The organism is Pseudomonas sp. RGB, from assembly GCF_007713445.1.
Classification (GTDB): Bacteria; Pseudomonadota; Gammaproteobacteria; order Pseudomonadales; family Pseudomonadaceae; genus Aquipseudomonas.
Genome location: NZ_VMSH01000018.1, coordinates 47706 through 100383, shown reverse-complemented (window position 1 = coordinate 100383; position 52678 = coordinate 47706). Strand labels below are relative to the sequence as shown.

Here is a 52678-nt window from a genome sequence, read left to right as displayed (position 1 = left end):
CTGGCTTGCCTGCGATGCAGGCACCTCGGTGTGTCAGGCATAACCAGTTGATGCCTTCGCGGGCAAGCCAGCTCCCACATTGACCGAGTACAGCCCGAGGTTTCAGGGCAATGCAGATCTGTACAGCCTCTACTTGATGTATTGAGACCCACACAAGCACCACACACATTCAGATCGCGGCCAGTGCAACTGAGGTGGCGGCTGTTCGAGTCTCCACGCCGAGCTTCACATACACATGCTCCAGATGCTTGTTCACCGTCCTGGGGCTCAGCCCCAGAATGTCGCCGATGTCCCGGTTGGTTTTCCCACACGCCACCCAACGCAGCACTTCCACCTCACGCTCGGTCAGTTGAAACCGCGCGGATAACAGTCGTTGCGCCGGGGCGTCCTCCAGGGTCAGCACGCTCGGCTGCGTCGCGGCACGCGCCGAGAGCAGGATTCGTGAGGTGCGTAAATGCGCTGCCACCCGCGCCAACACCTCATCCGTCTGGATCGGCTTGGTCACGTAATCACTGCCACCCACCTCAAAGCCTTGCACCACGTGCTTGCTGTCGGTCAGCCCGGTCATGAACACTACCGGGATGTCTGCGCTGGCCGGTTGCGCCTTGAGTCGGCGACAGGTTTCGAAACCGTCCAGGCCCGGCATCATTGCGTCCAGCAGAATCAGGTCCGGGCGCCGGCGTTGCACGCGGTTCAACGCGCTGAGGCCGTCCAGCGCCACCAGCACCATGTAGCCCGCGTCATCAAGGGCGTCGGACAGCATGGCGAGGTTGTCCGGGGTGTCATCGACGATCAGCACCACGCCAGGTTCAGTGCTGCGGGTGAGCGCATTCATCTTCGGCCTCCTTTAAGGTTCGGTTGAGTTCATCCAGGCGGAAACCCTTGAGCAGCCCGCGCACTTTGGTGATAAAAGGCGCGGCGTCCGGGTGGTGTTCCAGGATGGTGTCGAGTTTTTCATGCAAGCCGCGCACGTAGCCGATGGCGCTGAGTTCGGCGAGGGCGGCGAGGTCTTCAGGGCTGGGCAATACGCTGGGCGGTGCAGGCGGTGTGGACGTTCGGGTGCGCCGCAGCCACTGCAGATCCAGGTGCTGTTGCAGGCGGCCGAGCAGTTCCGGGGTGCGCACCGGTTTGGCCAGGTAGTCGTTGCAGGCGGCGGCGATGCTGCGTTCACGGTCGTCGGTAAAGGCGTTGGCCGAGATCACGATGATCGGCGCGCTGGACAGCGCATTGCGGCGGATCAGGCGGCTGGTTTCCCAGCCATCCAGGGTCGGCATCGACAGGTCCATCAGGATCAGGTCCGGCGCCAGCAGCGCCACCTGGCGGATCGCGTCCTGGCCATTGCTGGCCTGGATCACCTCAAACCCCAGCGGTGTGAGCATGCCACTGAGCACCTTGCGATGGTCCACATGGTCGTCCACCACCAGGATGCGTCGGCGCACACCGTGATAACCGATGATGTCGTGCTCCACGTGCACCACCGCCTGCGGCGCGCGCACTTGGGAGAGGAACAGCCGCACCTGGAAACACGTGCCCTTGTCCAGCTCACTGGTGACGCGCAATTCGCCGCCCATCAGCGAGGTGAGCATGCGCGTGATGGTCAGCCCCAGGCCCACGCCCTTGTCCTGGCGCATCAGATCGCCGCGCTCGAACGGCTGGAATATCCGCTCGATTTGCCCAGGGTCAATGCCGATGCCGGTGTCGATGATTTCAAAATTGGCGGTTTCGCGCATGTAGCTGACCCGCAGGCGCACCTCGCCGCTGTCGGTGAAATTCACCGCGTTGCCGAGCAGGTTGATCAGGATTTGGCGCACGCGCTTTTCATCGCCACGCACCACGGCCGGGATCTTGCCCACGCAGTCCAGGCGAAAGCGCAGGCCCTTGTCCTGGGCTTGTGGGGTGAACATCTGTTCCAGGTCGTGGATCAACTCGGGGAAGGGGATTTCCGTGAGTTCCAGGCGCAGTTTGCCGGCCTCGATCTTAGCCACGTCGAGCAGGCCATCGATCAGCGACAGCAGGTGCGAGCCGCTGCGCAGGATAGTCGCCAGCGCGTCCTGATGCTGCTCGGGCATGGCGTTGTCGCGCTGCAGGATCTGGGTAAAACCAAGGATGCTGTTCAGCGGCGTGCGCAGCTCGTGAGAGAGCCCGGTGACGTAACGGCTTTTGGCGGCGTTCGCGGCTTCGGAGGCCTCTTTGGCCTGTTGCAGGGCTTGGTCGGTGAGGCTGTGGGCGTCGATTTCCTGCATTAAAAGCAGGGTCTGGCGGTCGGATTCTTCCTGGGCGACGCGGCGGCTTTCGCGGGTCAGTACCACCCACCACGCGAGCACGGCGGCCAGCACTGACAGGGTCAGGAAAGCCTTGAAGAACGCCTGATACAAGGTCTCGGAATGCGGCAACCCTTGGGCGGCCTGCACGTAAATCAACGCCAGCGCGCCTGCGAGCAGCAGCACCAGCACCAGCAACAACCCCAGGTAGTGCGCCAGCCGCGTATGCAGGCGCGGCATCAGGGTGGTGGGCAGCAGCCAGCGCAATACGCCTTCGAACTGCGTGACCAGGCGCGCATGAGGTTTGCACCGATCACCGCAACGCGCGTCCAGCGAGCAGCACAGCGAACAGATGGGCGTGCTGTAGGCCGGACAAAACGCCATGTCGGCGGTTTCGAACGGGTTGCTGCACAGCCCGCACACCGCGTGGGTGGCGGGGGCCACCGGGTGAATCAGCGTCACGTCACTGGTACGCGCGATGTAGTACTTGCCTTGGGTCAGCCAGGCCAACAGTGGCGCCATGATCAGCGCCGTGCTCAGCGCGACGAAGGGCGGCGCGGCCTGGGCCAGGGCACCGAACAGGCCGAAGTGGGCGAGGATCGACAGCAACGAGGCAATCAGCATCGAGCCGACGCCCACCGGGTTGATGTCGTAAAGGTGCGCGCGCTTGAACTCGATGTGTCTGGGCGACAGACCCAGCGGCTTGTTGATCACCAGGTCGGCCACCAGCGTGCCGATCCAGGCAATCGCGATATTCGCGTAGAGCCCCAGCACCTGGTCGATCACATCAAATACGCCCAGCTCCATCAACATCAGCGCGATGGCCACGTTGAACACCAGCCACACCACGCGGCCGGGGTGGCTGTGGGTCACGCGGGCAAAGAAGTTCGACCAGGCCAGGGAGCCGGCGTAGGCGTTGGTCAGGTTGATTTTCATCTGTGAGATGAACACGAACAGCACCATCGCGCCGAGCGCCCATTCCGGCGAGCTGAACACATAGCGGAATGCAACGAGGTACATCTGCGTGGGCTCGGCGGCGCGCTCGATGGGGATTTCATGTTGCAGGGCGAGAAACGCCAGAAACGCCCCGGCGAACATCTTCAGTGCGCCGGGGATGATCCAGCCTGGCCCCGCGCAGAGCAGGGCGGCCCACCAGCGTTTGCGGTTGGCGGCGGTCTTTTCCGGCAGGAAGCGCAGGTAGTCGACCTGTTCGCCGATCTGCGTGACCAGCGACAGCGCCACGGTGCAGGCGGCGCAGAACGACAGCAAATTAAACCCGCCGCCGTCGCCACTGCGTCCGACAAAGCTGGTCCAGTCGCTGAAGACGTCGGGGTTTTTCCACCAGACAAAGCCGTAGGGCAGCACCAGCAACAGCAGCCAGAGCGGTTGCGTCCACAATTGCAGGCGGCTGATCAGGGTCACGCCGTAGGCCACCAGCGGAATCACCAGCAATGAGCAGATCACATAGGCGATGGCCAGCGGAATGTGGAAATACAGCTCCAGGGCCAGGGCCATGATTGCCGCTTCCAGCGCGAAGAACAGGAACGTGAAGCTGGCATAAATCAACGAGGTGATGGTCGAGCCGATGTAGCCAAAGCCGGCGCCGCGGGTCAGCAGGTCCATGTCCACGCCATAACGGGCGGCGTAATAACTGATGGGCAGGCCGGTGAGGAAAATCACCAGGCTGATCGCCAGGATCGCCCAGAACGTGTTGGTGAAACCGTAGCTCAAGGCGAGCACGCCGCCGATGGCTTCCAGCGCCAGAAAGGACACGGCGCCCAGGGCGGTGTTGGCGATGCGCAGTTCCGACCATTTGCGAAAGGATTTGGGAGTGTAGCGCAGGGCGTAGTCTTCCATGGTCTCGTCGGCGACCCAGGTGTTGTAGTCGCGGCGGATCTTGACGATGCGCTGGGTGCCGGAGGTGGGGTGCACGGTTGAGGACTCCGCAGAAGGGCGAGATTGAATGAGCAACTTCCATGCCCTGACAGGTGCCGCAGGTCCAAATGCGGGAGCGGGTTTGCAGTGGCGAGCGGGCTTGCCCCGCGTTGGGCTGCGTAGCAGCCCTGAAACCAGACAACACTATTTACCTGGAAAAATGCGCTGTTCTTAACAGGGCTGCTTCGCAGCCCAACGCGGGGCAAGCCCGCTCGCCACAACTTGCCCTGAAACAGTGCGCAACGGCATACGTCAAATGACGTACAGGGTTACGTCAGGCTGCGTATACCCGCGATGGCCGGCTGCCGCCATGCTGAACCCCTCATTGCAGAGGAGTCGCCCCATGGCACCACGATTGATCCGCTCCACACCGCTGTTGGCCTTGTCCTTACTGGCGGCCGCTCTGTTCAGCCAGGGCGCGCTGGCCGATAACGAAGGCCTGGCCGTGACCCCTACCGAAGTCACCGTCGGCCAGTTGCACTCGGCCACCGGCACCATGGCGATTTCCGAGACCGGCTCGATCCAGGCTGAGCGCCTGGCCATCGAACAGATCAACGCTTCGGGCGGGATCCTTGGACGCCAGATCAAAGTGATCCAGGAAGACGGCGCCTCCGACTGGCCGACCTTTGCCGAAAAAGCCAAGAAGCTGCTGGTCAACGACAAGGTCGCCGCCGTGTTCGGCTGCTGGACGTCGGCTTCACGCAAAGCCGTGCTGCCGATCTTCGAGAAAGAAAACGGCTTGCTCTACTACCCGACCTTCTATGAAGGCCTGGAACAGTCGAAAAACGTCATCTACACCGGCCAGGAGGCTACCCAGCAAATCCTCGCCAGCCTTGACTGGATCGCCAAGACCAAGGGCGCCAAGACCTTCTACCTGGTCGGCTCGGACTACATCTGGCCACGCACCTCGATGAAGATCGCGCGCAAGCACATTGAGAACGTGCTGCACGGCACCGTGGTCGGCGAAGACTACTACCCGCTGGGCAACACTCAGTTCGGCTCGCTGATCAACAAGGTCAAGCTGAAGAAGCCGGACGTGGTGTTTGCGGCCGTGGTCGGCGGCTCCAACGTGGCGTTCTACAAGCAACTCAATGCGGCGGGTGTGAATTCGTCCAAACAAACCCTGCTGACCCTGTCGGTCACCGAAGACGAGTTGCTCGGCATCGGCGGCGAAAACATGGCCGGCTTCTACGCCTCGATGAAGTACTTCCAGAGCCTGGACAACCCGAACAACAAAGCCTTCGTCGAAGCCTTCAAGGCCACGTACGGCAAGGACGCGGTGATCGGCGACGTGACCCAGGCGGCGTACCTCGGCCCTTGGTTGTGGAAAGCGGCGGTGGAGAAAGCCGGCAGTTTCGACGTGGATAAAGTCGTGGCGGCAAGCCCTGGCATCGAGCTGAAAAACGCGCCGGAAGGCTACGTGAAGATCCACGAGAACCATCACCTGTGGAGCAAGTCGCGTATCGGCGAAGTGCAGCCCAACGGGCAGTTCAAGGTGATCTACGAGTCGGATCTGATCGAGCCGAACCCGTTTCCCAAGGGTTACCAATAACCCCCAGGCACACGGAGTTTCAAACTGTGGGAGGGGGCTTGCCCCCGATAGCCGTGGGTCAGTTACCGCTTTATAAGCTGACCCACCCTCATCGGGGGCAAGCCCCTCGCGCATAAAGCAAAATGGCAGAAGCCTGCATTTCATCTCTCTGTAGGAGACCATCATCATGGAATGGCTATCGGAATTTGGAGCCATCGCGGCGATGCAGGGGTTCAACGGTTTGTCCGTGTTCTGCGTGCTGTTGCTGATGGCATTGGGGCTGGCGATCATTTTTGGCCAGATGGGCGTGATCAACATGGCCCACGGCGAGTTCCTGACCATCGGCGCCTACACCACCTATGTGTGTTCCAGCCTTACCGCGCATTTTGCGCCATGCTTCCAACCCTATTACTTCTTCGTTGCCATTGCCCTGTCATTCCTCGTTGCCGGCGCCATCGGCTGGCTGGTGGAGTGGGCGATGATCAGCCGTTTGTACAAGCGTCCGCTGGACACCTTGCTTGCCACTTGGGGGTTGTCCCTGGTGATGCAGCAAACCTTTCGCTCGGTGTTCGGCGCGCGTGAAGTCAGCGCCGAACCGCCGGCCTGGCTGATGGGCTCGGTGAACTTCACCGATGCCATCGAGATCCCGCGCAACGGCCTGTTCATGATGGGCCTGACCCTGCTGCTGACCGCCGCGATCTTCCTGATGCTGTACCGCTCGCGCTGGGGCCTGCAGGTGCGCGCCACGGTGCAGAACCGCCTGATGAGCCGCGCGGTGGGCATCAATACGCGCAAGGTCGACCGCATGACCTTCGCCCTCGGCTGCGGCGTGGCCGGTGTCGCGGGCGCGGCGTTTACCACCATTGGCTCCACCGGGCCGACGGCGGGTTCGCAGTACATCGTCGATACCTTCCTGGTGGTGGTATTCGGCGGCGCGCAGAGCCTGTTCGGCACCATCGCCTCGGCGTTCGTGATCGCCCAGACCCAATCGCTGTCGGAGTTTTTCCTCAGTGGCTCGATGGCCAAGGTACTCACGTTGTCCTCGGTCATTCTGATCCTGATGCTGCGCCCGCAAGGGTTGTTCTCCATCAAAGTGCGCAAGTAGAGGCGAGCAGATGAAGGCTTTAGACAAGCTGCTGGGCGGCCAGCAAAACCTGATCGGTATCGTGTTGTTGGCGTTGCTGGTACTGGTGGTATTTCCGCTGACTTTGGACGCGTTCCGCCTGAACATGGTCGGCAAATACCTGACCTACGCGTTCGTCGCCGTGGGCCTGGTGCTGTGCTGGGGCTATGGCGGCATTCTCAGCCTGGGGCAGGGGGTGTTCTTCGGCGTCGGCGGTTACTGCATGGCGATGTTCCTCAAGCTGGAAGCCTCCGACCCCGAGAGCACCAAGATCCAATCCACACCGGGCATCCCGGACTTCATGGACTGGAACCAGATCACCGAACTGCCGTGGCTGTGGCAGCCGTTTCACAGTTTTAGCTTCACGCTGGTAGCGGTGATTGCGGTGCCGGTGCTGCTGGCGTTTATTATCGGTATGGCGCTGTTCAAGCGGCGCGTGGGCGATGTGTATTTCTCCATCGTGACCCAGGCGATTGCGCTGATCCTTACCGTGCTGATCGTCGGCCAGCAAGGGCTGACCGGTGGCGTCAACGGCATCACCGACCTCAAGACCCTGCTGGGCTGGGACCTGCGCACCGACAGCGCGAAAATGATCCTGTACTTCATCAACGCCGGCTTGCTGTTCGGCTGCATCTTTATCGGCCGTTTTATCCTCGCGTCCAAGCTGGGCCGGCTGCTGATGGCGATGCGCGACAAGGAAGAGCGCGTGCGGTTTTCCGGCTACGACGTGGCCAGTTTCAAGATCTTTGTGTTCTGCGTGGCCGCCGCGTTTTCGGCGATTGGCGGGGCGATGTTTGCCTTGCAGGTGGGCTTTATGTCGCCGTCGTTCGTGGGCATCGTGCCGTCAATCGAGATGGTGATTTTCGCCGCGGTGGGCGGGCGCATGTCACTGCTCGGCGCGGTGTATGGCGCGCTGCTGGTGAACTACGGCAAGACCTACTTTTCCGAGTCCTTTCCTGAATTATGGCTGTACCTGATGGGCGGGCTGTTTATTGCCGTGGTCATGTATTTCCCCAATGGCCTGGCCGGGTTGTGGGACAGCCACGGTCGCCAGGCATTGGCCAAACTGCTGCGGCGCAAACCCGTGGCGGCGCCCCCGGTGAGTCCGGCGGTTAAACCCAAGGCTAAAAGCAACATCCTGGAGACCCAGCCATGACCGCCGTCGGCTTTGAAATGAAAAAACCGGTGTTGGCCATTGAAGGCCTCACCGTGTCGTTCGACGGCTTCAAGGCGGTCGACAACCTCAACCTGTACATCGACCGCAATGAAGTGCGCGTGGTCATCGGCCCCAATGGCGCCGGCAAGACCACGGTGCTCGACCTGATCTGCGGCAAAACCCGCGCTACCAGCGGCAGCATCCAGTTCGACGGCCAGGAACTGACCAGGATGCGCGAGTACAACATCGTGCGCGCCGGCGTGGGGCGCAAGTTCCAGAACCCGTCGATCTACGAAAACCTCACGGTGTTTGAAAACCTCGAGATGTCTTATCCCGCCGGGCGCAAGGTGTGGGGCGCGCTGTTTTTCAAGCGCAGCGCTCAGGTGATTGCGCGGGTCGAGGAGGTGGCTAGAGAGATTTTTCTCGGGGACTTATTGCAGCAACAGGCCGACCTGCTGTCCCACGGGCAAAAGCAGTGGCTGGAAATCGGCATGCTGCTGATGCAGGACCCGGAGTTGCTGATGCTGGATGAACCGGTGGCGGGCATGAGCGTCAACGAGCGCGCGCAAACCGCCGAATTGCTCAACCGCATCAGCCAGGGCCGCTCTGTGCTGGTGATCGAGCACGACATGGAGTTCGTCAAAAGCATCGCGCATAAAGTCACGGTGCTGCACCAGGGCAAGGTGCTGGCCGAGGGCAGCATGGAGTCGGTGCAAAGCAACCCGAAAGTCATTGAAGTGTATTTGGGCCACTGAGGAATCCGGCATGTTCAAGATCGACCAGTTGTCCTGTGGTTACGGGCAGAGCCAGATCCTCCACGATCTGCAACTGAACGTGGCCAAGCGCGAGATCGTCGCGGTGATGGGCCGCAATGGCATGGGCAAGACCACGCTGTTCAAGAGCCTGATGGGCATTCTGCCGCAGTGGCAAGGCCAGGTCAGTGTGGACGGGCACGATGTGTCGGCGCTGGAAACCCATGAGCGGGTGGCGCGCGGGATTGCCTATGTGCCCCAGGGCCGCATGATTTTCCCGAGCATGACGGTGCTGGAAAATATCCAGACCGGGTTGCCGGCGTCGGCCCGCGGCAAGGTGCCGGAGGATTTGTATGCGCTGTTTCCGGTGCTGCATGACATGCAGTCGCGCAAGGGCGGCAACCTGTCCGGCGGGCAGCAACAGCAGTTGGCGATTGCCCGGGCGCTGGCGACCAACCCCAAGGTGTTGTTGCTCGACGAGCCGACGGAGGGCATCCAGCCGTCGATCATCAAGGACATTGCACGCACGCTCAAAGAGATTCGCAACCTGCGCGATTTGACCATCGTGGTGTCCGAGCAAGTGCTGTCGTTTACCCTGGAGATTGCCGACCGCTTTCTGGTGATCGAGAAGGGCCGCTTCGTGATCGAAGAGACCCGCGACCGCGTGGATGAAGCGACCATCAGCCGCTACCTGTCTGTCTAAAACAACACAGTTCTAATGTGGGAGCGGGCTTGCCTGCGATGACGGTCTATCAGTCACAGAAATGTTGGCTGGACAACCGCTATCGCAGGCAAGCCAGCTCCCACATTTTTGATTGCGTTCCATCCTTCCCTGCATACGTCATCCAACGTATTTCCGGTTTTCCCTGGCTCCCCGAGACTGGATTCCACGCACCAGACCATCCGCCCAGGAGCCAGTCCATGACCGAAACGCTGATCAAAGTCGACCTCAACCAGCCCGTCACTGAAAACGAAAATATCCATAACCGCTGGCACCCGGATATCCCGATGGCGTGCTGGGTGAAGCCCGGCGATGACTTCATTCTGGAAACCTACGACTGGACCGCCGGCGCGATCAAGAACAACGATGACGCCAGTGACGTGCGCGACGTGGACCTGTCCACCGTGCATTACCTGTCAGGCCCGGTGGGTGTGCACGGCGCCGAGCCGGGTGATTTGTTGGTGGTGGACTTGCTCGATATCGGCGCCAAGGCGGATTCGCAGTGGGGCTTCAACGGCTTCTTCTCACGGCAGAACGGCGGCGGCTTTCTCACCGATCATTTCCCCAGCGCACAAAAAGCCATCTGGGATTTCAAAGGCATGTTCACCCGTTCAAGGCACATTCCGGGGGTTAACTTTGCCGGCCTGATCCACCCCGGCCTGATCGGCTGCCTGCCCGACCCGGTGATGCTCGCCGACTGGAACCGCCGCGAGCAGGAACTGATCGACACCAACCCGACCCGCGTGCCACCGCTGGCCAATGCGCCACTGGCCGCCACCGCGCACATGGGCAAGCTCAAGGGCCAGGCCCGTGACGATGCGGCTGCGACCGGCGCGCGCACGGTGCCGCCGCGTGAGCATGGCGGTAACTGCGATATCAAGGACCTGTCGCGCGGTTCGAAGATTTTCTTCCCGGTCTATGTCAACGGCGCCGGGTTGTCGGTGGGTGACCTGCACTTCAGTCAGGGCGACGGCGAAATCACCTTTTGCGGCGCCATCGAAATGGCCGGCTGGGTGCACATGAAGGTCGAGCTGATCAAGGGCGGCATGGCCAAATACGGGATCAAGAACCCGGTGTTCAAGCCCAGCCCGATCACACCGAACTACAAGAATTACCTGATCTTCGAAGGCATCTCGGTGGACGAACAGGGCCAGCAGCACTACCTGGACGTCAACGTCGCCTACCGCCAGGCCTGCCTGAATGCGATCAACTACCTGACCAAATTCGGCTACTCGCCGGCCCAGGGCTATGCCTTGCTCGGCTCGGCGCCGGTGCAGGGGCATATCAGCGGCGTGGTGGATATTCCGAATGCCTGCGCGACCTTGTGGCTGCCGACGGAAATCTTCGAGTTCGACATCAACCCCAATGCCAACGGCCCCACCCAGTTCCTCGACGGCAGCGTCGACCTGCCCATTGCCCCGGACCTGTAGCCATGCCGACCTACGAATATGCCTGTGACACCTGCGGCACGTTCACGATGTTGCGGCCCATCGCCCAGCGCAACGAGCCCAGCCAGTGCCCGTACTGCGAAGGGCCGGGCGGCCCGCTCAGGGTCTCGGCCCCGGCACTGCAAACGCTGTCGGCCAACCAGCGCAAGGCTATCGCCGGCAACGAGCGCAGCGCCCATGCGCCGCAAACCGTCGGCGAATACCAGCAAAGCCGCAAACATCCGGCCGGTTGCAGCTGCTGCGGCACCCGCAAAAAAGTCGAGCCGAGCAAGGCCAACCCCTTGGGCCTCAAGACCAGGACCGGGCCACGGCCGTGGATGATCAGTCACTAGACCAGGAGTGATGTTATGCGTCATGGCGACATTTCCAGCAGCCCGGACACCGTCGGTGTCGCGGTGGTGAACTACAAGATGCCGCGCCTGCATTCCAAGGCCGAGGTCATCGACAACGCGAAGAAAATCGCCGGGATTATCCTCGGCATGAAGCAGGGCCTGCCCGGCATGGACCTGGTGGTGTTCCCCGAATACAGCACCATGGGCATCATGTACGACCACGACGAGATGATGGCCACGGCCGCGAGCATCCCCGGCGATGAGACCGCGATCTTCTCGGCAGCGTGCCGCCAGGCAAACACCTGGGGCGTATTTTCCCTGACCGGCGAGCGCCACGAGGAGCACCCGCACAAGGCGCCGTACAACACGCTGGTGTTGATCAATAACCTCGGCGAAATCGTGCAGCGCTACCGCAAGTGCATCCCCTGGTGCCCCATCGAGGGTTGGTATCCGGGTTACCGCACCTATGTGTGCGATGGGCCCAAGGGCATGAAGATCAGCCTGATTATCTGCGACGACGGCAATTACCCGGAGATCTGGCGCGACTGCGCGATGAAGGGCGCCGAGTTGATCGTGCGCTGTCAGGGTTATATGTACCCGGCCAAGGAGCAGCAGGTGCAGATGTCCAAGAGCATGGCCTGGGCGAATAACTGCTATGTGGCAGTGGCCAACGCGGCGGGGTTCGATGGGGTGTATTCGTACTTCGGCCACTCGGCGATCATCGGCTTTGACGGGCGCACCCTGGGTGAGTGCGGCGAGGAAGAGATGGGCATCCAGTACGCGCAACTGTCGGTGTCGCAGATTCGCGATGCGCGGGCCAACGACCAGTCGCAGAACCACCTGTTCAAGTTGCTGCACCGTGGCTACACCGGCATGCATGCCTCGGGCGATGGCGACAAGGGCGTGGCGGACTGCCCGTTCGAGTTCTACCGCACCTGGGTGCTGGACGCGCAAAAGGCTCAGGAGAATGTCGAAAAAATCACCCGCAGCACCGTGGGTGTCGCCGAGTGCCCGGTGGGGCAACTGCCCCATGGCGGCAAAGAAAAAGGGGTGGAGTAGGGCATGCGGTTTACCTTTGAACCGGCGCAGGTGATGGCGCTGTTGCGCAGTCGCATCGTTGGCCAGGAGGCGGCGCTGGCGCAGGTGGAGCGGCTGCTCAAGGTGGTCAAGGCCGATATCGGCGAGCGCGATCGGCCATTGAGCGTCAACCTGTTCATGGGCCCGACCGGCGTGGGCAAAACCGAAATCGTGCGCCTGCTGGCCCAGGCGCTGCATGGCCGGGCCGACGGGTTTTGCCGCATCGACATGCACACCCTGGCCCAGGAGCATTACGCCGCCGCGCTGACCGGCGCGCCGCCGGGGTACGTGGGCAGCAAGGAAGGCATCAGCCTGTTCAACAGCGAATTGATCCAGGGCAGCTACAGCCGCCCTGGCATCGTGTTGTTCGATGAACTGGAAAAAGCCAGCCAGGAGGTGGTGCGCAGCCTGCTGGGCATTCTTGAAAACGGCCAACTGACCCTGGCGGGCGGCACGCGCACCCTGGATTTTCGTAACAGCCTGATTTTCATGACCAGCAACATCGGCGCGCACCAGGCGCGTCGTCATCGCCAACGCTTCGCTCAGGGCTGGCGGCGGCTGCTGCGGGTGTTTGTGCGGGGCGAAGCGGCGGTGTTGGAAGAGGCCCTGCACGGGCATTTCGAGCCAGAGTTTCTCAACCGCATCGATCGTATCCTGATGTTCGAACCCCTCGACAAGCGCTGGCTTGATGCGCTGCTGGACGTGGAGCTGGAGAAGCTCAACCAGCGTCTGGCGGCGCACCAGCGCTCATTAAGCATGGATGCGTCGGCGCGGGCATGGTTGTGTCGCCAGCACGACGCACGGTTTGGCGCGCGTGCGCTGGGCCGCCGTGTACGGGTGGAGCTGGAGCCGGCGATCGCGGAGTGCTTGCTGCGCGATCCTGCTGTGCAAGGGATGCGAGTAACGGTGCGGGGTGAACACTTGGACGTTTCGCGACAATAGCCTTGCATGCTGACCAATTAGGGCTAATATGATCCGGGTAAAACAAATAACATCCGGGTAATAAGCCATGCCTACGCAACACACACCGCTGTGCACTGCCTTCTTCCGTCACCAGCGCGTGGCGGCCGGCGCCTATTCGGCGGTGGCCGAAACCCTGGCAGGGCTGAACCTGACAGCCGGCACCTTCCTGGTCTTTGATGACGCCACCGGCGCCCAAGTCGATTACCCATGGCCTGGCGGTTATGTGCCCGAGCAACCCGCAGACACAGCAATCGACGAAGAGCTTCCCGCGACCCCAACGGTGGGCCGCCCGAAGCTGGGTGTGGTCGCGCGGGAAGTCACGCTGCTGCCGCGCCACTGGGAATGGCTGGGCCAACAACCTGGCGGCGCCTCGGCGGCCTTGCGCCGGTTGGTGGATGAAGCGCGAAATGCCAGCGCTGGCCGTGATCAGGCGCGTCTGGCCAAGGAAGCCAGCTATCGTTTCATGAGTGCCATCGGCGGCGACCTGCCTGGGTTTGAAGACGCCTCGCGGGCATTGTTCGCTGAAGATGCGGCGGCCTTCGCCGGCAAGATCGGGCACTGGCCGAAGGATGTGCAGACGTACCTGGCCTGGCTGTCGCGCAATGCTTTCCCCGTCTAACAATAATTCCGGGACTCGAACGACCATGGAAGTCAATCAGCAACGGCCGTTGTGGCAGATCTACCTGATTTTTTTGGCACCGATGGTGCTGTCCAATTTTCTGCAAAGCTTTTCCGGCACCCTCAACGGCATCTATGTCGGGCAAATGCTCGGCACCCAGGCACTGGCGGCGGTGTCGGGGATGTTTCCCATCGTGTTTTTCTTTATTGCCCTGGTGATCGGCCTGGGAGCGGGCGCTTCGGTGCTGATCGGCCAGGCCTGGGGCGCGCAGGAAACCGGAATGGTGAAGGTGATCACCGGTGCGACGCTGACCCTTGGCGCCCTGGTAGGCCTGATCGCGGCGGTGCTCGGCAGCCTGTTCGCGCGCCCGGCCCTGCAGGCGCTGGGCACCCCGATGGATGTGCTCGACGATGCCGTGGGTTATGCCCAGGTGATGATGCTGATCATGCCGCTGCTGTTGGTCTTCATCCTCTACACCCAGTTGCTGCGCGGCGTCAGTGACACGATCTCGCCGCTGCTGGCGCTGATGGTCTCGACCCTGATCGGCCTGTTGCTGACGCCGGCGCTGATTCGCGGCTGGATCGGCCTGCCGCCCATGGGCATCCAGAGCGCGGTGTACGCGGGGCTGGTCGGTAATGCCTCGGCGATGCTGTTTTTGATCCTGCGCCTGCGCCACAAGAACCATGTGATGGCGCCGGACCGTGAATTGCTGGCTGCCTTGCGCCTGGACCGGGCGATCCTCGGCAAAGTGCTGCGCATCGGCTTGCCGACCGGCTTGCAGATGGTGGTGTTGTCGCTGTCCGAATTGGTCATTCTTGCGCTGGTCAACAGCCACGGTTCCCAGGCCACGGCGGCGTATGGCGCGGTGACGCAGATCGTCAATTATGTGCAGTTCCCGGCGCTGTCGATTGCCATTACCGCTTCGATCCTCGGTGCCCAGGCGATTGGCGCCGGGCGCCTGGAGCGAATCGGGCCGATCCTGCGCACTGGCCTGTTGATCAACACCTGCCTGACCGGTGGATTGATTGTGCTCGGCTACCTGTTGTCGCACTGGCTGCTGGGGCTGTTCATCACCGACGACGCCGCGCGGCTTAATGCCGAGCACCTGCTGCACATTATGCTCTGGAGCGTTTTGGTCTTTGGCTTCCAGGCGGTAGTGGGCGGGATCATGCGCGCCAGCGGCGTGGTGCTGATGCCGGTCGCCATCTCGATTTTCTGCGTGCTGTGTGTGGAGCTGCCGATGGCGTATGTGCTCAATGCGCATTTCGGCCTGCAAGGTGTGTGGATGGCGTTTCCGGTGACCTACCTGGCGATGCTGGCGCTGCAGACTGCGTATTACCGGCTGGTGTGGCGGCACAAGCAGATCAAGCGGCTGGTGTAGCGCGGGCTTATTGCTTCAAGCCGCGCAGCAGTAACTCCAGACCCTGCAAGCCTTGCTCCAAACGGTCGCCCGGGTGTTCATCGCGGGCGATCCACAGCGCGGTGTTGACCAGGCTGCCATTGATCAATTGCGCCAGCGCGACGCTGGGGCCCTGTTCGATGGCACCGGCCTGCATCAAGCCCTCAAGCAACTGGCACAGCGACGCGACGCAGTGATGCTGCGACCCGGTATCGCCGAGCACGGCCGGCGCATCCTGCAAAACGATGCGTTGGATTTCGTCGTCCTGGGCCATGCGCAAATACGTTCGGCAGCGTTCGCGAAAACCTTCCCACGGGTCCTGGGCCTGATCGGTGATGTGCTGCAGTCGCGCGTCCATTTCGCTGTCGAGTTGGGCGACCACGGCGGCCAACAGGCCTTTCTTGTCACCAAAGTGATGGTACAACGCACCACGGGTCAGGCCGGCGCGCGCGGTGAAGTCGTCCATCGACGTGTTGGCATAGCCCTGTGTGGCGAAGGCTTGGCGGGCGCTGGCGATCAGGCGGGCGCGGGTTTCTTCGATTATTTCGGCACGGGCTCGGCTCATTGGGTGGGCTCGCGAGGGTGTTTGAGGGTTTGACATACGCCGCGTATGTTACGCATGATTTGCCACATACGCACCGTATGTATTTTGCCTTGATGCCTGCCGATAGCAAGCTTCAAGGTCTTGAGGAAGAGGTCAAGCAGGATGGCAAATCCCTACGCCGAGTTGTTCCACGCCCCTGGCAGCCGGGCTTTTGTACTGGCCGGCATGCTTGCGCGCATGCCGATATCGATGACCGGTATCGGCCTGATCACCATGCTGTCGCAAGTGCATGGCGGCTTTGGCCTGGCGGGCGCGGTGGCGGCGGTGTTTGCCTTGGCCACGGCGTTTTGTGCGCCGCAGGTTTCGCGGTTAGTGGACCGCTACAGCCAGGGCAGGGTGCTGCCGATAGCAGCGCTGATTGGCGGTGGGGCGTTGTTGCTGTTGCTGTTGTGCACCTGGTTGCAGGCGCCAAGCTGGACGTTGTTTGTGTTCGCCGCCCTGGCCGGTTGCATGCCCAATATGTCGGCCATGGTGCGGGCGCGCTGGACCGAGTTGTACCGCGGCCAGCCCAAGTTGCAGACCGCGTTTGCCCTTGAGTCGGTGCTCGACGAGGTCTGTTTCATCATCGGCCCGCCGATCTCGGTGGGCCTGAGTGTGGTGCTGTTCCCGGAAGCCGGGCCGTTGGTGGCAGCGCTGCTGTTGGCGGTGGGGGTGACCACCTTCGTGCTGCAACACGCAACAGAGCCGCCGGTGCATGAACATCAGGACCATCACGGCCGCTGGCTGATCGCCTCACCGTCGGTACTGATCCTGATGATCCTGTTGCTGGCCATGGGCGTGATTGTCGGCGTGGTGGACGTGGTCAGCGTCGCATTTGCCCAGCATCAAGGCCAACCGGCGGCGGCAAGCATCGTGCTTTCGGTGTATGCCATTGGCTCGTGCCTGGCGGGTCTGGCGTTCGGCACGCTCAAGCTCAAGGCGCCGTTGCCCCGCCAGTTTTTGTTCTGCGGCGTGGCGACGGCGTTGACCACCTTGCCGTTGTTGCTGGTGACAAATATCCCCGGGCTGGCCGTGGCCATCTTCATCTCAGGCTTGTTCTTTGCCCCGACGCTGATCGTGTCCATGGCCCTGGTGGAGCGGATCGTCCCGCCCAGCCGCCTGACCGAAGGCATGACCTGGTTGATCACCGGCCTGAGTATCGGGGTGGCCATTGGTGCCGCCAGCTCGGGTTGGATGATCGACCATTTTGGTGCCACCAGCGGGTTCTGGGTGGCGCTGGTGGCGGGTGCGGTGGTACTGGGCTCAGCGCTGCTGGGCTATCGAAGGTTGGGCTGATCAGCCGATCGCCGGAGAAGGTTCTGCGCAATGATGTTGCAAAAACTCATTCAGCGCCTGGCGCGTCAGGTCATTGAGCGTCACTTTCTTACGGGTCGCTGCCAGGGCTGCAGCCAGATGCAGGTCATGGCCGACCCGCACGTTGAATGAACCCTTGCACGGTTTCTCCGGTGTTTGCCCGAGGGTGTGGCACGTAGCGAGGTAGTCTTCCACGGCCTCTCGAAAGGCCACGTCCAGCTCCGCGACGGTTTTGCCCTCATAGCTGACCAGCGCCTTGATAAACAGCACTTTGCCAAACAGGCAATTGTCTTCGAGGCTGGCTTCGATAGAGCCGATGTAGCCGTTGTGTTTCAGTTGGTTATTCACTGAATCAGTTCTCCTGATTTCAATTGTTCGATGATCTGGCGCCGAATGTAGTGTTTCAGTTCGTTGCCGGGGTGAGGCTTGTGCAAGGTGATCATTGCACTGGGGGCGCCGATGTCGAATTTGACGCGGCTTCCAGCCCCTTCAATCTGTGTGTAGCCAAGACGCTTGAGTAGCGTTTCGAGCTCTGGCCAGGTAAAGGCCATGCGCTCGTTGAGCAGTTTGGCGAGCAGCTTTTCATTTTTGGACACGGCGTTCCCTGCGTGTAACTAAATGTAGTTGCAAAAAGTGGTGTTCGTCAATGCTAGCCCGGCTTTATGTGTCTTTGCTGAGATTGATGTAACCCTTGATGACACCGCGCCTCACGCCCTTCATCCCCCGCTAATTTTTCCCCGCCCGGTTCGTTTTATAGGGACGACGTGCCTTTGTGCTTCCTGCCTATTGCTCCGGACTCCAAGAAATGAATGCTGAAGACTCCTTGAAACTTGCTCGCCGGTTTATCGGGCTGCCCCTGGAAAAACGCCAAGTATTCCTGCAGGCCTTGCAGAAAGAGGGCGTGGATTTTTCCCGGTTTCCGATTCCGGCGAGTGTGGAGGCAGAGGATCGCCAGGCGCTCTCGTACGCGCAGCAGCGCATGTGGTTTCTGTGGCAATTGGACCCGGCCAGCGGCGCCTACAACCTGCCCGGCGCGGTGCGGCTCAAGGGCGCGCTCAGCCTGCGTGCGCTGGAGCAAGCCTTCGCCAGCCTGGTGGCGCGGCATGAAACCTTGCGCACAGTCTTCCAGCGCCAGGCCGATGAACGCCTGACCCAGGTTTCGATAGAGCCCTCGCTTGTCGTCGAGCACCTGGACTTCAGCGCCATGGCCGCCGTTGAGCAGGAGCAGGCCGTCAACGACGCGGCGACGCGTCAATCGCTGTTGCCGTTCGATTTGGAGCACGGCCCTTTGCTGCGCGTGCAGTTGCTCAAGCTCAACGCGCAAGAGCATGTGTTGCTGCTGACCCTGCACCACATCGTCTCCGACGGCTGGTCGATGAACGTGCTGATCGACGAGTTCATCCGCTGCTACGACGCCCATGAGCGCAACGAGGCGCCGCAATTGCCGGCGCTGCCGATCCAGTACAGCGACTACGCCCTGTGGCAGCGCCGCTGGTTGGAAGCAGGGGAGCAGGCACGTCAGCTCGGGTACTGGCAGGCGCGTCTGGGCGACGAGCATCCGGTACTGGAACTGCCAACCGACCACCCGCGCCCGGCGATGCCGAGTTACCAGGGCACTCGCCATCATTTCGCGATTGACCCAAGCCTCGCCGCGCAACTGCGAACCTGCGCGCAAAAGCACAACGTCACGCTGTTCATGCTGTTGCTGGGGGCTTTCAATGTGCTGCTGCACCGTTACACCGGGCAGGCAGACATTCGCGTCGGTGTGCCGATCGCCAATCGCAACCGTACCGAAGTCGAAGGGCTGATCGGCTTTTTCGTCAACACGCAAGTCCTGCGCACCGAACTGACCGGGCAAACCCGCGTTGGCGAACTGCTGCAAGGCATCAAGGAGCAAGCGCTGGGCGCCCAGGCTCATCAGGAATTGCCCTTTGAGCGCCTGGTGGAGGCCCTCAAGGTCGAGCGCAGCCTGAGCCATACGCCGCTGTTTCAGGTGATGTACAACCACCAGCCGGTGGTGGCCGACATTGCCAGCGTCAGCACCGCTTCAGGCCTTGAGCTTTCGCTGGTGGAATGGCAAGGGCGCACCACCCAATTCGACCTGACCCTCGATACCTATGAGAAGTCCGGCACCCTGCATGCTGCGCTGACCTATGCCAATGACCTGTTCGATGCGCCTTCCATTGCGCGCATGGCCCGTCACTGGATCAGCCTGTTACAGGCCATGGTGGCCGACGGCGAACAGCGCATTGGCGAATTGCCGATGCTGGCAGCCGATGAGCAGCACGTACTGACCCATGCGTGGAACCAGACTGACGAAGCCTACCCAACCGAGCGCGGCATCCATCAACTGATCGAAGACCAGGTGCAGCGCACGCCGAGTGCTCCCGCGCTGGTATTCGGCGAAACCACGTTGACCTACGCCCAACTCAATGCCCGCGCCAACCAACTGGCGCATGCTTTGCGCGAGCAGGGCGTGGGCCCGGACGTGCTGGTGGGGCTGTGCGTCGAGCGCTCCGTCGAAATGGTCGTGGGCCTGCTGGCGGTCCTCAAGGCCGGTGGCGCCTACGTGCCGCTGGACCCGGAATATCCTCAGGAACGCCTGGCCTACATGATCGAAGACAGTGGCATCACGCTGCTGCTCAGCCAGCAAAGCCTGCTGGCCGTCTTGCCTGTCGAAGGTATTCAGGTGATCGCCCTCGACCAGCCGGCCAGTTGGCTGGCGGGCTACAGCAGTGCCTCGCCCGACAGCGGCGTTCACGCACTCAACCTGGCCTACGTGATTTACACCTCCGGCTCGACCGGCAAGCCCAAGGGCGCAGGCAACAGCCATCGCGCCTTGGTCAACCGCTTGTGCTGGATGCAGCAAGCCTACGAATTGACGGCCAGTGATGCGGTGCTGCAGAAAACCCCGTTCAGTTTTGACGTGTCCGTATGGGAGTTTTTCTGGCCGCTGATGACCGGCGCGCGCCTGGTGGTCGCGGCCCCCGGCGAACACCGCGAGCCGGCCCGGCTGATCGAAACCATTGGCCGCCACGCCATCACCACGTTGCACTTCGTGCCGTCGATGTTGCAGGCGTTTATCCATGAGCCGGGCGTGCAAGCCTGTGCCTGCCTCACACGCATCGTGTGCAGCGGTGAAGCCTTGCCGCTGGATGCGCAACGGCAGGTCTTTGCCAAGCTGCCAGCAGCCGGGTTGTTCAACCTCTACGGCCCGACCGAAGCGGCCATCGACGTGACCCACTGGACCTGCATCGATGAAGGCGCCGACAGCGTGCCCATCGGGCGGCCCATCGCCAACCTCGCCACCTATGTGCTCGACGCTCAACTCAACCCGGTGCCGGCCGGTGTGTCCGGCGAGTTGTACCTGGGCGGCACCGGCCTGGCGCGCAGTTATCACCGGCGCCCGGCGCTGACTGCCGAGCGTTTTGTGCCGAGCCCGTTCATCAACGGCGAGCGCCTTTATCGCACCGGCGACCGCGTGCGCCAGCGCACTGACGGCGTGATCGAATACCTCGGCCGTCTTGATCACCAGGTTAAATTGCGCGGCTTGCGCATTGAGCTGGGCGAAATCGAGACGCGCCTGCTCCAACACCCTTCAGTACGCGAGGCGGTGGTGCTGGTGCAGGGTGGCAAGCAGTTGGTCGCCTACCTGGTGCTCGACAGCGAGGAGCCAGCGGACCTCAAGGCCTGGCTGCTCAGCAGCTTGCCGGAATACATGGTGCCGACCCATTTCGTCGTGCTCGCCCAGTTGCCGGTCACCGCCAACGGCAAGCTCGATCGCAAAGCCTTGCCACTGCCGGAGGCTGCGCCGCAACAGGCATTTATCGCGCCTTCGAGCGACCTGCAAAAAGCCCTTGCGGCGATCTGGAGTGATGTACTGGGCGTTCCACACGTGGGTGTGGACGACAACTTTTTCGAGCTGGGCGGCGATTCGATCATCTCCATCCAGGTGGTCAGCCGTGCCCGTCAGGCAGGCATTCGCCTGAGCCCGCGGGACTTGTTCCAATACCAGAGCGTGCGCAGCCTGGCGCTGGTGGCGAGCTTTGAGCAGGCAGTGGTTATGGATCAGGGGCCGGTCTCCGGTGAGGTGATTCTGACCCCGGTGCAACAGGCGTTTTTCAGCCAGGCAATTGCTGCGCGCCACCACTGGAACCAATCACTGTTGCTGACCCCGCGCGAGGCGCTGGAACCTGCGCAGTTGGACGCCGCCCTCACACAGTTGATCAACCACCACGACGCCCTGCGCCTGAGATTCACCCGGCAGGCCGATGGCTGGCAGCAAGCCCACGCCGCGCCGGCCGCTGAATCTGTGCTGTGGCAATTCAGCGTCGGCACCGAGGCTGAATTGGCCGCGTTGTGCGATGAAGCCCAGCGCAGCCTGAACCTGGAACAAGGCCCGATGCTGCGCGCAGCGTTGGTCACCCTGGCTGACGGCGCCCAGCGCCTGCTGCTGGTGGTCCATCACCTCGTGGTCGATGGCGTGTCCTGGCGCGTGCTGCTTGAGGATCTGCAACAGGCTTACCGCCAGGTCGCATTGCCCGCCAAAACCAGCAGCTACCAACAGTGGGCGCAGCAGTTGCAGGCTCACGCGCATACGCTGGAAGCGCAACTGCCTTTTTGGCTGGCGCAGTCCAGCGACGCCGAGCTGCCGTGCGACAACCCCCACGGCGGCCTGCAAAACCGCCTGGGCACGAAGCTCGAAACCCGCCTCGATGCCGAGCTGACCCGCCAACTGCTGCAAGACGCGCCAGCGGCTTATCGCACCCAGGTCAACGACCTGCTGCTGACGGCGCTGGCGCGTGTGATCAGCCGCTGGAGTGGCCAGGCCGCCGCGCTGATCCAGCTGGAGGGGCATGGTCGCGAAGACCTGTTCGACAGCCTCGATCTGAGCCGCACGGTCGGCTGGTTCACCAGCCTGTTTCCGGTGCGTTTACAGGCCGCAGGCGAACTGTCGGATGCAATCAAGTCGATCAAGGAGCAACTGCGCGCGGTTCCGCAAAAGGGCCTGGGCTACGGCCTGCTGCGCTATCTGGGCCAACCGCAATCGCGTGAAGCCCTGGCCGATTTGGCTGCGCCGCGTATCACCTTCAACTACCTGGGGCAGTTCGACCGCCAGTTCAACGAGGCAGCGCTTTTCGTCCCGGCCAGCGAAGGCGGCGGCCAGGCGCAGGACCCTCAAGCACCGTTGGCCAACTGGTTGACGGTGGAAGGGCAGGTGTATGGCGGTGAGTTGTCGCTGCAATGGGGTTTCAGTCGCGAGATGTTCAACGCTGCAACTATTCAGCGCCTGGCGGATGACTACGCTACGGAACTCAAGGCGTTGATCGAGCATTGCTGTGCAACGCCTGCCGGGCAGGTCACGCCATCGGACTTCCCGCTGGCGCGTATCACCCAGCAGCAACTGGATGCACTGCCCGTGGCCGGGCCGGACATCGCCGATCTCTACCCGCTGTCGCCGATGCAGCAGGGCATGTTGTTCCACACCCTGTACGCGCCCCAGGGCCAGGCCTATATCAACCAACTGCGCCTTGATATTGAAGGCCTTGACCTGCTGATTTTCGGCCGCGCCTGGCAAGCGGCACTGGACCGCCACGACATCTTGCGCAGCAGCTTCCACTGGCTGGGCCTGGACAGCGCCCATCAGGTAATCAGGCGTCAGGTCGACGTGCAGTTGCAGGTGATCGAAGACGTGAATGCCGACCTCGATGCGCTGGCCGATGCCGAGCGCTCACGCGGCTTTGAACTCAATGCCGCACCGCTGTTTCGCCTGATGCTGGTGCGCAGCACAGGTTCGGCCTGGCACTTCATCTTCACCAGCCACCACATCCTGATGGATGGCTGGAGTAACGCGCAGTTGCTCGGCGAAGTGCTTGCCCATTACGCAGGCCAGGCCGTGCCGGCGCCGCTGGGGCAGTTCCGCGATTACCTGGGCTGGCTGCAACAGCAATCGTCGGGCGAGGGCTACTGGAAAAATGCCCTGGCGCCGTTGCAAGCGCCAACCTTGCTGGCGCAGGCACTGCGTGCGCCGGTTGGCGGCGTGGGCATGGCTGACCATCAAGTGCTGCTGGACAACGACTTTACCCAGGCCCTCGGCGAATTTGCCCGCCAACAAAAAGTCACGCTCAATACTGTGCTGCAAGGCGCCTGGAGCCTGTTGCTGCAACGCTACAGCGGCCAGGCTTGCGTGGTGTTCGGCGCGACCGTCGCCGGGCGTTCAGCGCCGCTGCCGGGGATTGAGCAGCAGTTGGGCTTGTTCATCAACACCTTGCCGTTGATCAGTGCCGCGTCGCCCGCCCAATCGGCCGGCGCCTGGCTCAGCGAGCTGCAAGCCTTGAACCTCAGCTTGCGTGACCATGAACACGTGCCGCTGTACGACATCCAGGCGTGGGCCGGCCAGCAAGGTGCGGCGTTGTTCGACACCTTGCTGGTGTTCGAAAACTTCCCGGTGGCCGAAGCATTGAAGCAAGGTGCGCCCGCAGGCCTGACCTTCGGCCGCATGCACAACCATGAACGCACCAACTACCCGCTGACCCTGGGCGTCGAACTCGGTGCCGGCCTGCGCCTGGACTTCAGCTATGACCGCGCCCATTTCAGCGAGCAGCAGGTGAAGCGGCTGGGCGCCAACGTGCGTCACCTGTTGGCGCAAATGATGGCGGACGCCGGTGTGCCGCTGGGTAACCTGCAACTGCTTGACGCCGCCGCGCAGCACGAGGTACTCGCGCTCAGCCAGTCTGCCGGTGCCGCCCAGCGTCCTCAGCGCGTACATGAGCGCATCGCTGCCCAGGCCCACGCCACACCTGACGCGCTGGCGGTTCAGGCGGGCAGTGAGCGGCTGAGCTACGCCCAACTCAACGCCCGGGCCAACCGCTTGGCCCATCATTTGTTGGCGCTCGGCGTGGGGCCAGGCCAGCGTGTAGGCCTGGCCAGTCGGCGTGGTCCGCAGCTGATCGTCAGCCTGCTGGCGGTGCTCAAAAGCGGTGCTGCCTATGTGCCGCTGGACCCGAAATACCCGGCCGAACGTTTGGCCTACATGCTGGCAGACAGTCGTTTGAACGTGCTGCTCAGCGAAACCGGGTTGCTCGCGGATCTGCCGCTGCCGCAAGGTTTGGTCCGTGTGGATTTCAGTACGTCTGGTGAAGAACTGGACGGCTACCCGGCGACCAATCCGCCCAACACGGCGGCGGCGGCCGACCTGGCGTACGTGATCTACACCTCCGGTTCCACCGGCCTGCCCAAAGGCGTGGCCATCGATCATGCCGCGCTCGGCCAGTTCTGCGACAGCGCAGAGGCCTACAGCCGGCTCAGTGCGCAAGACCGCGTACTGCAATTTGCGACCTTCAGCTTCGACGGCTTTGTCGAGCAGTGCTACCCGCCGCTGTGCGTGGGCGCCGCCTTGATTATGCGTGGCGACGAGCTGTGGGACGCCGGCCAACTGGCGCGCGAGATCGTCGAACAGGGCGTGACCCTGGCCGACTTGCCGGCCGCTTACTGGTATTTGCTGGCCAAGGAGTGCGCCGTCGACCGCCGCACCTTGGGCAACCTGCGCCAGGTGCACGTGGGCGGTGAAGCCATGTCGGTGGAAGGCATCCGTGCCTGGCATGCGGCGGGGCTGGGCGCTGTGCGCCTGGTCAACACCTACGGGCCGACCGAGGCGACGGTGGTGTCCAGCGTGCACGATTGCCAACTGGCGGATGCCAGTGATGCGTTCGGCGTGCCGATTGGCCGCGCCATCGCAGGCCGTTCGTTGTATGTGCTCGACAGTGGTTTCGAACTGCTCGCCACCGACGGCGTCGGCGAACTGTGCATCGGCGCCGAAGCGGGCCTGGCCCAGCGCTACTTCGACCGCCCGGCCTTGACCGCCGAACGCTTCCTGCCGGACCCGTTTTCTGCTGTACCCGGTGCACGCCTCTACCGCAGTGGCGACCTGGCGCGTTACAACGAAGCCGGTGCGTTGGAGTACGTCGGGCGTATCGACCATCAGGTAAAAATTCGTGGCTACCGCATCGAAATGGGCGAAATCGAGGCCGGCCTGCAAGCTTTGCCGCAGGTGCGTGAAGCCGCGGTGATCGCCCAGCCGAGTGCGGTTGGCATGCAACTGGTCGCCTACGTGGTGCCCGCCCATGGTCACACCCTGGACGCTCAGGACCTGGCGGCCACTTTGCGCCAGGCTCTGCCCGATTACATGGTGCCGGGGCATTGGCTGGTACTTGACGCTCTGCCACTGAACAACAACGGCAAGCTTGACCGCCGTGCGCTGCCGACGCCTGACCTGAACCTGCGTCAACAGGCGTATGTGGCCCCGCAAAGCCCGCTCCAAGTGCAATTGGCGGCGATCTGGCAAGCGGTTTTGCAGGTCGAGCAGGTCGGCCTCACGGATCACTTCTTCGAGCTGGGCGGCCATTCATTGTTGGCCACCCAAGTGATTTCCCGCGTGCGTCATGAGTTGAAACTGGAAGTGCCGCTGCGCGCACTGTTTGAGCAGCCGACGCTGCAAGGGTTTGCCACCGCTTGCGTGGGCGTGCGGGGGCACACGGCGCTGCCGCTGACTGCCGTAGAGCGTGACCAGCCCTTGGCATTGTCTTACGCCCAGGAACGCCAGTGGTTCCTCTGGCAACTGGACCCTGAGAGCGCCGCCTACCACGTGCCCACCGCATTACGCCTCAAGGGTCACCTGAACAAAGCGGCATTGCAGCGCGCCTTCGATACGTTGGTGGCGCGTCACGAAAGCCTGCGCACTCACCTGCACCAGGATGGCGAGCGTACCGTGCAAGTGATCAGCCCGCAGGCGCAGGTCGAGCTGACCTTGGCCGATACGGACGAGGCGGGCCTTAAAGCCCAGGTGGAAGCGCGGATCACCCAACCATTCGACTTGCGCAGGGGCCCGTTGATGCGTGTCAGCCTGCTGCGTCTGGCCGAGGATGAACACGTGTTGGTGCTGGTGCAGCACCACATCATCTCCGACGGTTGGTCGATGCAAGTGATGGTCGACGAGTTGGTCCAACTCTACGCCGCTTACAGTCAGGGCCAACTGCCGCAGCTGCCGGCCCTGCCGATTCAATACGCCGACTATGCCCAGTGGCAGCGCGATTGGATGGACGCCGGTGAGAAAAACCGACAGCTCGACTACTGGCGTGACGTGCTCGGCGGCGAGCAGCCGGTGCTTGAATTGCCGTTCGATCATCAGCGCCCAGCGGTGCCGACGCATCGCGGTGCGCGCCTGAGTATTGCATTGCCGGCGCCGTTGCTTGATGGCCTCAAGGGACTGGCGCAGCGTGAGGGCGTGACCTTGTTCATGCTGTTGTTGGCGTCTTACCAGGTCTTGCTGCACCGCTACAGTGGCCAGCAAGACATCCGCGTCGGCGTGCCGATTGCCAACCGTCATCGAGTCGAGACCGAGCGTCTTATCGGTTTCTTCGTCAACACCCAGGTGCTCAAGGCCGAGATCGACGGGCACACCACCGTCAGCCAATTGCTCGCTCAGGTCAAACAGCGTGCCCTCCAGGCTCAGGCCCATCAGGACTTACCATTCGAACAGCTGGTTGAGGCACTGCACCCCGAGCGCAGCCTCAGTTTGAGCCCGTTGTTCCAGGTCGCGTTCAACCACCACATCAGCCTGTCAGGCCAGTACTTGCAGCGCCTGGGCGAGTTGCAAATGAGCCCGGTCAGCTGGGACGAAGCCGTTGCACAATTTGACCTGACCCTGGACATCGAGGAGTCGAAGGACCAACTGGGCGCATCGTTGAGTTACGCCACCGATCTATTTGACGCCAGCACCATTGAGCGCATGGCGCGTCACTGGCAGAACCTGTTGCAGGCGATGGTGGCCGATGTGCAGCAGAACATTGGCCAATTGAACCTGTTGGACAGCGACGAGCAGCAACACATTCTGAACCTGTGGGATCAGACCGATGCAGGCTTCGCGAACCAGCGGCTGGTACATGAGTTGGTGGCTGACCGTGCGCGCGAAACCGCCGATGCCGTGGCAGTGAAATTTGATGCGCAAACCCTGACTTACGCTCAGCTCGATGCTCAGGCCAATCGCCTGGCGCATGCGCTGATCGCCCGCGGTGTCGGCCCGGAAGTGCGCGTGGCCATCGCCATGCCGCGCAGTGCCGAGATCATGGTCGCGTTCCTCGCGGTCATGAAAGCCGGTGGTGTGTATGTACCGCTGGATATTGAATACCCACGTGATCGCCTGCTGTACATGATGCAAGACAGCCGCGCGAAGTTGTTGCTGACGCACACCAGTGCCTTGCAGCAACTACCGATACCGCAAGGCCTGGACAGCCTGGCGATTGACCGCACCGAATTGTGGTGTGATTACAGTGATACCGCGCCCGATGTGCAGTTGGACGGCGACAACCTCGCGTACGTGATCTACACCTCAGGCTCCACCGGCATGCCCAAGGGCGTTGCCGTTTCCCACGGCCCGTTGGTGGCGCATATCATCGCCACCGGCGAACGCTATGAAACGTCGCCCGCCGATTGCGAACTGCACTTCATGTCCTTCGCATTCGACGGCGCCCACGAAGGCTGGATGCACCCGCTGATCAATGGCGCCAGTGTGCTGATACGCGACGATAGTCTGTGGCTGCCGGAATACACCTACGCACAAATGCACCGCCATAACGTGACCATGGCCGTGTTCCCGCCGGTGTACCTGCAACAGCTGGCTGAACATGCCGAGCGCGACGGTAACCCACCGCCAGTGCGTGTTTACTGCTTCGGCGGTGACGCAGTGGCGCAGGCCAGCTACGACCTGGCGTGGCGTGCACTGAAACCGACCTACCTGTTCAATGGCTACGGCCCGACGGAAACCGTGGTCACGCCGCTGCTGTGGAAAGCCCATCGTGGCGACCCCTGCGGCGCCGTCTACGCACCGATTGGCACACTGCTGGGCAACCGCAGCGGCTATGTGCTGGATTCGCAACTGAACCTGCAACCAATCGGCGTGGCAGGTGAGTTGTACCTGGGCGGGGAGGGCGTGGCTCGCGGTTATTTGGAGCGTCCGGCACTGACTGCCGAGCGCTTCGTGCCGGACCCGTTCGGCAAACCTGGCAGCCGTGTGTATCGCAGCGGCGACCTCACCCGTGGTCGCCCTGATGGTGTGGTGGATTACCTCGGCCGCGTCGACCATCAGGTAAAAATCCGTGGGTTCCGTATCGAGCTGGGCGAAATCGAAGCACGTCTGCGCGAACAGGACAGCGTCGGTGAAACCGTGGTTGTGGCCCAGGACGGCCCGACCGGCAAACAGCTGGTGGCGTATGTCGTGCCGGCCGATGCAAGCCTGGCGAACGCAGCCGAGTTCCGCGACAGCCTGCGCCGTGCCCTGAAAACCCGTTTGCCGGACTACATGGTGCCCGCGCATTTCATGTTCCTGGCGCAGATGCCGCTGACCCCCAACGGCAAGCTTGACCGCAAGGGCTTGCCCGAACCGGATGCGAGCCAGATGCAGCAACAGTATGTGGCCCCCGAAACCGAACTGGAGCAGCAGATCGCCGCGATCTGGGCCCAGGTGTTGCGTCTGCCGCACGTGGGCTTGAACGACAACTTCTTCGAAGTCGGCGGCCATTCCCTGCTGGCGATCCAGATCACTTCACGGGTCCAGGCCGAACTGGGCCTGGAGGTGCCGCTGGTGGAAGTGTTCCAGACCGAATCGTTGCGCGCCTATGCCCAGGCGGCTGCCACCTTCTGCGCCGGCACGGCGGAAGACTTTGATGATCTTCGTGACTTTTTGAGCGAACTAGAGGCGATTTGAACCATGCTTTCCAACCCTAATATCGACCTGGTGTCGCGTTTTCTTCGCCTGCCTCTGGAACAGCGCCAGCAGTTTTACCAGCGCCTGCAAAGCCGGGGCATGAGTTTCGCTCAATTGCCGATTGCCTCGATTCGCGACGCCGGGCAACCCTTGCCGCTGTCATACGCCCAAGAGCGGCAGTGGTTCCTCTGGCAACTGGACCCACACAGCGCGGCCTATCACGTGCCAGGCGCCTTGCGCTTGAAAGGGCACCTGGATAAGCCGGCCCTGCAACGCAGTTTCGACACCCTGGTGGCGCGTCATGAAAGCCTGCGCACCCGTCTGCATCTGGACGACGAGCAGCGTACGCAGCAAGTGCTGGAGCACGCGGTGATTGAAATCGCCGAAAGCACCGTCGACGAAGCACACCTCAAAGCACGCGTGGAAGAGGAGATTGCGCGCCCCTTTGATTTGCAGCGAGGCCCGCTGCTGCGGGTCAGCCTGCTGGCACTGAGTGCGGATGAGCACGTGCTGGTGCTGGTGCAGCACCATATCGTCTCCGACGGCTGGTCGATGGCCGTGATGGTGCAGGAATTGATGCAGCTTTATGCCGCCTACAGCCAGGGTCAGGATTGCACGCTGGCGCCGCTGCCGATTCAGTACGCCGACTACGCGCTGTGGCAGCGCAGTTGGATGGAAGCCGGGGAGAAGGCGCGTCAGTTGGGCTACTGGCGTGAGCTGCTCGGTGGTACGCAACCGGTGCTGGAATTGCCGTTCGATCAGCCACGTCCGGCGCAGCAGAGTTTCCTTGGCGCCCGTCAGGATATTGCGTTGGAGCCGGCGCTGGTGGCGGGCTTGAAGGCCTTGGCCCAGCGTGAAGGTGTCACGCTGTTCATGCTTTTGCTGGCTTCGTTCCAGACATTTTTGTACCGCTACAGCGGCCAGCAGGACATTCGGGTCGGCGTGCCGATTGCCAACCGTAACCGGGTCGAAACCGAGTCGCTGATCGGTTTCTTTGTCAACACCCAAGTGCTCAAGTCCGACCTCGACGGGCAGATGACCTTTGTGCAGTTGCTCCAGCACACCAAGCGCCGTGCGCTGGAAGCTCAGGCCCATCAGGATTTGCCGTTCGAGCAACTGGTGGAAGCGCTGCAACCGGAGCGCAGCCTGAGCCATAACCCGTTGTTCCAAGTGATGTTCAACCACCAGGCGAGCGCGCAAAAAACGCAACAGCAATTGCCGGGGCTGGTGGTGGCCAATCTGGAGTGGGACACCCAAAGCGCTCAGTTCGATTTGAGCCTGGATACTCAGGAAACCGACGACGGTATCTGGGCATCCCTGACCTATGCCACCGACCTGTTCGGTGCTGCCACCGCGTCGCGCATGCTGGGGCAATGGTTGGGCCTGTTGCAGGCGGCGGTGGCCAACCCTGCATCGCCGTTGCAGGACCTGGCGATCATGTGCGCTGAAGAGCGCCAACGGCTCGTTTATCAATGCAATGCCACCGAGCGCGACTACCCGCAAGGGCAGTGGGTGCATCAACTGTTCGAAACACGGGTGCTGGTGCAACCGCAGGCCCTTGCTGTGTGCTTTGGCGATACGGCCTTAAGTTATGCCGAGCTGAACCGCCAAGCCAACCGCCTGGCCCATCGCTTGATGGAAGCGGGCGTCGGCCCCGACGTGCTGGTTGGCTTGGCCGTCGAGCGCTCCATAGAGATGGTCATCGGTTTGCTGGCAGTGCTCAAGGCCGGCGGGGCGTATGTACCGCTGGACCCGGAATACCCGCGTGAACGCCTGGCCTATATGCTCCAAGACAGCGGCGTGAAACTGCTGCTGACACAGGCGCACCTGCTCGGCCAACTGCCGGTTCCACAAGGTCTGGAAACGCTGGTGCTGGACGAGTCGCGGTTGGAAGGCTACAGCGAGGCGAACCCAGAGATCGTGCTGGACGGTGAAAACCTCGCCTACGTGATCTACACCTCGGGTTCCACCGGGCAGCCAAAAGGCGCCGGCAACCGGCACTCGGCGTTGCTCAACCGCCTGCAATGGATGCAGGAGGCCTATGGTCTGGACAGCGATGACACAGTGCTGCAGAAGACCCCCTTCAGTTTCGACGTGTCGGTGTGGGAGTTCTTCTGGCCGTTGATGAGCGGTTCGCGCCTGGTGGTCGCCGCGCCGGGTGATCATCGCGACCCTGCCAAGCTGATCAAGCTGATCAACCAGGAGAAAATCACCACACTGCACTTCGTGCCGTCGATGTTGCAGGCGTTCCTGCAAGATCCGGCGGTGTCCACGTGCCAGAGCCTGCAACGTATTGTGTGCAGCGGCGAAGCGTTGCCGGTGGATGCGCAGCAACAAGTATTGGCCAAACTGCCGCAAGCCGGGCTCTACAACCTGTACGGCCCGACCGAAGCGGCCATCGACGTGACCCATTGGACCTGCATTGAGGAAGGCCGCGACGCAGTGCCGATCGGCCGTCCGATTGCCAACCTCGGTTGCTACATTCTCGACAGCAATTTTGAACCGGTGCCGGTTGGCGTGCTCGGTGAGTTGTACCTGGGCGGCGTCGGCCTGGCGCGGGGTTACCACCGCCGCCCGGCGCTGACTGCCGAGCGTTTTATCGCTCACCCTTTTGTCACAGGCGAGCGCTTGTATCGCACCGGCGACCTGGCGCGTTATCGCGAAGACGGTGTGATCGAATACGCCGGGCGGATCGACCATCAGGTCAAGTTGCGCGGTTTGCGTATTGAGCTGGGTGAAATCGAAGCGCGCCTGCTGGAACACGAGCACGTTCGCGAAGCTGCGGTGGTGGCGGTGGATGGCAAATACCTGGTTGGCTACGTGGTGTTGCACACCGCTGCCGAGGGCTGGCGCGAAGTGCTTGGTGCCCACCTCGCGCAGCATCTGCCGGATTACATGGTACCGGCGCAGTGGGTCCCGGTTGAGCAGATGCCGTTGAGCCCCAACGGCAAGCTGGACCGCAAGGCCCTGCCCAAGCCCGAAGCCGCACAGCACTATGAAGCCCCGCAAAGCGCGCTGGAACAACGGATCGCTGCGATTTGGGCCGACGTGCTCGGTATTGAGCAGGTGGGCCTGAACGACAACTTCTTCGAGCGCGGTGGCGACTCGATCATTTCGATCCAGGTGGTCAGTCGCGCCCGCGCCGCCGGTATTCACTTCACCGCCAAGGCGCTGTTCCAGCATCAGACCGTACGCAGCCTGGCGCGAGTGGCGCAGTTGCAGGCCGCCCGCGTGATCGATCAGGGGCCGGTGCAGGGCGAGACGCCGCTGCTGCCTTTCCAACAGCTATTTTTCGCGATGCCGTTGCCGGACCGGCATCACTGGAATCAGTCCTTGCTACTGAGGCCACGCCAACCGCTGCACGCAGACCGGTTGCAAGTGGCCCTGCAATTGCTCGTCCAGCATCATGATGTGCTGCGCTTGAGTTTCAGCCAGCAGGCCGACCGTTGGACCGCTCGCCATGACGCGCCAATGGCGACCTTGCTGTGGCAGGAGACCGTGCAAGACGATGCCGAACTGCTGGCCCTCTGCGAGCGCGCCCAGAGCAGTCTCGACCTGCAACAAGGTCAGTTGTTGCGTGCGGTACTTGCCGACTTGGCTGACGGTTCGCAGCGTCTGTTGCTGGTCATGCACCATCTGGTGGTGGACGGGGTTTCCTGGCGCGTATTTCTCGAAGACCTGCAGAGCCTGTATCGCCAACACGCACTGCCGGCGAAGACCTCATCGTTCAAAGCGTGGGCTGAACGCTTGCAGGCCCATGCACGCAGTGAAGCGATGACACGCGAGAAGCAATTCTGGCTGCAACAGCTTCAAGGCATAGACACCGACTTGCCATGCCGCGACCCGCACGCCGCGCGCCCCGGTCGTTTGGCGCAGACGGTGGTCAGCCAGCTGGATGCCGAACGCACCCGGCAGCTGCTGCAACAAGCGCCCACGGCTTATCGTACTCAGATCAACGACCTGCTGTTGACCGCCCTGGCGCGGGTGATCTGCCAATGGACCGGGCAGGCATCAAGCCTGATCCAGCTGGAAGGCCATGGCCGTGAAGACCTGTTTGACGACATCGACCTGACCCGCACCCTGGGCTGGTTCACCAGCCTGTTCCCGGTACGGCTGACGCCGACCGCAACCCTGGCCGGCTCGATCAAGCAGATCAAAGAGCAATTACGCGCCGTACCCGACAAAGGCTTGGGTTTTGGCGCGCTGCGCTACCTGGGCGATGACGCTACACGCCAAGCGTTGAGCCAGCTGCCGGTGCCGCGTATCACCTTCAACTACCTCGGCCAGCTCGACGCCAGCCTTGATCAGCCGGACGCCTTGTTCGCCTCCGCCACGGAAAGTACCGGTGCCGAACAAAGCCCCGACGCGCCGCTGGGCAACTGGTTGACGCTCAACGGTCAAGTGTATGGCGGTGAACTGCAGGTGAGCTGGACGTTCAGCCCGCTGATGTTCGACTCCCACGTCATCGAAGCCCTGGGCGCTGCCTTTACCCGCGAACTCAGCGACCTGGTGGAGCATTGCTGCACACCTGGCAACAGCGGGGTTACCGCTTCCGACTTCCCGTTGGCGCGCCTGAACCAGCAACAACTCGAATCGCTGCCGTTGGCCGCCGATGCCGTGGAAGACATCTACACCTTGTCGCCGATGCAGCAAGGCATGCTGTTCCACACCCTCTATGAGCACGCAGCGGGGGATTACATCAGCCAGATCCGCGTTACGGCTGAAGGCCTGGATGTGCCGCGCTTCGAGCAGGCGTGGCAGGCCACCGTGCAGGCCCATGAGGTATTGCGCAGCGGGTTCTTCTGGGAGGGCCAGCTGGAATGGCCGTGCCAGGTCGTTTACCGCGAGGCGCCGTTAATGGTCGAGGAGCTCGACTGGCGCGCCATGCCCGAGCGTGAGCTTGAGTTGCACCATTTGCAGTTGGCCCAGCGTCGCCAGGGTTTTGATGTGACCAAGGCGCCGTTGGTGCGGTTACTGCTGGTGCGCACCGAAGACCAGCGCCATGAGCTGATTTACACCAGCCACCACATTCTGATGGACGGCTGGAGCAACTCGCGGCTGTTTGGTGAAGTGCTGCAACGCTATGCCGGTGTGGCAGTACCGCCCGCCATCGGACGCTATCGCGACTACATTGGCTGGCTGCAACAGCGTGATGCGGGCGCGACCGAAGCGTTCTGGCGCGAGCAGTTGAGCGCATTGCAAACGCCGACTCGCTTGGGCAGCAACCTGGCGCAGGCCGGTGAAGGGTATGGCGAGTATCAGTACAGCCTCGACCGCCCGTTGACGGCGCAGCTGGAAGCCTGTGCGCGCAGCAATAAGGTCACCCTGAATACATTGGTCCAGGCCGCCTGGCTGGTTCTGTTGCAACGGCACAGCGGGCAGTCGGTGGTGTCCTTCGGTGCCACCGTGGCCGGGCGCCCGGCGGAACTGGTGGGAGTGGAGCAACAAATCGGCCTGTTCATCAATACCTTGCCGGTGATCTGTGCGGTAGACGGGCAGCAGTCGGTGGCGCACTGGTTGCAGGCGGTGCAGGCGCAGAACCTGGCCTTGCGCGAGCATGAACATACTGCCCTTTACGATATTCAACGCTGGGCCGGGCAGGGTGGTGCGGCGTTGTTCGACAACATCCTGGTGTTCGAGAACTACCCGGTATCCAAAGCCCTGGAGCAGAGCGGCGGCAGTGGCATTCGGTTTGGCGAGCCCAAGGCGCATGAACAAACCAGCTACCCGCTGACCGTGCTGGTGGATATGGGCGAGACGCTGTCGCTGCAATTGAGTTTCGCCCATGCGCACTTCAATGCCTTGACCGTGCAAGGTTATGCCCGTCATCTGGTCAACCTGCTGCAGGCCATGGCCAATGACCAGGGGCAACGCCTGGCTGATTTGCCAATGCTCGACGCCGCCGAGCATCAGCGGGTGGTCCATGACTGGAATGCCACGGCACGCGATTACCCGTTGCAGCGTTGCGTGCACGCATTAATCGAAGAACAGGTCGCCCGTACACCGCAGGCGCCGGCATTGGCCTTTGGTCAACAGCGCCTGAGCTACACCGAACTGAATTGCCGTGCCAACCGCTTGGCTCATCGCCTGATAGCGGCCGGTGTGGGCCCGGATGTACTGGTGGGCCTGGCTGTGGAGCGCTCAATCGAAATGGTCGTCGGCCTGCTGGCGGTACTCAAGGCCGGCGGCGCCTATGTGCCGCTGGACCCGGAGTACCCGCGCGAGCGCCTGGCCTACATGCTCGAAGACAGTGGCGTTAAGCTGTTGCTGACCCAGGCGCATCTGTTGGAGCAGTTGCCGGTTCCATCCGCACTGGACACCCTGGTCCTGGGCGAGTCCTGGTTCGAGGGCTATAGCGAAGCGAATCCCGGTGTCGCATTGGAGGGCGAAAACCTCGCCTATGTGATCTACACCTCGGGCTCCACCGGCCAGCCCAAAGGCGCCGGCAACCGCCATTCGGCCCTGACCAATCGCTTGCAATGGATGCAGGACGCTTATGCCCTGGATGTCAGTGACACCGTGCTGCAAAAGACTCCGTTCAGCTTTGACGTGTCGGTGTGGGAGTTCTTCTGGCCCCTGATGACTGGCTCACGCCTGGTGGTTGCCGCACCTGGGGATCACCGCGACCCTGCCAAGCTGGTCAAGCTGATCAATGCCGAGCAGATCACCACAGTGCACTTTGTGCCGTCGATGTTGCAGACGTTCCTGCAAGACCCCATGGTTGCAACCTGTCATACCTTGCACCGCATCGTGTGCAGCGGCGAGGCGCTTGCAGTGGACGCGCAGCAGCAAGTGTTCGCCAAGCTGCCGCAGGCCGGGCTCTACAATTTGTACGGCCCGACCGAAGCGGCTATTGATGTGACCCACTGGACCTGCGTCGATGAAGGCCGCGATGCGGTGCCGATCGGGCGCCCGATCGCCAACCTGGGTTGCTACATTCTCGACAGCCACTTCGAACCCGTCCCGGTGGGCGTGTTGGGCGAGTTGTACCTGGGTGGCGGCGGCCTGGCCCGCGGTTACCACCGTCGCCCCGGCTTGACTGCCGAGCGCTTTATTGCCCATCCGTTTGTCGCCGGTGAGCGGCTGTACCGCACCGGCGACCTGGCCCGCTATCGTGCGGACGGCGTGATCGAATACGCCGGCCGCATCGATCATCAGGTCAAGTTGCGCGGTCTGCGTATTGAGCTGGGTGAAATCGAGGCGCGCCTGCTGGAACACGAGGCGGTGCGTGAAGCCGCGGTGTTGGCCGTTGATGGCACCTACCTGGTGGGCTACCTGGTGCTGCAACACGCCACTGACGACTGGCGTGACGTACTCAGCGCGCATCTGGCCCAACACCTGCCGGACTACATGGTGCCCGCACAGTGGATGCTGCTCGACCACATGCCCCTGAGCCCCAACGGCAAACTGGATCGTAAAGCCTTGCCCAAAGCGGATGCCCACTTACAGGTGCGCGAATACGTCGCGCCGTCCAGCGAACTGGAACGGCAGATCGCCGCGATCTGGGCCGAGGTGCTGGAAATGGAGCGAGTGGGTTTGAACGACAACTTCTTCGAGTTGGGCGGGCATTCGTTGCTGGCGACGCAGGTGGTTGTGCGGCTGCGCGAGCAATTGCACGCCGAATTCGACGTCAAATCGATTTTCACCACACCCACCTTGGCAGACTTCAGCGCCTACGTGGCGGCCCAACAGGCAAATAATTCGCCTGTGCAGGACGCATTGGCTAAATCCTTGGAGGCCCTCAAACGTCTATCAGCAGAAGATTTGGATAAATTGATTTCCTGAGGGGCGTGGCGTGCAAGCATTAATCGAGTCGGTAGGTTCACTTTCGGCGCAACAAAAGAAAGCGTTGGCGGTAATGCTCAAGCAACAAGGCATCAACCTGTTTGAGATTGCCCCGGTTTTCAAGCGTCAGGAAGGCGAGCCGCTGCGACTCTCTTATGCCCAGGAACGGCAGTGGTTTTTGTGGCAACTGGAGCCGCAGAGCCCTGCCTACCATTTGCCACGGGCGCTGCGTTTGAAAGGCCAACTTGATCGGGCGGCCTTGCAGCGCAGCTTCGATGCCTTGGTTGCCCGCCATGAAAGCCTGCGCACCCATCTGTATCAGGATGTTGACCGAGTGTTGCAGGTGGTCCGCCCGGAACTTCACGTTGACGTTGCTTACGAAGCCGCCGATGCGTTGCCGCTTGAGGCATGGGTGCAAGCGCAGGTCGCCCAACCTTTCGACCTGGAGCAAGGCCCCTTGCTGCGGGTGAAGGTCCTGCAATTGGCACCGGATGAGCACGTGCTGGTACTGGTGCTGCACCATATCGTGTCTGATGGCTGGTCGATGCAGGTTATGGTCGATGAGCTGGTGCAGTTGTACGTTGCCTACAGTCAGGGCAAAGACGTGCGGCTGCCCGAGTTGCCGATTCAATACCCGGACTACGCGCTGTGGCAGCGCAGTTGGATGGAGGCAGGGGAGAAGGAGCGCCAGCTGGGTTACTGGCGTGAGCGCTTGGGCGGTGAGCAGCCAGTGCTGGAGTTGCCGTTGGACCACCCACGGCCGGCGGTTCAGAGCTACCGTGGCGCGCGTCTGGATATCAGCCTGAATGCGGCGCTGGTCAATGGTCTCAAGGCGTTGGCGCAGCGCGAGGGGGTGACCCTGTTCATGCTGTTGCTGGCGTCGTTTCAGACGCTGTTGTATCGCTACAGCGGCCAGTCGGATATCCGTGTTGGTGTGCCGATCGCCAACCGCAACCGCGCAGAAACCGAACGTCTGATCGGGTTTTTCGTCAACACCCAGGTTTTGAAGGCTGATATCGACGGGCAAATGACCTTCAGCCAAGTGCTGGCCCAGGTCAAGCAGCGAGCTCTGGATGCCCAGAGTCATCAGGACTTGCCCTTTGAACAATTGGTCGAGGCTTTGCAGCCCGAGCGCAGCCTGAGCCACAACCCGCTGTTTCAAGTGATGTTCAACCACCAGACCGAAGGCCATAAAGCGCAGGCCGCACAGCAATTGCCGGGGCTTGCGTTGGAGGCGTTGGCGTGGGGCGATCAGAGCGCGCAGTTTGACCTCAGCCTGGATACTCAGGAGACGCCCGAAGGCCTGGCGGCGTCGTTGACCTATGCCACCGACCTGTTCAACGCGGCCACTGTTGAGCGCATGGCGCAGCATTGGCAGGCACTGTTGCGGGCCGTAGTTGCAGGCGCGGGCGATCGCGTCGCGCAACTGCCGATGTTGACCGATGATGAGCAGTGCGGCCTCTTGCAGGACTGGAATCACAGTGCTGCGGCGTTCGTGGAACCCGCAGGCGTGCACGGCCTGTTTGAGGCGCAGGCGCGGCAACAGCCTGAGGCTATCGCCTTGTGCCTGGGCGAGCAGTCCATCAGCTACGCCGAGCTGAACCGGCAAGCGAACCGCCTGGCCCATTACCTGATCAACCAGGGCGTTGGCGCCGAGGTGATGGTGGGCGTGGCGGTGGAGCGCTCGTTTGCCATGGTGGTCAGCCTGCTGGCGGTGCTCAAGGCCGGGGGCGCTTATGTGCCCCTGGATCCGCAATACCCGCGCGAACGCCTGTTGCACATGCTTGAAGACAGCGCCGTGCGCCTGGTGCTGTGTCAATCGTCAGTGCCATTGCCGCTTCCGGAGCAGATTGCGCGGCTGGATATCGATCGCATCGATGGCGTGCTGCACGGCACCTCCGAGGTCAACCCCCGGGTCTGGGTCGATCCACAGAGCCTGGCCTACGTGATCTACACCTCCGGTTCCACCGGCAAGCCCAAGGGCGTGGCGATCAACCACGCGGCACTCACGGAATTCTCGAGTATTGCCGCCGGCTATTCGCAGTTGTCCCCAGCGGATCGCGTGTTGCAGTTTGCAACCCTGAACTTCGATGGGTTCGTGGAGCAGTTGTACCCGGCGCTGACCCACGGCGCCACGGTGATCCTGCGTGGCCCCGAGTTGTGGGACAGTGCTCGGTTGTATGAGGAAATCATCAAGCAGGGCATTACCCTGGCCGACTTGCCGACCGCCTACTGGAACCTGTTTCTGCTCGATTGCCTGGCGGCCGGGCCGCGCGCTTACGGCGCGCTTCGCCAGGTCCATATCGGCGGTGAAGCCATGCCGCTGGAGGGGCCGGCGCAATGGCTGAAAGCCGGCCTGGGCCATGTACGATTGCTCAATACCTACGGGCCGACCGAAGCGACGGTGGTGTCGAGTGTGCTGGACTGCACCTGCAGCAGTGAAGTCATCGGCGCCACGGCCAGCCCCATTGGCCGCTCATTGCCGGGCCGCGCTTTGTACGTGTTGGACCGCGACCTGAACCTGGCGCCGTTGGGGGCGGTCGGCGAACTGTACATCGCCAGCCGCTGTGGCTTGGCACGTGCCTATTTGAACCGCGCACTGCTTACGGCTGAGCGCTTTGTGCCGGACCCGTTCGGTGCAGTCGGCGAGCGTCTCTACCGCACCGGCGACTTGGCACGCTACCGCGCCGACGGCGTGATTGAGTATGTGGGGCGGGTCGACCACCAGGTCAAAATCCGCGGTTTCCGTATCGAACTGGGCGAAATCGAAGCGCTGTTGCTCGCCCAGCACGGGGTGCGCGAAACATTGGTGCTGGCGGCTGACAATCAACTGGTTGCCTACCTGGTCGCCGAGCAGCACGACGCCGAAGCGCTCAAGGCCAGGCTGCGTGAACAGCTGCCGGACTACATGGTGCCGGCCCACCTGGTCTTCCTTGACCGCATGCCGTTGAACCCTAATGGCAAGCTGGACCGTCAGGCGCTGCCCAAACCCGACGCCAGCCAATCGCTGCAGGCCTGGGTTGCACCGGTCACCGAGCTGGAGCAGCAGATAGCCGCCGTGTGGGCGCAAATCCTCGGCGCAGAGCGGGTCGGGCTGACCGACCACTTCTTTGAAATGGGTGGCCATTCGTTGTTGGCGATGCAGGTGGTTTCACGCCTGCGCCATGCATTGGGACGTGAAGTGCCACTCAAGCTGGTATTCGAGCAACCGCGTCTTGAAGGCTTCGCCGCAGCGTTGCACGCATTGGAAGCGGTCGAGGGTGAACAGGCGCCGGCACTTGTGCAGGTCGGACGCGATCAACCGTTACCGCTGTCTTATGCCCAGGAGCGCCAGTGGTTCCTCTGGCAGCTGGACCCAGGCAGTGCCGCGTACCATATCCCCAGTGCCCTGCGCCTCAAGGGGCCGCTGGATACGTCGGCGTTGCAGCGCAGTTTCGATGTGCTGGTCGCTCGCCATGAAAGCCTGCGCACTTACGTCGAACCGCAACCGGACGGTGCACGGCAAGCTATTCGCCCGCAGATGGCGTTGCCCATCCAGTGCGTAGACGTGCACGAGCACGACGTGCAGGCGCAGGTAGAAGCCGAAATCGCGCGTCCGTTCGACCTGCAAGCAGGGCCTTTGCTGCGCGTGACGTTGCTGCGTGTGGCACAGGATGACCACGTACTGGTGCTGGTGCAGCACCATATCGTCTCCGACGGTTGGTCGATGCAGGTAATGGTTGATGAGCTGGTGCAGCTCTACCAGGCGTTCAGTCAGGGGCAATTGTTGCAATTGCCGGCGATGCCGATTCAATACGCCGACTTTGCCGTATGGCAGCGTAACTGGATGGACGCTGGTGAGAGGGCGCGCCAACTGGCCTACTGGCGCGAACTGCTGGGTGGCGAGCAACCGGTATTGGAATTGCCGTTCGACCACCAACGCCCCGCGCAACAGAGCCATCGCGGCGCGCGCCTCGATGTGCCGTTGCCCGCCAGCCTGGTCGACAGTCTTAAAGCCCTGGCCCAGGCTCAGGGCGTGACGATGTTTATGCTATTGCTGGCCTCGTTCCAGGCGTTGCTGCACCGCTACAGCGGCCAGCAAGACATCCGCGTCGGTGTGCCGATTGCCAACCGCAACCGCGTTGAAACCGAGCGCCTGATTGGCTTCTTCGTCAACACTCAGGTACTCAAGGTCGACCTCGACGGGCCTATCACTGTTGCCGAGCTTCTGGCCCAGGTCAAACAACGTGCGCTAGATGCCCAGGCCCACCAGGACCTGCCGTTCGAACAGCTGGTGGAGGCCCTGCAGCCGGAACGCAGCCTGAGCCTCAACCCGTTATTCCAAGTGATGTTCAACTATCAAAGCGAAGGGCGCTTGGGCGCGCAGTCGCAGACGCTGTCCAATTTGCGCATTGAAGGCCTGGAGTGGGAGCGCCGTACCGCGCACTTTGACCTCGATCTGGATGTGCATGAAAGCTCCGAGGGGCTGTGGGCTTCGCTGGGCTACGCTACCGACTTGTTCGAGCCTGCGACCCTCGAGCGCATGGCGCGTCACTGGCAAAACCTGTTGCAGGCGATGGTTGCCGATGTGCAGCAGAACATTGGCCAATTGAACCTGTTGGACAGCGATGAGCAGCAACACATTCTGAACCTGTGGGATCAGACCGACGCAGGCTTCTCGGCCGAGCGTCTGGTGCATGAGTTGTTCGCTGATCGTGCGCGGGAAAACCCGCATGCAGTGGCGGTCAAGTTCGACGCGCAGACCTTGTCCTATGGGGAATTGGACCGCCAAGCCAACCGCCTGGCGCATGCGCTGATCGCCCGTGGTGTCGGCCCGGAAGTGCGCGTGGCCATCGCCATGCCGCGCAGTGCCGAGATCATGGTCGCGTTCCTCGCGGTCATGAAAGCCGGTGGTGTGTATGTACCGCTGGATATCGAATACCCACGTGATCGCCTGCTGTACATGATGCAAGACAGCCGCGCGAAGTTGTTGCTGACGCACACCAGTGCCTTGCAGCAACTACCGATACCGCAAGGCCTGGACAGCCTGGCGATTGATCGCACCGAATTGTGGTGTGATTACAGCGATACCGCGCCCGAGGTGCAGTTGGACGGCGACAACCTCGCGTACGTGATCTACACCTCAGGCTCCACCGGCATGCCCAAGGGCGTTGCCGTTTCCCACGGCCCGTTGGTGGCGCATATCATCGCCACCGGCGAACGCTATGAAACGTCCCCCGCCGATTGCGAACTGCACTTCATGTCCTTCGCGTTCGACGGCGCCCACGAAGGCTGGATGCACCCGCTGATCAATGGCGCCAGTGTGCTGATCCGCGACGATAGCCTGTGGCTGCCGGAATACACCTACGCACAAATGCACCGCCATAACGTGACCATGGCCGTGTTCCCGCCGGTGTACCTGCAACAGCTGGCTGAACATGCCGAGCGCGACGGTAACCCACCGCCAGTGCGTGTTTACTGCTTCGGCGGTGACGCAGTGGCGCAGGCCAGCTACGACCTGGCGTGGCGTGCGCTGAAACCGACCTACCTGTTCAATGGCTACGGCCCGACGGAAACCGTGGTCACGCCGCTGCTGTGGAAAGCCCATCGTGGCGACCCCTGCGGCGCCGTCTACGCACCGATTGGCACACTGCTGGGCAACCGCAGCGGCTATGTGCTGGATTCGCAACTGAACCTGCAACCAATCGGCGTGGCAGGTGAGTTGTACCTGGGCGGGGAGGGCGTGGCTCGCGGTTATTTGGAGCGTCCGGCACTGACTGCCGAGCGCTTCGTGCCGGACCCGTTCGGCAAACCTGGCAGCCGTGTGTATCGCAGCGGCGACCTCACCCGTGGTCGCCCTGATGGTGTGGTGGATTACCTCGGCCGCGTCGACCATCAGGTAAAAATCCGTGGGTTCCGTATCGAGCTGGGCGAAATCGAAGCACGTCTGCGCGAACAGGACAGCGTCGGTGAAACCGTGGTTGTGGCCCAGGAAGGTCCGACCGGCAAACAGCTGGTGGCGTATGTGGTCCCCGCTGACCCTGCGTTGATCAACGCGGTCGAATTTCGCGAAGCCCTGCGCAGAGCGCTCAAAGCCTGCCTGCCGGACTACATGGTCCCGGCGCACTTTGTGTTTTTGACGCAAATGCCATTGACCCCCAACGGCAAGCTTGATCGCAAGGGCCTGCCGAGGCCGGATAAAGCGCAGTCGCAGGGCGTGTGGATTGAACCGGTCACGCCATTGCAGCAGCAGGTGGCGGCGATCTGGGCTCAGGTGTTGGGGGCCGAGCGTATTGGTCTGACGGACCACTTTTTCGAGCTGGGCGGGCACTCGTTGCTGGCCATGCAGGTGATCTCCCGAGTGCGTCAACTGCTTGAGCGCGAAGTGGCGCTGCGTACCTTGTTTGAACAGCCGCAACTGGAAGGGTTTGTGCTGGCACTGCAGGCCGCTGATCGTGACTTGGCGCCGCCGATGGTGGCGATCGAGCGGGACCAGCCGTTGGTGCTGTCATTTGCGCAGGAGCGCCAGTGGTTCCTATGGCAACTGGACCCTCACAGCGCTGCCTACCATATTCCGAGTATTTTGCGCCTGAGCGGTCAGCTTGATCAGCAGGCCTTGCAATGCAGTTTTGACGCGCTGGTCGCACGGCATGAGAGCTTGCGCACCCGTATCGACCAGCAGGATGAGGCTGTGGTGCAAGTGATTCACCCGGCCGAACCGGTGCTGATTACGCGTGTAGACGCCCTTCAAAGCACGCTGCAGCAACAGGTGGAGGCCGAAATTGCCCGGCCTTTCGACCTGCAGCAAGGGCCACTGCTGCGCGTCACGCTGATGCGTCTGGCCGAAGACCTGCATGTGCTGGTATTGGTGCAGCACCATATCGTCTGCGATGGTTGGTCGATGCAGGTTATGGTCGATGAACTGGTGCAGTTGTATGGTGCTTATCGCCAGGGCGAGGTGGCGCAGTTACCGGCGTTGCCGTTGCAGTATGCCGATTACGCGCACTGGCAACGCCAGTGGATGGCGGCCGGGGAGCGTGAGCGCCAATTGACCTATTGGCGCGAGCTGCTGGGTGGCGAGCAACCCGTATTGGAGCTGCCGACGGCGCGTGCGCGCCCGGCGGTGCAAAGCTATCGTGGCGCGAGCCTGGACGTCGAGTTGCCAGCGCAACTGGCCGCCGGGCTCAACGCCTTGGCGCAGCGCGAAGGTGTGACGGTGTTTATGCTGTTGCTCGCGTCATTCCAGAGCCTGTTGTATCGCTACAGCGGCCAGCAGGACATTCGCGTGGGTGTGCCGATTGCCAACCGCAACCGTGTCGACGTCGAACGTCTAGTGGGTTTTTTCGTCAATACCCAGGTGCTCAAGGCCGACCTCGACGAGCAAATCACCGTTCGCCAGTTGCTGCAGCAGGTCAAGCGCCGCAGCCTGGATGCCCAGAGCCACCAGGACCTGCCGTTCGAGCAATTGGTCGAAGCGCTGCAGCCGGAGCGCAACCTGAGCCATAACCCTTTGTTCCAAGTATTGTTCAACCACCAGAGCGATGCAGGCCTGGCCACTCAAGGCCGATACTTGCCTGACTTGCGTGTGGAAGGCCTGGACTGGGGCAGCCAGACCGCGCAGTTCGACCTGAGCCTGGACACCCAGGCATCGGCGGATGGCATCTGGGCCACACTTACTTATGCAACTGACTTGTTCGAGCCTGCCATGCTTCAGCGCATGCTTAAGCATTGGCAGAATATCCTGCAAGGCATGCTCGACGACCCGCAGCAGCGGGTCAGCCAGCTGCCGTTGCTGGACCGCACAGAGCAACGGGTGGCGCTGCAAGACTGGAACGCTACCGAGCAGGACTATACGCAGCAGCCCGTTCATCAATTGATCGAAGCACAGGTCGAGCGTGCCCCGCATGCACCGGCTTTGGTCTTTGCCGAACAACGCCTGACCTACGCCGAGCTCAACCGCCGTGCCAACCGCCTGGCCCATCGTTTGATGGAGGCGGGTGTCGGACCGGATGTATTGGTTGGGGTAGCCGTAGAGCGTTCGATTGAAATGGTCGTCAGCCTGCTGGCGGTGCTCAAGGCCGGTGGCGCTTACGTACCGCTCGACCCTGAATACCCGCGCGAGCGTTTGGCCTACATGCTGCAAGACAGTGGCGTGAAGCTGTTACTCACGCAGGCGCATCTTTTGGAACAGCTGCCGATTTCCCCAGGGCTGGACTGCCTGGTGGTAGGGGAATCCTGGTTCGAGGGTTACAGCGATGCCAACCCTGGCATCGCGCTGTATGACGAAAACCTCGCTTATATGATTTACACCTCAGGCTCCACCGGCCAGCCCAAAGGCGCTGGTAACCGTCACTCGGCGCTGACCAACCGCTTGTGCTGGATGCAGGACGCGTACGCGTTGAGTGCCAGTGACACAGTCTTGCAAAAGACGCCGTTCAGCTTTGATGTATCGGTGTGGGAGTTCTTCTGGCCGCTGATGACTGGCGCGCGCCTGGTGGTGGCCGCACCCGGTGATCATCGCGACCCCGCCAGGTTGGTGGCGTTGATTAACGCCGAACGCGTCACCACGCTGCACTTCGTGCCGTCGATGTTGCAGGCTTTTCTGCAAGACACCGCGGTTGACACCTGCCATACCTTGCAGCGCATCGTGTGCAGTGGCGAAGCGTTGCCGGTGGACGCGCAACAGCAGGTTTTCTCCAAACTGCCGCAGGCCGCGTTGTATAACCTGTATGGGCCAACTGAAGCGGCTATCGACGTGACCCACTGGGTGTGCGTCGACGAAGGGCGTGACACGGTGCCCATTGGACAGCCAATCGCCAACCTGCGTACCTACGTGCTGGACGCGGATCTGCAGGCGGTTGCCGTGGGCGTGGCGGGCGAGCTGTACTTGGGCGGTGTCGGGTTGGCGCGCGGTTACCATCGACGTGCGGGGCTCACGGCTGAGCGGTTTGTCGCTTCGCCTTTCCAGCCGGGTGAGCGTTTGTACCGCACCGGCGACCGCGTGTGCCAACGAGCCGACGGGGTTATCGAATACCTTGGGCGACTGGATCATCAGGTCAAGCTGCGAGGCCTGCGTATCGAGTTGGGCGAGATTGAGGCGCGCATCCTCGAACACCCACAAGTGCAAGAGGCCTCGGTGCAGGTCATCGACGGCAAGCAGCTTGTGGGCTATCTGGTGTTGCAGGCCCCGAGCGAGCGCTGGCGCGAATCCCTCAGTGCGTATCTTCTGGCGCATTTGCCTGACTACATGGTGCCGGCGCAATGGGTGCTGCTGGCGCAGATGCCTCTGAGCCCGAATGGCAAGCTGGATCGCAAGGCATTGCCGGCGCCCGGTGCGGATCAACATGATCGCGCCTACCAGGCGCCGCAGACTCCGCTGGAACAACGCCTCGCGGTTATCTGGCGCGAGGTACTGGGCGTTGAGCGAGTGGGGTTGAATGACAACTTCTTTGAACTGGGTGGGCACTCGTTGCTGGTGCTGATGCTCAAGGAGCGCATTCGCAAGGCCACCGGAACAGTGCTGTCAGTCAGCCAATTGATGCTCAACCCGACAGTGGCGGGGCAGGTGGCTTGCCTGGGAGGCGAGACCCGCCACTCGCTGATCGTCAACCTCAACAGTCAGACCCAAGGCACGCCATTGTTTCTGTTCCACCCCAGCTACGGTTCGGTGCATTGCTATAAGGCCATTGGCCTGGCGCTGCGCGATCAGCGGCCGGTGCTTGGTGTGATCAGTCGGGCCTTGGTTGAAGAGGGCGGTGACGTGCCCGGCTGGCAGGCCATGGTTGAGGACTACACCGCCCAGCTGCTCGACGCCGTGCCGCAAGGCCCGTATCGCCTGGCCGGCTGGTCGCTGGGCGGCAATCTGGCCATGGAGGTCGCGTATGCGCTGGAGCAGGCCGGGCGCGTGGTGGAGGTTGTTGGTTGGATCGACGCATCGCCGCCGTATTGGCTCAAGGCGTATTGGGAAACGGCGGTGGTGGCTGATGACAGTGAGTTGCCGGTAAATCAGCGGCGTGTCGAGCTGTTACAGGTCATGTTCCCGGAGTCGAGCCAATCGATCCAGGCTGCCTGGTTGCAAAGCCAGACGCTTGCGGGCGAAGAGACTCAGCAATGGCAGGCCTTCAGTACCTGGGCCGAAGGTGCGCTGGGTGACACTTTCCTGGAGATCAAGAGCACCTTGCTTGAAGGGGATGAAGCGCAGGTCTCCTGGGAGCTGGACCGCACTTTGGGCCAGCGCCTCAAGGACGCTGATTTCAAGCCGATCAACGCGCCGATCAGTTGCTGGTGGGCTGCCGCAAGCCGGGCTGGCCAGCATCGTCAGTTGATAGAGGCAAGCATGGAGCAGGTCATGGGCCGGCCGTGCATTCAGCAGTCAATACTGATCGACTCTACCCATGATCGAATCATCGATAACGCCGCGTTCGTGCAGAGCTTTGCTGATGCAATGAAGTAACGCTCTGGACAAAAAGCAACGCCCCTGGACCTTTGCCCAGGGGCGTTTTTTTATGGGCGTTATTCAACACAGCGTCTTTTTCAACGGGCAATAAAAAACCCCTGGTCATCGGCGATGACCAGGGGCTCGTGCTGGATCAGAAGTTCCAGCGGGTACTGAGCATCACATTACGCGGGTCACCGTAGTAAGCCGAGTTATAGAAGCCGATGTTGGTGTAGTACTTCTTGTCGAAGATGTTGTTGACGTTGAGGGTTGCCGACACGTTCTCGGTCACCTGGTAGCGGGCCATCGCGTCCACTACCCATAGCGGGTCCTGGGAGAAGTTTTCCTGGGTGCCTTTAGCGTAGTTGTTCAGCAACTTCCAGCCGGTACCCTGCCAACGTACGCCGCTGCCCAGGGTCAGCTTGTCCAGTGGGCCGGTGAGCTTGTAACTGGTGTAGAGATTGACCTGGTCTTCCGGTTCCCAGGTGGAGAGCTTCTCACCCTGTTTGTTGCGCATGATCTTGTGGGTATAACCCGCTTGCAACTGCCAGCCTGGCGCCAGTTCGCCGGAGATTTCCGCTTCGTAGCCCTTGGTTTTGGCTTCGGTACCTTTGGACGCGTAATCCAGCCCGGGGTAGCTGTTGGGGATGTAGTCGTCGTCATCGATTGCGCGGTTTTTCTCATGGACTTCGAAGTAAGCCAGGCTCGAATTCAGGCGGCCATCGAAGAACTCACCTTTGATGCCGATCTCGTAGTTCTTGCCTTCGTCCGGTTCGAGCGGCTTGTCGTTGCGGTCGCGGTAGTCGTCTTGCGGCAGGTAAATCTCGGTGAAGCTGGCATAGGCCGAGAAGTTGTCGTTGAGGTCGTAAGTGATACCCGCGTAAGGCACGACCTTGCCGGTGTCCTTGACCTGGCTGGTGCCGCTGACTTCGTAGTTGTTGACCCGGGTGCCGAGGATCAGGTGCAGGTCATCCGCCAGACTGAAACGCCCGGTGATGTAGCCGGCGCTCTGGCGGGTCAGCTCGTCGTTCTTTTTGGTTCGGGGGCCACGGTCCGGTTTGGGCGCGTCGCCGTCCCAGTTGAAGTAGTCGTGGCTGTTGTTGTAGTTGGTGGCGTTGGTGTAGTCGTTGCCCAGCCAGCGCGAGCGCGAGACCGAGGTGCCGACGACCAGCTCGTGTTCACGCCCGAACAGGCTGAACGGGCCGGTGGCATACAGGTCGCCGGTGTCACTGGTGGTTTCACCGATGTAGGTGCGGGTCAGCAGTGAGGCTTTGCCCGTAACCGCGTCTGGCGACAGCAGGGCCGACAGCGGTGCTTTATAGCCGTTGATCTGGTGGTTGTACTGCGCCTTTCCGACCCAGCCGTTGTCGAACGTGTGTTCCAGGGTTGCGAAGCCCGTGCGTGTGTACTGCTTCCACTTGCTGTACTTGGCGCCGTTGTTGAAGGAGCGCGGCGTGCTGATACGATTACCGGCTGAGTCAAATAACGAGGCCGCACCGGACCAGCTGGAACCCTGCGGGTCGCTGTCCTGATAGTCGCCACCGATGGTCAGCAACGTGTCCGGCGCCAGGTCGAATTCGAGGATGCCGTAGTAGACGTTGGTCTGGCGCTGATAGTGATCGAGGAACGTATGTTTGTCCTGGTAGGCCGCGACAGCGCGGCCGCGCACATTGCCGGACTCGGTCAACGGGCCGCTGACATCGATTTCGGAGCGATAGTTATCCCAGGAGCCCGCCCCCAGGTCGACATAGCCTTTGAATTCCGATGTCGGTTTTTTACGCACCATGTTGATGGTGCCACCCGGGCCGCCGGCGCCGGTGAGTAGGCCGGTGGCGCCCTTGAGAATTTCGACGCGGTCGTAGATCACAGTGTCGGTCAGGGTGTGACCCGACGAGTATTGGGCATCCTGCAGGATCGGGATGCCGTCGTACTGAAAGTTCTGGATGGCGAAGCCACGCGAGAAGTAGCTGGTGCGCTCGCTGTCGTAGGTCGACACGGTGATGCCCGGCGTGTGTCGCATGACGTCGTCGATCGACTTGAGGTTGAAGTCGTCCATGGCCTGACGGGTCACCACGGAGATCGACTGCGGCGTCTCGCGCGGGCTCAATACCATGCGGGTCGCGGTGGCAATGGTGCCGGGGGTGTAGGAGCCGGAACCTTCAGTGATGGTCCCCAACTGGTTGGCCGTGACCTGGGTCGCGCCCAGCTCCAGCGCCGACGTTTTCGCAGCGCTGATGGTAAACGAGTTGCCTTGCAGGTCGTAACTGACGCCCGTGCCCGTCAGCAAGGTGGTCATGGCCTGATTGGGTTGCAACTTACCCTTGATCGGGTGGCTTTGTTTGCCTTCTACGTCGGTCGGGCTGTACAGCACCTGCAAATTGGTCTGACGGCCGAATTCCTGAAGCGCGCTCCCCAGCGGCTGCGCAGGTACGTTCAGTTCGACTTCCTGAGCCTGCACGTAACCCGCGACCGGCAATGCCATTGCAAAGGCAATGGTGCTTGGCAGGATAGGGATGTTCAAGAGGCGGCGCATGGAGAGTGCCTTGCTCAAGGGACTCAGACCGAACGTTGCTGGCATGGATGCATTCTCTTCTAGATTTTAAGTGGGCAGTTCTAAGTGTTTATTGAGGTCAATTCTCATTACCACTAGTGAGACGTTCCTATCCCAAGAAACCGGAAAAAAACTTCATGCCGGCTCCAGCTCGGGCACCACCTTGCCCGCGCGCAGACGCACCAACTGGTCGGCGACATCGAAATAGCGGTCGTCGTGGCTGATCACAATGATGGTTTTGCCCAGGCGTTTGAGGTCGGGCAGCAGCTCGGTGTAGAACACGCGACGGAACGCCGGGTCTTGATCGGCAGCCCATTCGTCGAACACCAGCACAGGGCGCTCTTCGAGCCAGGCATTGACCAGCGCCAGCCGTTTGCGCTGGCCGGTAGATAGGTCGGTGGTACTGAATACGCCGTCTTTGACGCTGACCTTGTGCGCGATTTCCAGGCGCTCCAGGTACTTGGCCGCGCTGTCCAGCGATTGAGTAGCGCTGCCCTGAACCAGATCGTCGAACAGGTAATAGTCGGCGAACACGGTGGTGAACAATTGGCGATAGTCATCGCGCACGGGGTCGGTCACGGTTTCGCCATTGAGCCGGATTTCCCCTGTCTGCGGTTGATACAGGCCTAGTAACAGTTTGATCAGTGTGGTCTTGCCGCAGCCGTTCTCGCCGACGATAAACACGATATCGCCCTGCTTGATGCTCAGGTTGATCGGCCCCAGGTGGAACGGCTCGCTGCCTTCCACCGGCGGTGGGCTGTAGCTGACGCCGCGCAGTTCTAGGCTGTTGACCACCGGTGTTGGCGCCTCGCTGCCGTCCATCAGCAAGTGCGGTTCGGGGGACGAGAAGCGATCAGACAGCTCGGTAATTCGCGCAAAGGCAATCCGCGCCTTGCCGATGATCGGCAGGTACCCGACCACGTGTTCGAGCGGGCCTTTCATGTACAGCAACACCAGCACGAAGCCGGTGATCACCGCAGGGTCAGGGTTGGGGCTGTAGGCTTGCATGGCCAGGGCCAGGCCGATGACCACGAAAAACAGCATCGAGCCGAAGGTTTTCGCCACGATGTAAATATTCACGGAGCGCACCTGGATATCGCTGATCTGGTCGGCGGTTTCCTGAATGCGGTGGGTGTTCATGCGGTAGCGTCGCGGCCGGTGGATGCGCAGCTCTTTGGCGCCCGAGGCAATTGCCGAATAGTAGCGTTGCAGTTCGTCTTCCAGATCACGGGCTTCGTCGAAGCCGCGTATGCCTTTGTGGCCGGCAATGAACTGCACGCTGCTGCCGATGACAATGGCAACGATCATCATCAGGAACATCGGCACCGACAGATAGGCCAGGTAACCCAGGCAGCCAAGGGTCACCGTGGTAGCGATGGCCAGCGGCGTGAACGCAAAGGAGAAATCGCTGATGGTGTCGACGTCGTGGGTGAGTACCGGAATCAGGCGGTGGGCTCGGTAGCGCTCGATCTGCTCGATGGGTGCCGACAGCACTTTCTCGCCCAGATCCTTGCGCAAGGCGGCGATGATCCGTTGGCCCACATAGTTGGTGCCGATATCCGAGACGATAGAGCTGGTCAGCGCCAACAGGCACAGCGCAGCAAAGGTCAGGATCACGCCCTGGGTCATGCCGGTGGTGGAGTGCAGGGCATTATTGATAGTCGCCAGCAGCAACGTGATGGCCAGCCCCCCCGCCATGCCGAGGGCGACGGAGACCGTCACGATAGTGCGAAAAGGCCTGAGCAATGCGAGCAAACCGTTGAAGGCGCCGCGCTTGGGGTCGGTCATAAGTACTTCCCGGAAAGTGAAAAAAAGGGGGGCTGGGCACACAGACCCTTACCCATGACAAACGAAGTTCCGTCGCGACTATTTAGCTCGGCAGGCCGGGCGATGACGCGGTGGGATAAATCGGCCGTGTCCTGGTTCGTTCTTGTGCTGTAGGCGCACGTGCATCGACGCCGCGCGCAGTCCATTCAGCGAGAGCGAAACAATGACGAAAAAGAACCTGGTGTATGTGTGGTCCCTGCGAAATGCCGCAGCCGACAAGGCCGGGCAGCCGGTGGCCTACAAGGACCACGAGCGCTACATGAAGTCGGTGCTGGAGTTTTTGGTGGGCTCGTTGAACGACACCCCATTGGGCGAGGCGTACAACCTGGTTGGCGTGGTGTACGACGATGACGAACAGAACCCGCGCGACCAGCAACTGGTCAGCGATTACGGCTTTGCCTACAAACCAGGCCGCCAGTGGCTGTACCCGGCGGATCTGCAAGTGCAGGGCCGGTTGGTCAACGATTTGTTGCTGAGCGTGCCGTCCACCTATCGCCGTTTGCCACGCGGCAGCGCCGAGCACATCGCCGGCAAGCAGGATTTCGAGCGCCGCCTGCACGACACGCTGGTGGAATTGAAGGCCGATATCGTCGTGCTGGATGGTTTGCTGGTGATTCTGGATGAGTTGGTGCGGCCAGGCGCGCCGTTTGCGCGGCGCATCATGAACATTCACCCAGGCATTACGCGCATCGAATCGCCTTACGAGCGCCGCGGCGCGTATGCCACCTGGAACGCGTTATATGGTGCGCGCGGGCAAACCGTGGTGGATTGGGCGACCAAGGCCACCACGCCGTCCGAGCCGCTGTACCTCACCGGTGCGTCGTTCCACTACGTGGATAACGGCATTGATTCGGGTGAAGTGTTTCACGACGTGCTGAAAACCGAGATCTCGCCCGAGGACACCATCCTCGAACTGCGCTGGAACAACTTCAACAACAGCCTGTTCCCGGCGTTGCACGAAGGCTTGGAGTTGTTGGCCAAGCAGGCCTGAACACAGCCCTATGGGTACCTACAGAACCAAAATGTGGGAGCGGGCTTGCCCTCGAAGGCGGCGGCCCCATAGATAAAGGGGTGACTGACACACCGCTATCGCAGGCAAGCCAGCTCCCACATTTGAATGGTGGTG

The 52678-nt window shown here is 61.9% G+C and carries 23 protein-coding genes; 16 read left to right on the top strand and 7 right to left on the bottom strand.

The features are described 5' to 3' along the window. Positions 1 to 169 precede the first annotated feature (169 nt). Positions 170 to 835 carry a response regulator gene (locus FPT15_RS26295; protein WP_053256610.1) on the bottom strand — a complete coding sequence of 222 codons (666 nt, stop codon included), beginning with the start codon at positions 833 to 835 and terminating at the stop codon, positions 170 to 172. Next, positions 810 to 4193: an ATP-binding protein gene (locus FPT15_RS26290; protein ID WP_145165741.1), complete on the bottom strand. Its 3384-nt coding sequence runs from the start codon at positions 4191 to 4193 to the stop codon at positions 810 to 812. Before FPT15_RS26290 ends, FPT15_RS26295 begins: the two co-directional genes overlap by 26 nt. A gap of 346 nt (positions 4194 to 4539) precedes the next feature. On the opposite strand from FPT15_RS26290, the gene urtA reads away from it, so the two are divergent. The 11 genes from urtA (at position 4540) to FPT15_RS26235 (ending at position 15299) form a co-directional block, all read left to right on the top strand. Beyond that, entirely contained in the window at positions 4540 to 5748 is a 1209-nt protein-coding gene (urtA, locus tag FPT15_RS26285; protein ID WP_145165740.1) for an urea ABC transporter substrate-binding protein, read from the top strand. A 166-nt stretch (positions 5749 to 5914) separates the two neighbouring features. Then, complete coding sequence (gene urtB / locus FPT15_RS26280) at positions 5915 to 6832, top strand: urea ABC transporter permease subunit UrtB (RefSeq protein ID WP_178119751.1); 918 nt, start codon at positions 5915 to 5917, stop codon at positions 6830 to 6832. Positions 6833 to 6842: 10 nt separating this feature from the next. Further along, a complete protein-coding gene (urtC, locus tag FPT15_RS26275) occupies positions 6843 to 8006 on the top strand; it encodes an urea ABC transporter permease subunit UrtC (protein WP_145165739.1) in 1164 nt (387 codons plus the stop codon). Then, on the top strand, positions 8003 to 8761 hold the full coding sequence (urtD, locus tag FPT15_RS26270) for an urea ABC transporter ATP-binding protein UrtD (RefSeq protein WP_145165738.1): 759 nt from the start codon (positions 8003 to 8005) through the stop codon (positions 8759 to 8761). The genes urtC and urtD overlap by 4 nt, the downstream gene beginning before the upstream one ends. Positions 8762 to 8771: 10 nt before the next feature. Further along, on the top strand, positions 8772 to 9461 hold the full coding sequence (urtE, locus tag FPT15_RS26265) for an urea ABC transporter ATP-binding subunit UrtE (protein WP_145165737.1): 690 nt from the start codon (positions 8772 to 8774) through the stop codon (positions 9459 to 9461). 218 nt (positions 9462 to 9679) lie between these two features. Further along, positions 9680 to 10909 carry a formamidase gene (gene fmdA / locus FPT15_RS26260; RefSeq protein ID WP_145165736.1) on the top strand — a complete coding sequence of 410 codons (1230 nt, stop codon included), beginning with the start codon at positions 9680 to 9682 and terminating at the stop codon, positions 10907 to 10909. A 2-nt stretch (positions 10910 to 10911) separates the two neighbouring features. Continuing rightward, on the top strand, positions 10912 to 11259 hold the full coding sequence (locus FPT15_RS26255) for an FmdB family zinc ribbon protein (protein WP_145165735.1): 348 nt from the start codon (positions 10912 to 10914) through the stop codon (positions 11257 to 11259). Positions 11260 to 11274: 15 nt separating this feature from the next. Beyond that, on the top strand, positions 11275 to 12318 hold the full coding sequence (locus FPT15_RS26250) for an aliphatic amidase (protein WP_145165734.1): 1044 nt from the start codon (positions 11275 to 11277) through the stop codon (positions 12316 to 12318). A 3-nt stretch (positions 12319 to 12321) separates the two neighbouring features. Further along, a complete protein-coding gene (locus tag FPT15_RS26245; protein ID WP_145165733.1) occupies positions 12322 to 13278 on the top strand; it encodes an AAA family ATPase in 957 nt (318 codons plus the stop codon). A gap of 67 nt (positions 13279 to 13345) precedes the next feature. Next, positions 13346 to 13918, top strand: coding sequence for a DUF2239 family protein (locus FPT15_RS26240; protein WP_145165732.1), 573 nt, complete (start codon positions 13346 to 13348; stop codon positions 13916 to 13918). Between the two features lie 25 nt (positions 13919 to 13943). Further along, complete coding sequence (locus FPT15_RS26235; RefSeq protein WP_145165731.1) at positions 13944 to 15299, top strand: MATE family efflux transporter; 1356 nt, start codon at positions 13944 to 13946, stop codon at positions 15297 to 15299. 7 nt (positions 15300 to 15306) lie between these two features. Here the strand turns inward: FPT15_RS26235 and FPT15_RS26230 are convergent, their stop codons facing one another. After that, positions 15307 to 15882, bottom strand: a complete 576-nt coding sequence (locus FPT15_RS26230) for a TetR/AcrR family transcriptional regulator (RefSeq protein WP_145165730.1) — start codon at positions 15880 to 15882, stop codon at positions 15307 to 15309. 141 nt (positions 15883 to 16023) lie between these two features. Between FPT15_RS26230 and FPT15_RS26225 the strand changes: the two genes are divergently transcribed. Continuing rightward, entirely contained in the window at positions 16024 to 17196 is a 1173-nt protein-coding gene (locus FPT15_RS26225) for an MFS transporter (RefSeq protein WP_145165729.1), read from the top strand. On the opposite strand, the gene FPT15_RS26220 is transcribed toward FPT15_RS26225, so the two are convergent. Together FPT15_RS26220 and FPT15_RS26215 are read right to left on the bottom strand one after the other, a co-directional pair. Further along, positions 17197 to 17562, bottom strand: coding sequence for a type II toxin-antitoxin system HicB family antitoxin (locus FPT15_RS26220; RefSeq protein ID WP_145165728.1), 366 nt, complete (start codon positions 17560 to 17562; stop codon positions 17197 to 17199). Next, positions 17559 to 17810 (bottom strand): type II toxin-antitoxin system HicA family toxin, encoded by a 252-nt coding sequence (locus FPT15_RS26215; RefSeq protein ID WP_145165727.1) that lies wholly within the window; start codon positions 17808 to 17810, stop codon positions 17559 to 17561. Before FPT15_RS26215 ends, FPT15_RS26220 begins: the two co-directional genes overlap by 4 nt. A 209-nt stretch (positions 17811 to 18019) precedes the next feature. Between FPT15_RS26215 and FPT15_RS26210 the strand changes: the two genes are divergently transcribed. The 3 genes from FPT15_RS26210 to FPT15_RS26200 all read left to right on the top strand — a co-directional run bounded on the left by FPT15_RS26210 (position 18020) and on the right by FPT15_RS26200 (position 47192). Continuing rightward, positions 18020 to 28975 (top strand): non-ribosomal peptide synthetase, encoded by a 10956-nt coding sequence (locus FPT15_RS26210; RefSeq protein ID WP_145165726.1) that lies wholly within the window; start codon positions 18020 to 18022, stop codon positions 28973 to 28975. A 3-nt stretch (positions 28976 to 28978) separates the two neighbouring features. Beyond that, positions 28979 to 36760 carry a non-ribosomal peptide synthetase gene (locus FPT15_RS26205; RefSeq protein ID WP_145165725.1) on the top strand — a complete coding sequence of 2594 codons (7782 nt, stop codon included), beginning with the start codon at positions 28979 to 28981 and terminating at the stop codon, positions 36758 to 36760. A gap of 64 nt (positions 36761 to 36824) precedes the next feature. After that, entirely contained in the window at positions 36825 to 47192 is a 10368-nt protein-coding gene (locus tag FPT15_RS26200; RefSeq protein ID WP_372241499.1) for an amino acid adenylation domain-containing protein, read from the top strand. A gap of 136 nt (positions 47193 to 47328) precedes the next feature. On the opposite strand, the gene FPT15_RS26195 is transcribed toward FPT15_RS26200, so the two are convergent. Together FPT15_RS26195 and FPT15_RS26190 are read right to left on the bottom strand one after the other, a co-directional pair. Then, complete coding sequence (locus tag FPT15_RS26195; protein ID WP_145165724.1) at positions 47329 to 49707, bottom strand: TonB-dependent siderophore receptor; 2379 nt, start codon at positions 49705 to 49707, stop codon at positions 47329 to 47331. Between the two features lie 153 nt (positions 49708 to 49860). Next, positions 49861 to 51513 (bottom strand): cyclic peptide export ABC transporter, encoded by a 1653-nt coding sequence (locus tag FPT15_RS26190; protein ID WP_145165723.1) that lies wholly within the window; start codon positions 51511 to 51513, stop codon positions 49861 to 49863. Positions 51514 to 51715: 202 nt separating this feature from the next. Between FPT15_RS26190 and FPT15_RS26185 the strand changes: the two genes are divergently transcribed. Continuing rightward, positions 51716 to 52543, top strand: a complete 828-nt coding sequence (locus FPT15_RS26185) for a N(5)-hydroxyornithine transformylase PvdF (protein ID WP_094950653.1) — start codon at positions 51716 to 51718, stop codon at positions 52541 to 52543. The last annotated feature ends 135 nt before the right edge of the window (positions 52544 to 52678 follow it).

Coding starts and splice junctions, on each gene's coding strand:
- urtA (WP_145165740.1), top strand. CDS start 4,540: ATGGCACCACGATTGATCCGCTCCACACCGCTGTTGGCCTTGTCCTTA.
- urtE (WP_145165737.1), top strand. CDS start 8,772: ATGTTCAAGATCGACCAGTTGTCCTGTGGTTACGGGCAGAGCCAGATC.
- urtB (WP_178119751.1), top strand. CDS start 5,915: ATGGAATGGCTATCGGAATTTGGAGCCATCGCGGCGATGCAGGGGTTC.
- FPT15_RS26195 (WP_145165724.1), bottom strand. CDS start 49,707: ATGCGCCGCCTCTTGAACATCCCTATCCTGCCAAGCACCATTGCCTTT.
- FPT15_RS26205 (WP_145165725.1), top strand. CDS start 28,979: ATGCTTTCCAACCCTAATATCGACCTGGTGTCGCGTTTTCTTCGCCTG.
- FPT15_RS26230 (WP_145165730.1), bottom strand. CDS start 15,882: ATGAGCCGAGCCCGTGCCGAAATAATCGAAGAAACCCGCGCCCGCCTG.
- FPT15_RS26235 (WP_145165731.1), top strand. CDS start 13,944: ATGGAAGTCAATCAGCAACGGCCGTTGTGGCAGATCTACCTGATTTTT.
- FPT15_RS26295 (WP_053256610.1), bottom strand. CDS start 835: ATGAATGCGCTCACCCGCAGCACTGAACCTGGCGTGGTGCTGATCGTC.
- FPT15_RS26245 (WP_145165733.1), top strand. CDS start 12,322: ATGCGGTTTACCTTTGAACCGGCGCAGGTGATGGCGCTGTTGCGCAGT.
- FPT15_RS26255 (WP_145165735.1), top strand. CDS start 10,912: ATGCCGACCTACGAATATGCCTGTGACACCTGCGGCACGTTCACGATG.
- FPT15_RS26225 (WP_145165729.1), top strand. CDS start 16,024: ATGGCAAATCCCTACGCCGAGTTGTTCCACGCCCCTGGCAGCCGGGCT.
- urtD (WP_145165738.1), top strand. CDS start 8,003: ATGACCGCCGTCGGCTTTGAAATGAAAAAACCGGTGTTGGCCATTGAA.
- fmdA (WP_145165736.1), top strand. CDS start 9,680: ATGACCGAAACGCTGATCAAAGTCGACCTCAACCAGCCCGTCACTGAA.
- FPT15_RS26240 (WP_145165732.1), top strand. CDS start 13,346: ATGCCTACGCAACACACACCGCTGTGCACTGCCTTCTTCCGTCACCAG.
- FPT15_RS26210 (WP_145165726.1), top strand. CDS start 18,020: ATGAATGCTGAAGACTCCTTGAAACTTGCTCGCCGGTTTATCGGGCTG.
- urtC (WP_145165739.1), top strand. CDS start 6,843: ATGAAGGCTTTAGACAAGCTGCTGGGCGGCCAGCAAAACCTGATCGGT.
- FPT15_RS26185 (WP_094950653.1), top strand. CDS start 51,716: ATGACGAAAAAGAACCTGGTGTATGTGTGGTCCCTGCGAAATGCCGCA.
- FPT15_RS26190 (WP_145165723.1), bottom strand. CDS start 51,513: ATGACCGACCCCAAGCGCGGCGCCTTCAACGGTTTGCTCGCATTGCTC.
- FPT15_RS26250 (WP_145165734.1), top strand. CDS start 11,275: ATGCGTCATGGCGACATTTCCAGCAGCCCGGACACCGTCGGTGTCGCG.